61 protein-coding genes, 3 tRNA genes and 2 pseudogenes (1 of these 66 only partly in view) are annotated in these 56,226 nt (G+C 53.5%); 33 read left to right on the plus strand and 33 right to left on the minus strand.

The features are described 5' to 3' along the window. From motB to flhD, 4 genes are all read right to left on the minus strand, one after another. Positions 1-606 carry the 5' portion of a flagellar motor protein MotB gene (gene motB / locus NI40_RS13845; protein ID WP_032658606.1) on the minus strand. 324 nt of this gene lie to the left of the window's left edge, so only the first 606 of its 930 coding nucleotides appear in the window; it begins with the start codon at positions 604-606; its stop codon lies off the left edge, out of view. Continuing rightward, positions 603-1,490 (minus strand): flagellar motor stator protein MotA, encoded by an 888-nt coding sequence (gene motA, locus NI40_RS13850; RefSeq protein ID WP_008500417.1) that lies wholly within the window; start codon positions 1,488-1,490, stop codon positions 603-605. The genes motB and motA overlap by 4 nt, the downstream gene beginning before the upstream one ends. A 123-nt stretch (positions 1,491-1,613) precedes the next feature. Further along, a complete protein-coding gene (gene flhC / locus NI40_RS13855) occupies positions 1,614-2,192 on the minus strand; it encodes a flagellar transcriptional regulator FlhC (RefSeq protein WP_013096051.1) in 579 nt (192 codons plus the stop codon). A 2-nt stretch (positions 2,193-2,194) separates the two neighbouring features. Beyond that, the gene (flhD, locus tag NI40_RS13860) at positions 2,195-2,545 is read right to left on the minus strand and encodes a flagellar transcriptional regulator FlhD (protein WP_008500415.1); all 351 of its coding nucleotides are present in this window, start codon (positions 2,543-2,545) and stop codon (positions 2,195-2,197) included. Between the two features lie 794 nt (positions 2,546-3,339). Here flhD and uspC point away from each other — a divergent pair. After that, the gene (uspC, locus tag NI40_RS13865; protein WP_023312265.1) at positions 3,340-3,768 is read left to right on the plus strand and encodes a universal stress protein UspC; all 429 of its coding nucleotides are present in this window, start codon (positions 3,340-3,342) and stop codon (positions 3,766-3,768) included. Positions 3,769-3,783: 15 nt separating this feature from the next. On the opposite strand, the gene otsA is transcribed toward uspC, so the two are convergent. The 5 genes from otsA to araF all read right to left on the minus strand — a co-directional run bounded on the left by otsA (position 3,784) and on the right by araF (position 9,739). Next, positions 3,784-5,208, minus strand: coding sequence for an alpha,alpha-trehalose-phosphate synthase (otsA, locus tag NI40_RS13870; protein ID WP_039263674.1), 1,425 nt, complete (start codon positions 5,206-5,208; stop codon positions 3,784-3,786). After that, the gene (otsB, locus tag NI40_RS13875; RefSeq protein WP_039263675.1) at positions 5,183-5,986 is read right to left on the minus strand and encodes a trehalose-phosphatase; all 804 of its coding nucleotides are present in this window, start codon (positions 5,984-5,986) and stop codon (positions 5,183-5,185) included. The genes otsA and otsB overlap by 26 nt, the downstream gene beginning before the upstream one ends. 176 nt (positions 5,987-6,162) lie before the next feature. Next, positions 6,163-7,149 (minus strand): L-arabinose ABC transporter permease AraH, encoded by a 987-nt coding sequence (gene araH / locus NI40_RS13880; RefSeq protein WP_029742191.1) that lies wholly within the window; start codon positions 7,147-7,149, stop codon positions 6,163-6,165. Positions 7,150-7,163: 14 nt separating this feature from the next. After that, positions 7,164-8,678 (minus strand): L-arabinose ABC transporter ATP-binding protein AraG, encoded by a 1,515-nt coding sequence (gene araG / locus NI40_RS13885; RefSeq protein ID WP_029742192.1) that lies wholly within the window; start codon positions 8,676-8,678, stop codon positions 7,164-7,166. Positions 8,679-8,749: 71 nt separating this feature from the next. Beyond that, complete coding sequence (gene araF, locus NI40_RS13890) at positions 8,750-9,739, minus strand: arabinose ABC transporter substrate-binding protein AraF (protein ID WP_003859687.1); 990 nt, start codon at positions 9,737-9,739, stop codon at positions 8,750-8,752. Between the two features lie 787 nt (positions 9,740-10,526). Between araF and NI40_RS13895 the strand changes: the two genes are divergently transcribed. Further along, positions 10,527-11,030 carry a non-heme ferritin-like protein gene (locus NI40_RS13895; protein ID WP_023312270.1) on the plus strand — a complete coding sequence of 168 codons (504 nt, stop codon included), beginning with the start codon at positions 10,527-10,529 and terminating at the stop codon, positions 11,028-11,030. Between the two features lie 155 nt (positions 11,031-11,185). Next, entirely contained in the window at positions 11,186-12,529 is a 1,344-nt protein-coding gene (locus tag NI40_RS13900) for an anaerobic C4-dicarboxylate transporter (RefSeq protein ID WP_039263767.1), read from the plus strand. Positions 12,530-12,571: 42 nt separating this feature from the next. Here NI40_RS13900 and NI40_RS13905 read toward each other — a convergent pair whose 3' ends face one another. Further along, on the minus strand, positions 12,572-12,823 hold the full coding sequence (locus tag NI40_RS13905; protein ID WP_008500405.1) for a DUF2766 family protein: 252 nt from the start codon (positions 12,821-12,823) through the stop codon (positions 12,572-12,574). Positions 12,824-12,931: 108 nt separating this feature from the next. Continuing rightward, positions 12,932-13,015: a stress response protein AzuC gene (gene azuC, locus NI40_RS23955; RefSeq protein ID WP_014884364.1), complete on the minus strand. Its 84-nt coding sequence runs from the start codon at positions 13,013-13,015 to the stop codon at positions 12,932-12,934. A gap of 234 nt (positions 13,016-13,249) precedes the next feature. Between azuC and yecR the strand changes: the two genes are divergently transcribed. After that, the gene (gene yecR, locus NI40_RS13910; protein ID WP_039263768.1) at positions 13,250-13,588 is read left to right on the plus strand and encodes a YecR family lipoprotein; all 339 of its coding nucleotides are present in this window, start codon (positions 13,250-13,252) and stop codon (positions 13,586-13,588) included. 204 nt (positions 13,589-13,792) lie between these two features. After that, the gene (gene ftnA / locus NI40_RS13915; protein ID WP_023336146.1) at positions 13,793-14,290 is read left to right on the plus strand and encodes a non-heme ferritin; all 498 of its coding nucleotides are present in this window, start codon (positions 13,793-13,795) and stop codon (positions 14,288-14,290) included. Between the two features lie 36 nt (positions 14,291-14,326). Here the strand turns inward: ftnA and NI40_RS13920 are convergent, their stop codons facing one another. Next, positions 14,327-14,668, minus strand: a complete 342-nt coding sequence (locus NI40_RS13920; RefSeq protein WP_039263769.1) for a hypothetical protein — start codon at positions 14,666-14,668, stop codon at positions 14,327-14,329. A gap of 229 nt (positions 14,669-14,897) precedes the next feature. Between NI40_RS13920 and tyrP the strand changes: the two genes are divergently transcribed. Beyond that, positions 14,898-16,109, plus strand: coding sequence for a tyrosine transporter TyrP (gene tyrP / locus NI40_RS13925; protein WP_039263770.1), 1,212 nt, complete (start codon positions 14,898-14,900; stop codon positions 16,107-16,109). Between the two features lie 120 nt (positions 16,110-16,229). On the opposite strand, the gene NI40_RS13930 is transcribed toward tyrP, so the two are convergent. From NI40_RS13930 to NI40_RS13940, 3 genes are all read right to left on the minus strand, one after another. Beyond that, complete coding sequence (locus NI40_RS13930) at positions 16,230-17,366, minus strand: hypothetical protein (protein WP_052206778.1); 1,137 nt, start codon at positions 17,364-17,366, stop codon at positions 16,230-16,232. 50 nt (positions 17,367-17,416) lie between these two features. Continuing rightward, on the minus strand, positions 17,417-18,694 hold the full coding sequence (locus NI40_RS13935) for a type VI secretion system Vgr family protein (RefSeq protein WP_080338168.1): 1,278 nt from the start codon (positions 18,692-18,694) through the stop codon (positions 17,417-17,419). A gap of 408 nt (positions 18,695-19,102) precedes the next feature. After that, a complete protein-coding gene (locus NI40_RS13940) occupies positions 19,103-19,771 on the minus strand; it encodes a YecA/YgfB family protein (protein ID WP_029741940.1) in 669 nt (222 codons plus the stop codon). A gap of 423 nt (positions 19,772-20,194) precedes the next feature. Between NI40_RS13940 and NI40_RS13945 the strand changes: the two genes are divergently transcribed. The 6 genes from NI40_RS13945 (at position 20,195) to NI40_RS13970 (ending at position 25,870) form a co-directional block, all read left to right on the plus strand. Next, complete coding sequence (locus tag NI40_RS13945) at positions 20,195-21,316, plus strand: branched-chain amino acid ABC transporter substrate-binding protein (RefSeq protein ID WP_033145885.1); 1,122 nt, start codon at positions 20,195-20,197, stop codon at positions 21,314-21,316. 99 nt (positions 21,317-21,415) lie between these two features. After that, positions 21,416-22,330, plus strand: a complete 915-nt coding sequence (locus NI40_RS13950; protein WP_039263771.1) for an ABC transporter permease subunit — start codon at positions 21,416-21,418, stop codon at positions 22,328-22,330. 11 nt (positions 22,331-22,341) lie between these two features. Beyond that, complete coding sequence (gene livM, locus NI40_RS13955; protein ID WP_039263772.1) at positions 22,342-23,616, plus strand: high-affinity branched-chain amino acid ABC transporter permease LivM; 1,275 nt, start codon at positions 22,342-22,344, stop codon at positions 23,614-23,616. Further along, complete coding sequence (locus tag NI40_RS13960; RefSeq protein ID WP_039263773.1) at positions 23,613-24,488, plus strand: ATP-binding cassette domain-containing protein; 876 nt, start codon at positions 23,613-23,615, stop codon at positions 24,486-24,488. Before livM ends, NI40_RS13960 begins: the two co-directional genes overlap by 4 nt. Continuing rightward, positions 24,485-25,201: an ABC transporter ATP-binding protein gene (locus tag NI40_RS13965; RefSeq protein WP_033145889.1), complete on the plus strand. Its 717-nt coding sequence runs from the start codon at positions 24,485-24,487 to the stop codon at positions 25,199-25,201. The genes NI40_RS13960 and NI40_RS13965 overlap by 4 nt, the downstream gene beginning before the upstream one ends. 207 nt (positions 25,202-25,408) lie before the next feature. Continuing rightward, positions 25,409-25,870, plus strand: coding sequence for an OB-fold protein (locus tag NI40_RS13970; RefSeq protein WP_045143126.1), 462 nt, complete (start codon positions 25,409-25,411; stop codon positions 25,868-25,870). A gap of 409 nt (positions 25,871-26,279) precedes the next feature. Here the strand turns inward: NI40_RS13970 and NI40_RS13975 are convergent. The 6 genes from NI40_RS13975 to uvrY all read right to left on the minus strand — a co-directional run bounded on the left by NI40_RS13975 (position 26,280) and on the right by uvrY (position 29,816). Next, positions 26,280-26,366: transfer RNA gene (locus NI40_RS13975), tRNA-Leu, on the minus strand. An 11-nt stretch (positions 26,367-26,377) separates the two neighbouring features. Then, positions 26,378-26,451: transfer RNA gene (locus NI40_RS13980), tRNA-Cys, on the minus strand. A 46-nt stretch (positions 26,452-26,497) separates the two neighbouring features. Continuing rightward, positions 26,498-26,573: transfer RNA gene (locus NI40_RS13985), tRNA-Gly, on the minus strand. 152 nt (positions 26,574-26,725) lie between these two features. After that, positions 26,726-27,274: a CDP-diacylglycerol--glycerol-3-phosphate 3-phosphatidyltransferase gene (gene pgsA, locus NI40_RS13990; RefSeq protein WP_028019572.1), complete on the minus strand. Its 549-nt coding sequence runs from the start codon at positions 27,272-27,274 to the stop codon at positions 26,726-26,728. A 56-nt stretch (positions 27,275-27,330) separates the two neighbouring features. Beyond that, positions 27,331-29,163, minus strand: coding sequence for an excinuclease ABC subunit UvrC (gene uvrC, locus NI40_RS13995; protein ID WP_039263775.1), 1,833 nt, complete (start codon positions 29,161-29,163; stop codon positions 27,331-27,333). Next, positions 29,160-29,816: a UvrY/SirA/GacA family response regulator transcription factor gene (gene uvrY / locus NI40_RS14000; protein WP_039263776.1), complete on the minus strand. Its 657-nt coding sequence runs from the start codon at positions 29,814-29,816 to the stop codon at positions 29,160-29,162. Before uvrY ends, uvrC begins: the two co-directional genes overlap by 4 nt. 372 nt (positions 29,817-30,188) lie before the next feature. Between uvrY and NI40_RS24505 the strand changes: the two are divergent. Together NI40_RS24505 and NI40_RS14005 are read left to right on the plus strand one after the other, a co-directional pair. After that, positions 30,189-30,257 (plus strand): annotated as a pseudogene (locus NI40_RS24505) (hypothetical protein); the annotation flags it as partial. A gap of 25 nt (positions 30,258-30,282) precedes the next feature. Then, positions 30,283-30,507, plus strand: coding sequence for a DUF2594 family protein (locus NI40_RS14005; RefSeq protein WP_008500345.1), 225 nt, complete (start codon positions 30,283-30,285; stop codon positions 30,505-30,507). A gap of 66 nt (positions 30,508-30,573) precedes the next feature. Here the strand turns inward: NI40_RS14005 and sdiA are convergent, their stop codons facing one another. The 9 genes from sdiA to NI40_RS14050 all read right to left on the minus strand — a co-directional run bounded on the left by sdiA (position 30,574) and on the right by NI40_RS14050 (position 38,485). Next, on the minus strand, positions 30,574-31,296 hold the full coding sequence (gene sdiA, locus NI40_RS14010; protein WP_039263777.1) for a transcriptional regulator SdiA: 723 nt from the start codon (positions 31,294-31,296) through the stop codon (positions 30,574-30,576). Positions 31,297-31,517: 221 nt separating this feature from the next. Beyond that, positions 31,518-32,270 (minus strand): L-cystine ABC transporter ATP-binding protein TcyN, encoded by a 753-nt coding sequence (gene tcyN, locus NI40_RS14015; RefSeq protein ID WP_039263778.1) that lies wholly within the window; start codon positions 32,268-32,270, stop codon positions 31,518-31,520. Continuing rightward, the gene (tcyL, locus tag NI40_RS14020) at positions 32,267-32,935 is read right to left on the minus strand and encodes a cystine ABC transporter permease (RefSeq protein ID WP_014884380.1); all 669 of its coding nucleotides are present in this window, start codon (positions 32,933-32,935) and stop codon (positions 32,267-32,269) included. The genes tcyN and tcyL overlap by 4 nt, the downstream gene beginning before the upstream one ends. 21 nt (positions 32,936-32,956) lie before the next feature. Further along, positions 32,957-33,943: a D-cysteine desulfhydrase gene (gene dcyD / locus NI40_RS14025; protein ID WP_033145893.1), complete on the minus strand. Its 987-nt coding sequence runs from the start codon at positions 33,941-33,943 to the stop codon at positions 32,957-32,959. Positions 33,944-34,050: 107 nt separating this feature from the next. Further along, the gene (tcyJ, locus tag NI40_RS14030) at positions 34,051-34,851 is read right to left on the minus strand and encodes a cystine ABC transporter substrate-binding protein (protein WP_023336163.1); all 801 of its coding nucleotides are present in this window, start codon (positions 34,849-34,851) and stop codon (positions 34,051-34,053) included. Positions 34,852-34,937: 86 nt separating this feature from the next. Continuing rightward, the gene (gene fliZ, locus NI40_RS14035) at positions 34,938-35,489 is read right to left on the minus strand and encodes a flagella biosynthesis regulatory protein FliZ (protein ID WP_008500339.1); all 552 of its coding nucleotides are present in this window, start codon (positions 35,487-35,489) and stop codon (positions 34,938-34,940) included. Positions 35,490-35,543: 54 nt separating this feature from the next. After that, the gene (locus NI40_RS14040) at positions 35,544-36,263 is read right to left on the minus strand and encodes an RNA polymerase sigma factor FliA (RefSeq protein WP_039263779.1); all 720 of its coding nucleotides are present in this window, start codon (positions 36,261-36,263) and stop codon (positions 35,544-35,546) included. 129 nt (positions 36,264-36,392) lie between these two features. Beyond that, entirely contained in the window at positions 36,393-37,598 is a 1,206-nt protein-coding gene (gene fliB, locus NI40_RS14045; protein WP_039263780.1) for a flagellin lysine-N-methylase, read from the minus strand. Between the two features lie 62 nt (positions 37,599-37,660). Beyond that, entirely contained in the window at positions 37,661-38,485 is an 825-nt protein-coding gene (locus NI40_RS14050; RefSeq protein ID WP_033145896.1) for a flagellin N-terminal helical domain-containing protein, read from the minus strand. 401 nt (positions 38,486-38,886) lie between these two features. Between NI40_RS14050 and fliD the strand changes: the two genes are divergently transcribed. Genes fliD through amyA form a run of 4 tightly spaced genes read left to right on the plus strand, consistent with a single transcriptional unit; the run spans position 38,887 to position 42,656 of the window. Continuing rightward, positions 38,887-40,311, plus strand: coding sequence for a flagellar filament capping protein FliD (fliD, locus tag NI40_RS14055; RefSeq protein WP_033145897.1), 1,425 nt, complete (start codon positions 38,887-38,889; stop codon positions 40,309-40,311). Between the two features lie 21 nt (positions 40,312-40,332). Beyond that, positions 40,333-40,737 carry a flagellar export chaperone FliS gene (gene fliS / locus NI40_RS14060; RefSeq protein ID WP_033145898.1) on the plus strand — a complete coding sequence of 135 codons (405 nt, stop codon included), beginning with the start codon at positions 40,333-40,335 and terminating at the stop codon, positions 40,735-40,737. Between the two features lie 5 nt (positions 40,738-40,742). After that, a complete protein-coding gene (gene fliT, locus NI40_RS14065; RefSeq protein WP_033145899.1) occupies positions 40,743-41,117 on the plus strand; it encodes a flagella biosynthesis regulatory protein FliT in 375 nt (124 codons plus the stop codon). A gap of 51 nt (positions 41,118-41,168) precedes the next feature. Next, a complete protein-coding gene (gene amyA / locus NI40_RS14070) occupies positions 41,169-42,656 on the plus strand; it encodes an alpha-amylase (protein ID WP_039263834.1) in 1,488 nt (495 codons plus the stop codon). Positions 42,657-42,758: 102 nt separating this feature from the next. On the opposite strand, the gene yedD is transcribed toward amyA, so the two are convergent. Both yedD and fliE read right to left on the minus strand, forming a co-directional pair. Then, a complete protein-coding gene (gene yedD / locus NI40_RS14075; protein ID WP_039263781.1) occupies positions 42,759-43,172 on the minus strand; it encodes a lipoprotein YedD in 414 nt (137 codons plus the stop codon). Positions 43,173-43,246: 74 nt separating this feature from the next. Further along, the gene (fliE, locus tag NI40_RS14080) at positions 43,247-43,561 is read right to left on the minus strand and encodes a flagellar hook-basal body complex protein FliE (RefSeq protein ID WP_008500329.1); all 315 of its coding nucleotides are present in this window, start codon (positions 43,559-43,561) and stop codon (positions 43,247-43,249) included. A gap of 228 nt (positions 43,562-43,789) precedes the next feature. On the opposite strand from fliE, the gene fliF reads away from it, so the two are divergent. From fliF to rcsA, 14 genes and pseudogenes are all read left to right on the plus strand, one after another. After that, on the plus strand, positions 43,790-45,469 hold the full coding sequence (gene fliF, locus NI40_RS14085) for a flagellar basal-body MS-ring/collar protein FliF (RefSeq protein ID WP_039263782.1): 1,680 nt from the start codon (positions 43,790-43,792) through the stop codon (positions 45,467-45,469). Beyond that, a complete protein-coding gene (gene fliG / locus NI40_RS14090) occupies positions 45,462-46,460 on the plus strand; it encodes a flagellar motor switch protein FliG (RefSeq protein WP_023312301.1) in 999 nt (332 codons plus the stop codon). The genes fliF and fliG overlap by 8 nt, the downstream gene beginning before the upstream one ends. Further along, on the plus strand, positions 46,453-47,160 hold the full coding sequence (gene fliH / locus NI40_RS14095) for a flagellar assembly protein FliH (RefSeq protein ID WP_023312302.1): 708 nt from the start codon (positions 46,453-46,455) through the stop codon (positions 47,158-47,160). Before fliG ends, fliH begins: the two co-directional genes overlap by 8 nt. Then, on the plus strand, positions 47,160-48,530 hold the full coding sequence (gene fliI / locus NI40_RS14100; protein WP_023312303.1) for a flagellar protein export ATPase FliI: 1,371 nt from the start codon (positions 47,160-47,162) through the stop codon (positions 48,528-48,530). The genes fliH and fliI overlap by 1 nt, the downstream gene beginning before the upstream one ends. Before the next feature lie 21 nt (positions 48,531-48,551). Beyond that, positions 48,552-48,995, plus strand: coding sequence for a flagellar export protein FliJ (gene fliJ / locus NI40_RS14105; protein WP_023312304.1), 444 nt, complete (start codon positions 48,552-48,554; stop codon positions 48,993-48,995). Further along, positions 48,992-50,224, plus strand: coding sequence for a flagellar hook length control protein FliK (fliK, locus tag NI40_RS14110; protein ID WP_039263783.1), 1,233 nt, complete (start codon positions 48,992-48,994; stop codon positions 50,222-50,224). The genes fliJ and fliK overlap by 4 nt, the downstream gene beginning before the upstream one ends. Before the next feature lie 106 nt (positions 50,225-50,330). Beyond that, positions 50,331-50,801 carry a flagellar basal body-associated protein FliL gene (gene fliL, locus NI40_RS14115; protein WP_023312306.1) on the plus strand — a complete coding sequence of 157 codons (471 nt, stop codon included), beginning with the start codon at positions 50,331-50,333 and terminating at the stop codon, positions 50,799-50,801. A gap of 4 nt (positions 50,802-50,805) precedes the next feature. Further along, complete coding sequence (gene fliM / locus NI40_RS14120) at positions 50,806-51,810, plus strand: flagellar motor switch protein FliM (RefSeq protein WP_023336184.1); 1,005 nt, start codon at positions 50,806-50,808, stop codon at positions 51,808-51,810. Then, on the plus strand, positions 51,807-52,220 hold the full coding sequence (fliN, locus tag NI40_RS14125; RefSeq protein WP_023312308.1) for a flagellar motor switch protein FliN: 414 nt from the start codon (positions 51,807-51,809) through the stop codon (positions 52,218-52,220). Before fliM ends, fliN begins: the two co-directional genes overlap by 4 nt. A 2-nt stretch (positions 52,221-52,222) precedes the next feature. Next, complete coding sequence (gene fliO, locus NI40_RS14130; RefSeq protein WP_023312309.1) at positions 52,223-52,597, plus strand: flagellar biosynthetic protein FliO; 375 nt, start codon at positions 52,223-52,225, stop codon at positions 52,595-52,597. Next, on the plus strand, positions 52,597-53,334 hold the full coding sequence (gene fliP, locus NI40_RS14135) for a flagellar type III secretion system pore protein FliP (protein ID WP_033145903.1): 738 nt from the start codon (positions 52,597-52,599) through the stop codon (positions 53,332-53,334). Before fliO ends, fliP begins: the two co-directional genes overlap by 1 nt. Before the next feature lie 9 nt (positions 53,335-53,343). Beyond that, positions 53,344-53,613, plus strand: a complete 270-nt coding sequence (gene fliQ, locus NI40_RS14140; RefSeq protein ID WP_008500315.1) for a flagellar biosynthesis protein FliQ — start codon at positions 53,344-53,346, stop codon at positions 53,611-53,613. 7 nt (positions 53,614-53,620) lie between these two features. Beyond that, positions 53,621-54,413, plus strand: a pseudogene (gene fliR / locus NI40_RS14145) (flagellar biosynthetic protein FliR); the annotation flags it as partial. A gap of 287 nt (positions 54,414-54,700) precedes the next feature. After that, positions 54,701-55,324, plus strand: a complete 624-nt coding sequence (rcsA, locus tag NI40_RS14150; protein ID WP_008500313.1) for a transcriptional regulator RcsA — start codon at positions 54,701-54,703, stop codon at positions 55,322-55,324. 101 nt (positions 55,325-55,425) lie between these two features. On the opposite strand, the gene dsrB is transcribed toward rcsA, so the two are convergent. Next, positions 55,426-55,614, minus strand: coding sequence for a protein DsrB (gene dsrB / locus NI40_RS24135; protein WP_013097741.1), 189 nt, complete (start codon positions 55,612-55,614; stop codon positions 55,426-55,428). A 129-nt stretch (positions 55,615-55,743) separates the two neighbouring features. Between dsrB and yodD the strand changes: the two genes are divergently transcribed. Further along, positions 55,744-55,971, plus strand: coding sequence for a YodD family peroxide/acid resistance protein (gene yodD, locus NI40_RS14160; RefSeq protein WP_008500310.1), 228 nt, complete (start codon positions 55,744-55,746; stop codon positions 55,969-55,971). Positions 55,972-56,226 lie beyond the last annotated feature (255 nt).

Below are 56,226 nucleotides of genomic sequence, written 5' to 3' on the forward strand. Positions count from 1 at the left end.
GTACGGGAAATCATCCGTGTGTCCTGACAGGCTGATTCGGTTAGGAATGCCGTTCAGCACCGGTGCAATGGCACGCAGAATATCGCGCATGTACGGTTCGACTTCCGCACTCCCGGTTTTAAACATTGGGCGGTTCTGGCTGTCGATAATCTGAATACGCAGCCCTTCCTGCACCAGGTCGATCTTCAGATGCGGGCGCAGCGCGCGCAGCTTCGGATCCGCTTCAATCAGCTGATCGAGATCGCCCCGCAGTTTCTTCAGACGCGCCTGCTCCATCTTTCTTTTCAGCTCGTCGATGTTCGGCTCTTTTTTCACCTCACCCTTCTGCTGGGTGTAATCATCGCCGCCGCCCGGGATCGGGCTTTCGCTGTTAGAGATACGCGGCCCACCGGCCACCGCCGTTGCCAGCGGCGTACGGAAATATTCGGCAATCTGGATCAGTTCTTTTGGGCTGGAGATGGAGATCAGCCACATCACCAGAAAGAACGCCATCATTGCGGTCATAAAGTCGGCGTACGCAATTTTCCACGAGCCGTGTGCGCCATGCCCGCCGCCCTTGTGCTTGCGTTTTTTTACGATGACGATCGGATGGGACTGGTTTTTCATGCGTCCTCAGTTGTCGTCTGTTGGTTTGGATTTTTCACCGCACGCACGTGTTCTTCAAGCTCGATAAACGACGGACGCTCGCTGGAGTAAAGCGTTTTACGGCCAAACTCAACCGCGATCGGTGGCGCGTAACCGTTGAGGTTAGAGAGCAGCGTGATCTTCACGCACTGCATCATTTTGGTGGTTTCCGCGCTCTTCTGGCGCAGAACGCTTGCCAGCGGAGAGATGAAGCCGTACGCCAGCAAAATACCGAGGAAAGTCCCCACCATCGCATGGGCAATCAGCGCGCCCAGCTCGGCTGCCGGACGGTCTGCCGAGGCCAGGGCGTGAACCACGCCCATTACCGCGGCAACGATACCGAATGCCGGAAGCGAGTCGCCGACCAGCGCCAGGCTGTTGGCCGGCACTTCAGATTCGCTTTCGTGGGTTTCGATCTCTTCGTCCATCAGCGCTTCGATTTCGAAGGTGTTCATGTTGCCGCTGATGATGAGTCGCAGATAGTCGACGATGAAATCCAGCATCATTGCGTCAGCAAGAATTCGCGGATAGCTGGCAAAAATTTCGCTCTCTTTCGGGTTTTCAATATCCCGTTCAAGCGAGAACATGCCCTGCTGACGCGACTTCGCCATCAGGCGATAGAGCAGTGCCAGCAGATCCATATACATGCTTTTGGTGTATTTCGAGCGACGGAACAGCAACGGAATCGCTTTCAGCGTGCCCTTGATCGATTTACCGTTGTTACCAACGATAAAAGCCCCTACCCCTGCACCGCCGATGATAATAAGTTCAGCCGGTTGATAGAGTGCTCCAAGGTGCCCGCCGGTCATCATGTAACCGCCGAAAACTGTACCGAGAACTACCAGGTAACCTAATAAGATAAGCACGACATCATCCTTCCGCTAGTGACTATGGCAAGGACGTCCAGCTCGCAGCGTTTACCGTTTGCGGGGTAAAAAAAAGCAGCGGTAATTGCTTACCGCTGCTGGAATCTTTCCCACACGTTCGGGTTAAACAGCTTGTTCGATCTGTTCATCCAGCAGTTGTGGAATAATATCGGCAGCATCCCGGGAAAGTTTACGTCTTTTTACTGCGCGGGATGGAGGCTGACATAAACTACAGGCGAAGCTGCCTGCAGGTTGATGAGCATGGGTAATAAAATTGCCGTCGCAGCAGTTGCAGCGAGACAGTTCAAGCATTCCGCTCTCAACAAAACGCACCAGCGTCCATGCGCGGGTCAGCGCCAGCAGAGGGCCTTCTTCCTGCTGTGGGCATTGTTCAAGGTAAAGTTTGTACGCTTTGATCACGGCGTCAACGCCGCTACACAAACCGGTTTTGAGAAGATACTGCCAGGCATTACAGAACATGGAAGCATGAATATTCTGCTCCCACGTCATAAACCAGTCGGTAGAAAACGGCAGCATGCCTTTCGGCGGGGGGCTACCACGTAACTCTTTGTACAGTTTGATGAGACGACCACGGCTCAGCTGAGTCTCGCTTTCCAGCATTTGTAAACGAGCACCCAGTGTAATCAGCTCCATGGCCAACTGTATGTCACGCGCTTCCTGAACAATGCTTTTCTCGCTCATTGCTAGGCCCTTTTCTTACGGGCTACGTCATCAGGCTGGCTGATTTCGTTAAGCAAGCGAGTGGAAAGAAGAATACCGGTATGGATCTGTTGAAGATCGTCCACACGGGATTCCTGCGTCAGACGCGTTATTGTCTGTGAATCATCGAAACGGAACTGGCAAACCAGTTGATTCGTTTCAGCCAGTTTAACCATCTGCGGGAGGGTTAAGCCGCCCAGCATGGTTGCCATTTCTTCGTTAATACCCAGACGAAACATCGCGGACGCCTTGTCCTGACTAATCAAACGCTGCGCGAGCAGTAAATACGACAAATTGATGTCATAGATATGTTTTAGCAACTCGGATGTATGCATTGTTCCCATCCCGAATAACCAACTATTATTTTTATGCGGAAAGACCGCACCCCGTGATGTCGCCGGGAAATCACCCGGTATAAAAAAGAAAAGGCTAAATGCATAGTTGAATTTAGGTTTGTATTCACTGAAACCGTAAGAGAGAAACCGCGAATGCGTCTCTTACATGATTTATCATTTCTTACAAATAACTAAGATTTTTCCTAATTCGACGCAAACTCTACTCGTCAGTTTTGACACATACAATCCAGCCACCCTCAAATTTAAAAAAAATGTGATCCACGTCACACAATTTAAGTGAATATGACCCATAAATCCATCAGTATGACTTGTAATTTGTTCAAAATTTAGCCAATCGGTACTGTTTTGTATTCTTAATTGACGAATACTCATGCAGAAGGGTGATCCGAACTGGCATGCAACGTGCTTTTCATACCGTAAGCGCCGCGCGGAAACATTTACATCAGGCCCCTCTCCTGGAAACATTTTTCTTACCGTGAAAAAACATATAGTTATGCAGGTAGCACAAAAAATATGTTTCAGGACGTGATCATTCGAAATGAGTTTGTAACGGGTCAAAACGATTTAACAGTCAAGGCGTGAATTTGTGTGATTTACGTTAAGTTGTTAATTTTTTTCATTTAGGCGCATTTTTCAGTTATTCTTCTTATAAGAATAATTAATGAATAATTATGATAAGCTTCACACTAATGTCGTAATCTGCTCTTGCAGAACCGGAGATTTCGCGGTAAAGGTGGTTAAACGCTGTCTTTCAGACATCAAAGGAGTGCGCCATGAGTTACTCCCATCTTCTTGTTTCTGTAGCAGTTTCCCCCGAAAGCCATCAGCTCGTCGCCCGGGCAGTTTCCATTGCCAGACCCCACAATGCCCGCATCAGCCTCATCACGCTCGCCGCTGAGCCAGAGATGTATAATCAGCTGGCCGCGCCCATGCTGGAGGATATTCGCGAGGTTCTGCAGGAGGAAACGCAGCAATTTCTGCGCGAATTAGTGGAAAAGGCACAATATCCTGTTTATGAGACCGTTATTGCGACCGGGGAACTGAACGCCCATATTCTCGATATGTGTCGTAAACAAAATATAGATTTAGTGATTTGCGGGAACCATAACCACAGCTTTTTATCGCGGGCAGCCTGCGCGGCGAAATCTATTGTCGCGTCGAGCCAGGTCGATGTGCTGTTAGTGCCGCTTGGGGGGCATTAGCCCCCCAGCAGTAAATCAGGCAAGTTTAGGGAAGGTCGCGATCTTTTTTTGCAGATCGCCTTCATGACTTTGCGGAGCGATATCCCGGAGATCCTGAATAAAACGCGCCTGCCAGTGGTTAATATCGTTCTTCCGGATTGTTTCCATCATGTCAGCGTGGCGGGAAATACGTTCCGTGAGCGGCATTGTCAGGGCGCGATTCAGCGCGTTAGCCACGTCATCCCTGTCATAAGGGTTAACGATGAGCGCCGACGTGAGCTCATTTGCGGCCCCGGCAAACTGGGAAAGCACCAGAACACCCGGGTCGGCAGGGTCCTGGGCAGCCACATACTCTTTCGCCACCAGGTTCATCCCGTCGCGCAGCGGCGTGACCAGCCCAACGTCCGCATAGCGGAAGACCTTCATCAGGATCTTACGGTCAAAGTGTTGATTCAGGTAAAAGAGCGGCGTCCAGCCCAGCTGGCCGTAGCGGCCATTAATGCGCCCTGCTTCTGTCTCCAGCTGATGGCGAATATCCTGATAGGCCTGAACCTCACCGCGCGACGTCGGCGCAATCTGGGTATAGCGAATTTTCCCGTGATGCTGCGGGTATTTATCCAGCAGCGTTTCATACGCCAGGAAGCGTTCCGGCAGCCCTTTGGAATAATCAAGGCGCTCAACCGAGAAGATATTTTTCACGTGCTTGAGTTCATTCTTAAGCTGCGCCAGCTTCGGCGGCAGCGGGCCGGAAGCCTGCTCCGCGATTTCGTCAGGTTCAATCCCTATAGGATAGACCTCGGTGTGGAAGGTTTTCCCCCACGCCGTATGGGTTTTCCCGCCTTTGGGCACCAGACGCGCTTTGCCAGACACGGAGTCAAGGAACGCGAGGCGGTCATTTTCGGTCTGGAAGCCCAGCAAATCGTAATCACACAGCGCCTCCAGCAGCTCTTCATGCGGCGGCAGCGCGGTAAAAATTTCCGGCGTCGGGAAAGGAATGTGCAGGAAGAAGCCAATCCGGTTATTCACCCCCCTCTTTCGCAGCTCTCTCGCGAAGGGCAGCAGGTGATAATCGTGGATCCATAAAATATCGTCTTCCTCTATTAATGGCAGCAGTTTATCCGCCAGCAGCGCATTTACGCGCGAGTAGCCTTCGAAGGATTCACGCTGGAATTTGACCAGATCAAGACGATAGTGGAACGCAGGCCACAGGACGGCATTTGAGAACTGCGAGTAATACTCATCATAGTCTTTCTCTTTCAATGCAAATGAAGCCCACGTAATGTTTCCGCGCGTCACCTTTTTGAGCGGTTTCTCTTCTTCACTGATTTCTCCACTCCAGCCAAACCACAGCCCGCCAGCGGCTTTTAAGGCACCTAACACCCCTACCGCCAGGCCACCCGCGCTGGCTTTTTTATCATCCGGCGGTGCGATTCGGTTAGAGACGACGACTAAGCGACCCATAATGGTTTCCCCCTTTGCTTTGCGCTATTTGTTGTTGTTGCTGGTTAGCGATGTCAGATATCCACTGCCAGACGCTGGCGACATCCGCCAGCCGCCATTCGGCAACAGTGTCACCAGGCCCCACCTTGACGGCGATCCCTCCGGCCTGATTCACCACGCGAAACCCGGCCTCGTCGGTCAGGTCATCCCCAATGAAAACGGGCGTTCGCCCTTTGAAAGGCGGCGACGCCATAAACGCGGCGATGGCCGCGCCTTTATTAATCCCTTTCGGTTTTAACTCCACGACGCATTTGCCGGGCTGCAACGCCAGCTGTGGATGGGCATTCGCGACCGTTTGAGCCAGCGCCAGTACGGCCTCCTCATGCTGCGGCGCCTGACGATAATGCAGGGCAAAGGCCATGCCTTTGGCTTCCAGCTCGGTGCCAGGCAGCGCTTCCAGCGCAGCAGAAAGCTGCTTCTGGAGCGTTTGCGTGAGTGCGTCAGGGAGTGAAACGATATGCGTGTGATCATGGATGTCGCGGCGCTCCGCTCCGTGTACACCGGCCAGCGGAAAGTGGTAAGGACTGGCGAGCGTATCCAGCTCGGCCATTGAGCGCCCTGATATCAATGCCAGTGCTCCCTCGTTCATGAGCGAGAGCTGATGCAAATCCTGTAACACCGCATCCGGAATAGACACCTGGTCAGGGTGCGGTTTTATCCCGGCGAGCGTGCCGTCGAGATCGAAAAAGAAAGCATAGTGTCCGGGCAGTACAGGCGGTGCGGTTAACATGTCAGCCACCCTTTTCCTCCTTACGGTTTACGAGAGGTAAACGCCTTTACCTCTTTCATAGCCATGTAAGTATAGACAGTGTGACGTCGCTCGCCATTTGACAACCGCCCCGCCAGTAAAACTGGCGGGGCGGTTAAGGGGTCAACTATGGTTATAAGTTGAGCAATAAAAGACGGGGAAACGGGTTACAGGGTACGCTTCGCTTTTTGCTTGTAACGGTCGAAAATCACCGCTGCCAGCAGGATCAGACCACGAACCACGTACTGCGAGAACGGCGAAATGTTCAGCAGGTTCATGGCGTTCTCCACCGTGCCTAAAATCAGGATACCGGCCACCACATATGAGATTTTTCCGATGCCGCCCTTGAGGGAAACGCCCCCTAAAACGCAGGCCGAAATGACGATCAGCTCGTAGCCAATAGAGGTCATCGGCTGGCCGCTGGTCATACGCGAAGCCAGGATAATCCCCGCGGCGGCAGAAACCAGCCCTGAGAGTACGAAGATAATAATCTTGGTTCGCACCACCGGTACCCCGGCCAGACGGGCGGCCTCTTCGTTACCGCCAATCGCCAGCGTATTACGGCCAAAGGTGGTCCGGTTGAGCAGGAAGCCGAACAGGATCAGGCAGGCCACGGTCAGCCAGATTGGCGCAGGCAGCCCCAGCCAGTTGGCGTAACCCAGGGTAAAGAAGCGCTCGTCTTCAATCCCCACCGCTTTACCGTCGGAGATGATATAGGCCAGCCCGCGGACAATTTGCATCGTCGCAAGCGTGGTGATCAGGGCGTTAATCTTCAGGCGTGCGATAACAAAACCGTTCACCAGACCGCTGATGACGCCGAGTAGCAGACCGGCGAGAACGCCAATCCACAGGCTCTCCGTCATGTTGATCACCACTGCCGTCGTGACGCCCGCACAGGCAATCACCGACGCCACCGACAGGTCAAAATCGCCGGAGGCCAGGCAGAACAGCATCCCGCAGGCCACCATCCCGGACATGGAAATGGCCAGCCCCAGCCCCTTCATATTAATGAAGGTGGCAAAGTTAGGAACAAAGATCGCGCAGGCGAGGAACAGCGCGGCAAAGACCACCAGCATGCCGTACTGATCCCAGATACGTCCAAAACTCAGCGCCGACTTCGACTTCGGCGCTCCGGATGTAGTAACAGAGGACATCATTAACTCCTTACTCAGGCGACAGCCTGGCTGACTTTAGGCATGGCGAGGTTCAACGCCTGTTGTTCATTCGCCTGTTCATGAAGCAATTCACCGGCAATTTCGCCTTCACGCATCACCACAATGCGGTCGGCCACGCCAAGCACCTCCGGCAGATCGCTGGAGGCGAAGAGCACCGCCACGCCGCGTTTTGCCAGCTCATAGATCACGTTATAAATCTCGTGTTTTGCCCCCACATCGATACCGCGCGTCGGCTCATCCAGCAAAATGACCTTCATATCTTCTGACAGCCAGCGGCCTAAAATCGCCTTCTGCTGGTTTCCGCCTGACAGATTCATGATCAGCTGTTCCGGACCCGGCGTTTTAATATTCAGCGAGCGAATATGGTGGTCGGCGTTGCTCGACTCCCAGCCATCGTTTATCAGGCAGCCTGCGCGAATAAACTTGCGGCGAGCGGAAATATTGATGTTGTCGCGTACCGAATGTACCGGAATAATCCCCTCGGCTTTACGGTCTTCCGGGCAGAGCATCATGCCCGCCCTGATCGCGTGGGCCGGTTTCTGGATATCGACCCGTTCACCGTCAATAGAAACCTGCCCATCGGTAATTCGGGTTCCCCCGAACAGGCCTTTCATTAATTCACTGCGCCCCGCCCCCACCAGACCAAACAGGCCGACAATTTCGCCGCTGCGAACGGATAACGAAATCGGCGTGCGTACGCCCGGCGCTTTGACGCTGTCCAGACGCAGGCGTTCAGGGCCGTACTGACGCGGCTGCCAGTGATAAATATCACCCAGCTCGCGTCCGACCATCGCCTGAACAAGCTGGTCATGGTTAACCTGCTGCATGTCGGTAAAGGTGCGCACATAGCGCCCGTCTTTAAAGACGGTGATGGCGTCGCTCAGGGCAAATATCTCTTCCATGCGGTGCGAGACATACAAAATCGTACGGCCTTCCTGACGCAATTCGCGGATCACGCGGAACAGATTTTCAATTTCACGCGCAGAGAGCGAACTGGTGGGCTCATCGAAGGCGATAATTCTGGCGTTACGCGCCAGCGCCTTGGCAATTTCAACCATCTGCCACTGGCCGATGGAGAGATATTTCAGCGGCGTCTGGGGATCGACATCCAGACCCAGGTGTTTAAGCTGCAGCCCCGCTTCATAATTAAGTAGCGAACGATTTACCACACCGCCTTTGTGCGGGAGCTGTCCTAAATAGATGTTTTCCGCCACGGTCATCTCGGGAATGAGGTGCAGCTCCTGATAGATGATCGCCACCCCGGCATTGAGCGCCGCCGTGGTATCGGCAAACGCCACCTCTTCGCCGCGAATGGCCAGCGTGCCGGTCGTAGGCGCGTAGTTGCCGCTGAGGATCTTCAACAGCGTGGATTTCCCCGCGCCGTTTTCCCCCATCAGGGCGTGAACCTGGCCGGCATAGCAGTCGAAGCTGATATCGGTCAGCGCGTTAACACCGGGGAAAGTTTTCCCGATGCCGCGAAAAGAGAGATACGGATCAGACTGTCGCATAACGTCTCCGTGATTCCTGTAGTGTGTACGTCTGGCCCCTCACGATGCATGAGGGGCACAATCACAGCGTATTACTTACCGCCCAGCCCTTTTTTCGCCAGCTCCTCTTTGAAGTTGTCGCGGGTAATCAGCACCACGTCGGTCACTTCGGTAAATTTCGGCGGTTCGGCCCCTTTGGTTACCCAGTTGTAGAGCATCTCACTGGATTTGTAGCCGTGAACGTCCGGGCTCGGCAGAAGAGAACCGTAGAAGCCGGTAGCCTGCGCTTTGGACAGCTCGCTGACGGCGTCAACGCCGTTGATGCCAATCCCGATCACGTCAGGCGCTTTGAAGCCCTGGCCTTCCGTCGCGCGCACCCCGCCCAGCACGGTGTTGTCGTTCATGCCGACCACCAGCCAGTGTTTGACCTCCGGATGCTGGACCAGCATAGAGTTCGCGGCGTCGAAAGCGCCCGGGATATCGTTGGATTTGGTTGGGACTTTATAGATCTGTTTTTCCGGGAAGCCAGCCGCTTTCAGCGCATCCATTGAACCGGTAGTACGACGACGGGCGGTGTCCAGCTCGTCAGCGGTGATAGCCATTACCGCTGTCTCTTTGACATCCCAGCCGCGCTTTTGCATCTCTTTATAGAGTTCCTGGCCCTGGCGTTCGCCGATTTTGGTCGCCGCCATCATGACCAGCGGGACGGTGTCCATCGGCTTGCCTTTGGCGTTAACGAACTGATCGTCAACCGCGATGACCTTCATATCGTAACCGCGCGCTTTCGCCGCGATTGCCGACCCCAGCTTTGGATCCGGAGTACAGATAACGAAACCTTTTGCACCGCTGGCCGCCAGGCTGTCGATGGCGTTCAGGGTTTTTTCGCCGTCAGGCACGGCGATTTTAATGACTTCAAAACCTAAATCTTTCCCGGCTTTATCTGCGAATTTCCACTCAGTCTGGAACCAGGGCTCTTCGGGCTGTTTTACCAAAAAACCGAGTTTTAAATTCTCAGCGATAGCGGATTGTGACATAACGGCAGCCAGACCGATGGCCGCCAGCGCTTTAGTAAATTTGTGCATGGTAAACTCCAGCTTTAGCAATCTTTTCTGTAGGGAATAAGTGCGTGCTTCTTATTTAATCGGACTTAAAACAAGGCATTAGCGCTTACCTCGTCATAAGCGTTATTGCTGGTGATAGTTTTAGCGGGAAATTAATCATCCATAAGAGAGCCCCATCACACCGCAGAATTACAGTAATTGCGTACATAAATTCAGCGAAAAATGACATAAAAAAGGCAGAATTTGTCAGACAAATAGAAGAGGGTTAAGCAGAATTATCCATAAGATTAGCCAAGATATCCCTGATGCCTCTCAGCGGACAAAACGGCACCTGGCGTTAAGGGCTTCAACATGTTTTTCATCACGAATGTACAACGCACCTGAAAAAACGTTATTCCGCAGAATTTGATTTAGCGCAATTTTATTGACACATCATATATTCGAAATGATTAATCCGTATTTTTCCTTTTCCCGGAGTAATATTCCAACTTAATATTTTCGAAAGAGTAACAGTGTGCCCTCAAGATAAAAACCGTTAATTATTAGGCCATTAAGTCACATTCAATTCATGGCGAGCTAATTGTATTTCTGTACTATATTAAACTTTGTAATGTATGGTAAATATAGTCTGATTAAGAGTTTTCTTAGACCCAATACAAGGGTATGCTTATTTATATCGAACACAGGAAGTGAATTTCGGTCGACTTCGGTCACGGCAGAATGTCTATTTCTGCTCTTCTCTTCGTATTTGCCTGGCGCTCAGGTTACGCAACGGACATCACGTCCCACAGTCAATAAGGATATGAGTATGGCTACCCAAACGATGATGCAAAAACTTAATGCGCAGATGAACCTTGAGTTCTACGCCTCGAATCTGCACCTTCACTTAAGTGCGTGGTGTGCCGAGAATAGCCTTACGGGGTCTGCCACATTCTTTCGCTCTCAGGCGCAAAGTAACGTCACCCATATGATGCGTGTCTTTAACTTTCTGAAAGCCGCAGGGGCAAATCCTGTCGTTAAAGCCCTTGATGGGATCAACGAAAACTACTCTTGCCTGGAAGAACTGTTTCAGAAAACGCTTGAAGAGTACGAGCAACGCTGCAGCACGCTCAGCAAACTTGCCGATGAAGCCAAAGCGCAGCAGGATATTACGACGCTCAAATTCTTACGCGATATGGACAAAGAGCAGCAGCAGGATGGCATGCTGCTGAAGACGCTGGCGGATGAGATCCATAATGCGCAGCAGGCGGGTTTATGTCCTGAGCAAACCGACCGTCATCTGCTCGACATTGTGGCGGTCCAGCACCACTGAGTTTTGGCCTGCTTCCGTCCCGGGGAGCAGGCCCCCCTCCCATCTCCAACCTTCTGCTTTTGCTGAAATTTAACAAATCAGATCTGGCTCCCAATGATTAACCACACAACGTGTGATGATTTATTTAGTTACATAATCATTGACGAGGGAGTATCATGATCACCATTGAGTTTGTTGTCATTCTCCTCTGCCTGCTGACGGGTACGCGTTTCGGCGGTATGGGGCTTGGGTTAATCAGCGGTATTGGTCTTTTTATTTTATGTTTTGTCTTTGGTCTGCAACCGGGTAAACCGCCGGTTGACGTTATGCTGACCATCCTTGCGGTGATTGGCTGTGCGGCTACGCTGCAGACTGCGGGCGGCCTCAACGTCATGATGCAGTTTGCCGAACGTCTGCTGCGCAAACACCCGCAGCACATCACCCTGCTCGCCCCTTTCACCACCTGGATGCTGACCTTTCTGTGCGGCACCGGGCATGTGGTCTACACCATGTTCCCCATCATCGCGGATATCGCCCTGAAAAAAGGGATCCGCCCCGAGCGCCCCATGGCCGTGGCGTCGGTGGCATCACAGATGGCGATTACGGCTTCCCCCGTTTCCGTTGCCGTTGTGTCGCTGGTGTCTATCCTGGCGGCCCAGCATGGGATCGGCCACGCGTGGGGGATCCTGGAAATTCTCGCCGTGTCGGTTCCCGCTTCGCTTTTCGGCGTAGCCATTGCGGCCCTGTGGAGTTTACGCCGTGGGAAAGATTTGGCTGACGACATAGAGTTTCAGGAAAAGCTGAAAGATCCTAAGCAGCGCGAGTTTATTTACGGCGGTACGGAGACGTTAATGAATCAGCGTTTCCCTAAACAGGCCTACTGGTCCACGTGGATTTTCTTTGCCGGTATTGCCGTGGTCGTTTTGCTGGGGGCATTCCCTGACCTGCGCCCCGCCTTTGAGGTGAAAGGCAAAATGACGGCGCTGTCGATGAACCTTGTCATTCAGATGATGATGTTAATTGCGGGCGCCGTGATGCTGATGGCCTGTAAGGTTAATGCGTCGGCGATTTCCAACGGCGCGGTGTTCAAGGCCGGTATGGTCGCGATCTTCTCGGTGTTCGGCGTGGCGTGGATGAGCGATACCTTTTTTCAGGCGCATCTCGACGAGTTAAAGCTGGCGCTGGAAGGCGTGGTGAAGAGCCACCCGTGGACGTATGCCATTGTGCTGTTTCTGGTGTCAAAACTGGTGAACAGCCAGGCGGCTGCGCTGACGGCCGTTGCGCCAATGGGCCTCATGCTCGGCATCGACCCGAAAATGCTGATCGCCTTTTTCCCGGCGTCCTACGGCTATTTTGTCCTGCCGACCTATCCCAGTGATTTGGCCTGCATCGGCTTTGACCGCTCAGGCACCACCCGCATCGGCAAATTTATCATCAACCACAGCTTTATTCTGCCAGGGCTGATTGGGGTAAGCTGCGCGTGCGCGGCGAGCTACCTGCTGGTCCAGACGTTCTTTTAACCGCTTCAAAGGGCGACACGTGCCGTCGCCCCTACCCCTGTTTTAGTGGGATTCACCCTGCGGCGTGAATCGCAGCTCAATCAGCGCGATAGCTTTCTGGATCGCACGAAGCGTAACCGGGTCAGCGGCAGCAGGATGGCTGGCGAAATCGATGTTTTTCAGCTGCGTAGACATCTTCTCGCGCACTTCAACCGGCGCAATCACGTCCAGAACATCAAGGATTTGTTTGATAACCAGCTGACAGGCGACAACGTCAGAGACCAGTTCCTGATCGGCGCTCAGGTTTTGTGACATGGGCTTTCTCCTTATTTAAAGGCCGCCATAGTAGCAAAACACGCCCCCTGACATCTTCCCTTCATCGCCTGCAGGTACAAAAAAACCCGCCGAAGCAGGTTTTTTTAATCAGAACATGGCGCCTGGCGGCACGTCTTTGAACGTGCGGCAGTAATTGGCCCACATGCTTTTCAGGATTTTGCGCAGTTTCACGACGATGCTCCATTAACTTGTTATACAACTTTATTGTCAACGTGCCTATAATATGACCATTATCACAAAAATCAATTATTTTGTGATGCTCATCACATTTTTATAAGGGGTTGGCCTGATAGCACTCCCCTCTGACCCGTTGCGAAGAGTGAGGGCAGATTGTCCGGCTATTCCAGGCATTGCAGCGGGCATCTGCGGGTACGATAAGATATTTCCATCCACTCAGAGCGAACCATGAAAAGAGTCATTGTAGCCGGCACAATCCTGCTGCTCGCGGGGTGTAGTATCAACCGCCAGGCTGAAGTCAGCAGCCTCGACGCGCCGAACGGCATCGTCCGCCTCGATTACGGCCAGGCAGCGCTGCAAAATGCGTATTCCGATGAGTATGTGAATAACGGCACGGCGGCAAAAGCGTGTCAGAGCATGGGGTATGCCACCGCTTCAGCCTATGGTCAGCCCATCAAAACCTGTACCCTGACGAGCGGCTCTTTGTGCCTGAACGAGAGCGTGACTATCCAGTATAAATGTAAGGGTTACGCCGTTAACCCTAAGTCAAATAATCCCTGGTATTAATCAACGCTGCCAGCTTTTGCTGGCAGTATATTTCATTACGAACAAAAACAATTCTCATTAATAAATTATAAAAATCGCCAATGCGTTTTATTCCCATTCGTATTTTAAATAAATAAAATAAAAATTTTACGTTTTGCAAATAATTAAATAACAAATTATAGTGTCGCTCATTGTGAACCAGAAATAATAATCCGGAGCGTCACCATGCTGAAAACTGAAATGATCGACAAGCTCAACGCACAAATGAACCTTGAGCTTTTTTCATCCCTGCTCTACCAGCAGATGAGCGCCTGGTGCAGTTACCACAGCTTCGAAGGTGCGGCCGCGTTTCTGCGTCGTCACGCTCAGGAAGAGATGACCCATATGCAGCGTCTGTTTGATTATCTTACGGATACGGGCAGCCTGCCGCGCATTGAAACCGTGACATCACCTTTCGCTGAGTATAATTCTCTCGATGAACTGTTCCGCGCCACCTACGAGCACGAGCAGCTGATCACGCAGAAAATTAACGAACTGGTCCATGCGGCGATGACCAGCCAGGATTATCCAACCTTTAATTTCCTGCAGTGGTACGTCGCTGAGCAACACGAAGAAGAGAAGCTGTTTAAATCCGTACTGGATAAATTATCTCTGGTGGGGAAATCCGGCGAAGGTCTTTACTTTATTGATAAAGAACTTTCCACTCTCGATACGCAGAATTAATTTCAGCGCGGTGCCGGTTTCCGGCACCGCGTTAATTTACATACATCCCGCACAGCTGGTGCAGCGCCAGTCATGGGGATTCACCGCCTGGTAAAAATAGCGGTAGCTGGACGTCTCCAGCGGAATCCCCACCTCGAAGAACATATCCGTTAACCAGTCGACATTCTCAACGATCCACTCATCTTCCTGTAAGCCCTGTGCAAAGGTTTCATCTTCAGGATCGATAATCGAATAGATTGCCCAGGTGCCCATATCCTTTTCGCGACGGGACTCGGGAAGTATCAGGGGCTGGTTCTGCCAGCTGATTATCCAGTGGCCATGGCACAACAGGTTACCTCCCCGGCTCCATGCCGCGGTAAAGGGATTCTCCCCTGCCATAAAACCCTCACTTAATTTGATAATTTATATTTATTGTTTACGTTACGCCGGAATGTCGCCTGGCAACATTGCCCTTATGAAGTAGGCCTGCGCCTAAAAAGGGTCAGAGCTCCAGTAGTTCGTAAATAATTCATTACACTACTTGTAACGGTGATTTGACGAGTTACGGCTTTTCCCTTACTCTGCGCCGCAGATTTTGTCGCGGTTAAGCATCGTTGTAGAGGAAAGCGTGAGAAACAGAACCCTGGGAAGTATTTTTATCGTCGCCGGAACGACGATTGGCGCAGGAATGCTGGCAATGCCCCTGGCAGCCGCGGGCGTGGGATTTGGCATGACCCTGCTGCTGCTGGGCACGCTCTGGGCGCTGATGTGTTACACCGCACTGCTGCTGCTTGAGGTTTACCAGCACGTGCCAGCCGACACCGGTCTGGGTTCGCTTGCGGCGCGCTATCTGGGACGCTACGGCCAGTGGATAACCGGCTTTAGCATGATGTTCCTGATGTACGCCCTGACCGCCGCCTATATCAGCGGCGCCGGGGAACTCATCGCCTCCAGCGTCAACGACTGGTTTGGCTCTGACATTACCCCGGCGACGGGGGCTATCTTCTTTGCGCTCATCGGCGGCGGCGTGGTCTGCGTGGGGACATCGCTGGTCGATCTGTTCAACCGTTTTCTGTTCAGCGCCAAAATTCTCTTCCTGATTATCATGCTAGTGCTGCTGGCGCCGCACGTGCACAAGGTCAACCTGCTGACGCTGCCGCTGGAAAAAGGGCTGGCGCTCTCCGCGATCCCGGTCATTTTCACCTCGTTTGGCTTCCACGGCAGCGTGCCGAGCATCGTCAGCTATATGAACGGCGATATCCGCAAGCTGCGTCGCGTCTTTGTAATCGGCAGCGCGATCCCGCTGATCGCCTATATTTTCTGGCAGCTGGTGACGCTGGGCAGCATTGACTCTTCGACCTTTATTGGGCTGATGGCGCAACACGCTGGCCTGAACGGTTTTCTGCTGGCACTGCGCGAGGTTGTTACCTCCCCGCACGTGGAGCTGGCGGTACACCTGTTTGCCGACCTGGCGCTGGCAACCTCGTTCCTGGGCGTGGCGCTCGGCCTGTTTGATTATCTGGCCGACCTGTTCCAGCGTCGCAATACCGCGGCCGGACGGTTGCAGACGGGGGCCATCACCTTCCTGCCGCCATTGGCGTTCGCGCTGTTTTACCCACGCGGGTTTGTGATGGCGCTGGGCTACGCAGGGGTGGCGCTCTCTATCCTGGCCCTGCTGCTCCCTTCCCTGCTGGCGTGGAAGAGCCGCCAGCAGCATCCTCAGCAGGGATATCGCGTGGCGGGAGGAAAACCGCTGCTGTGCGTTGTGTTTGGCTGTGGGGTGGTAATTATTCTGGTGCAGGTATTGATTGCAGCCGGGATGCTGCCGGAAGTGGGATAAAAAAGGGTTTAAGGGGAAACTACCCGCTTTCATAGGGATCGATTCCCCTTTTAAAAATCCCTTATATCCTGATCATAACCATCCATTATGCTGTCGTTAAAATCATTGGTTCATTCATCATCACATCCCCATGTGCTCATAAGCTTTGTCACCATAATACCAGGTAAACAATGCCCCCATCCCAATGAATAAACCTATTACCAGAACAGCAATTATAGTTATAAACCAGCCGGATAACGTTTTGCCGTCGTCACCAGCGCTGGCAATGCTTAACATCAATCCAAAAAAGAACATCAGACCGCCGATCCCGCCAACTTCCCACGGCAACGTATATCTTTTTTCTTCGGGATAATCTGGTTGGCAGGTTAACCGGGAGGATAGCGCGGCCATGGCAAAATGGTTCTGTTCGGACACGGCCACAAGCTGATCGCCCTGCCCGTACATAACCGCATCAGCGGCCAGCGTCAGCATCAGCCACTGATAACCGGCAGAGCCCTCACCGAGCGATGCTTCAAGCTCCAGCCTGTCAGGCACCACTTTGTACTCATCCAGCACTTCCAGCAGCGGATACTTCTCTGTGCGGGATAACCCGGTATACCAGAGTTGCTTAGGCTTGCTGACGGTTTCTGTCCTCAGGTAAACGGGCACTTTGCTTTCTACGTCTGTGACACCCGTCATCGGCTGATAAAAATAAACCGGTTTTTCTCCTTCTGTTTTGACGTAGTCGTTCGTGAAGAGAAGTGCCGTAACATTTTCCATCTGTTTAGACGCTTCTTCGTCAGAATGCAGATCGACACAGATAAGCAGCCGTTCTACGACGTAGCTTTTCGCCAGCTTTATCCATTCCGTGACTTGCGTATAGTCCGGGCATTCAGGTAAAAAAGTGATTTTCTTTGTCGCGATCGCAGAACGTTTAAGCACGCGCCGGAGTTCATCGCTACAGGATTCATCCCCGCCTCGAACCCACACCAGCACTTCAATCTGCTGGTACCGAGAAAGTTTCCCAGCCATGGGCTCCAGAACGCGGGATATTGCCTGCCCGGCTCTCGTGAAATCGAAGGATGCTTCCAGTTCGATTTTCAACGGCATTTTAGCGGCCAGCGGAAACTCTCCCTCCAGTTTCAGCATTCTCAATGCCAGTTCCTTTGTTGCCTTTGGTGGAGTGAGTACCGACCAGCCTGCAAGGGTAATGTTCCCCCTGGCGAAGCTGACAAGCTTGTATTCCTGCCGGGCGGCAATCAGCAGCCTCGTTTCCATGTAATGCCTCATGACGTGATACCCGATAGAACACACCTGAACGAACCCCGTCAGAAAAACAACTGGAATAACCACGGACTGGGCAAAAAAATCGAGATCGACATGTTTATTACCCGGCCAGGTGACAGCCCGGACGGCCAGGCAGATATCACCGGACGCGGAAGAGAGTCCGGACGGTAGCTGTAGCCGTTCAGATAAGGGATACCCTTCAGGATGGCGCGGTAGTGCTCTGCGCGACTGCCGGATAGCGTCATGGTGGTCACAAGAAATCCGGGCTTAAACCCGGCAGGAATATCCCCTGTCGGATGAAACATCACGCCCGGCAGCAGTTCCGGATCGCTGGTTGTCACCCCCAGTACGCTCTGTTTGTTCAGCAGGCGTTCATAACGCAGGCGTGCGTAGAACGAGGCTGTTTCTGCCTCCTGGCCGTAAAAGTCACCTGCAGCCAGAAAGTGATCGGCGTAGTGGTACTGTTTTCCGCTGGTTATCCCGTCAGGAATGTCGTTTCCGGTAATGGTTTTATCCGCCTGTGGGGAAAACGGATCGCGGTAGTTATAGGTACGGACCCGTACATTTTCGGGGATGAGCTGGTACTGCTCTTCGAGTTCGGTTACGTACTCTTCATAACTGGTCATTCCAGAATGGCGGACGTATGGCAGCTGCTTATTTCTGAAAACATAGCGGCGACCACTGTCACCGAAAATCACTACCGTTTCACCTTGTACTTTGTCGTGATTTTCAAAGCGGAACCAGATCCCGACTTCGGCCAGCAGGCGGCGGATAAACTGGAGATCGGTTTCCTTCCACTGGATAATCATTTCGCGGCTGGGGTAGTTGTGGCTCAGTTGGTCAAAATCGATGTTGTAACCTTGAAAATGCCCGCTCTCCTTCATCAGCTTCGTGACGAGCTCAGGCACTGTCATGTCCATGTACACGGCCGAACGGTAGTTCTGATCCAGCAGCGCCAGTTCATGCTCCAGCACGCACTCATACAGGGCTTCATCAGCGGACGACTTCAGACGGGAAAATGACGTGATCACGCCATTAATCTGGCGCACCGGCAACCAGGATTCCTGATTGTGCCAGGTCGATTTCGCTTTCGGGTCAGGCGCGCGCAGAATAAATTCAGCCATCTGGTTCAGAACGTCTTTGACTGCAACGTTCGGATTTGGACTGGTGAAGCGAATGGTATAACGGTAGGGCTTACTGAGTTCTTCTTCCCCGCAAAACGAATGAACATCCGGTGAAACGGTTTTACTTCGTGGGAAATACAGTAAATAACGATTCAGGGTATCCTGTTGTTGAACCGTGTCTGATTGTCCTGCCATCGTCAAATATCCTTTTGATCAATCGATAAGATTAATCAAAATATACGCCTGGAGACCACTCATTAAAACATTATTTCGCAAAAAGGGATAAGGGATAAGGGATAAGGGATAAGGGATAAGGGATTTAATTTATTCAACGCACAAATAAACACAAAATAAACATTCATGGATTAAATGGAAAGATAAAATAAATACCAGAAAGAAATATGACAATATCAGAATACAAATAAGCACTTCAAGGCGTATAGATCAATGATATTCGGTGAGCAACGATAACATTGAGCTTATTCACGTCTGATACGCCTGGCCATATAAGGGGCCTCGACGGCCCCTTATCTCGGTCACAGGTTAAAAACGTATTATTTTCTACTGGTCTTAAGGTGAACGAACCAAAGCCACAAAAATGTATCAGTGCAAACAGCAGCTCTTAAACTTCTTCCCGCTGCCGCAAGGACACGGATCGTTACGCCCGACCTTCGTGCCGTTCACCGTCGGCTTCTTCACTTCCGGCTGCTGCGGGTTGTTAACCCAGTATTGATATAAACGCAGTGCCGCAGGCTGGATGCTTTCGATGCTGGCGATATACTCCTCTTCGGACAGTTCATCCAGCTTTTCGCTGTTCTCTTCCGTCCCGTGCAGCGCAATCACGTCAAGATCGGCCTTCAGGGCTTCCGGCAAGGCAGACCAGTCCGTCAGCGCCACGCCGCGCATATAGCCATAGCACCACTCTTCAACCACGGTATAGCTCTCACCGTCGACGTCGTTATAACCGAACATCGGTTCAAACTGATCCGGATACTCGCTCAGGCGCTCGGCAATATCGTTCATATGCTTAAAGCAGAGATCGATAAAACGGTTCATCTCACGATCGTTTTTCCAGCGCGGAATGTACTTCTCGCCACCCCACACCGCCACCAGCCAGGCGTCTGGCTCAACGACAACAGGACCGGAAAGCACTGCGGTAAGCATGCCGTCCAGTTCGGACACGTCAATCACGGACGCGTCATCATGACCGTAAGACATTAACGTCTCTTCAAGCCACGCCATTTCGCTTTCATTCAATGGGCCTTCAGTCATCGCTGACACTCCTGCAAAAGGAAACGATCCTAACACATATCTCACGCCTCTCCGGGCTGAAGTTTAGGTCTTTATTGCTGCAAAAACGTGCAAACCGTGACCTTTGCACAACTTATGGGCTTTATTGTTAACGATATGTGATCTCCGCTGTAATTTCTTCTCCTCCCGCAAGGCGGCATAACGCGGCGCTCTATACTCAAACATGTCGCATGCCCGTCAATGGGTTAACCATTCTGGCAACGTTTTTGCTTAACGTTCTTCGCGCGCCTCTGCGCAGGGAAATCTCGCCGTAATATGCAGGATGCCGTCTGTATCTTGTTCGTTTAGTGCATTTTGTTCTTGCTCGTGTTTCGGATTGGCTGCGCCGTCGGGCGTTCGGGTTTACGCCGTGGTGCAAAAACCTCTTTGCTAAGGAACATAATAATGTCGCTGAAATTAATCAGAACTCCTCTTTCTCTCGTGTTGGCCGGTTGCCTGGTGACGGCGTTTTCCGCCCGGGCAGATATTGTGATTGGCGTGGCCGGGCCGTTCACGGGTCCGAATGCCACCTATGGCGATCAGTACTGGCACGGCGCAACGCAGGCCGCTGAAGACATTAATGCCGCAGGCGGCATTAACGGCGAGAAGATCAAACTGGTTCAGGGGGATGATGCCTGCGAGCCCAAGCAGGCCGTGGCCGTCGCCAACCGTTTAGTTGACCAGGATAAAGTCAACGCCGTGGTCGGCCATTTCTGCTCCTCTTCCACAATGCCCGCCTCCGAGGTGTATAGCGACGCGGGCATTATTGCGATTACCCCCGGCTCAACTAACCCGCTGATCACCGAACGCGGCATGAGCGACATGTTCCGCATGTGCGGACGCGATGACCAGCAGGGTCAGGTTGCCAGCGACTTCATCATCGACAAGCTGAAAGCCAAGCGCGTGGTAATTATTCACGATAAAGACACCTATGGTCAGGGTCTGGCTGACGCCACCAAAGCGGCGCTGGCGAAACGCGGGGTTCAGGATGTGATGTATGAGGGGTTATCCCGCGGTGAAAAAGACTTTAACGCGCTGGTGACCAAGATCGGCGCGCAAAAACCGGACGTCGTATTCTTCGGTGGCTGTCACCCGGAAGCCGGTCCGCTGGTTCGCCAGATGCGCGAACAGGGCGTGCAGGCGAAATTCTTCTCCGGCGACTGTATCGTCAACGAAGAGATGGTGACCGCCGCGGGGGGCCCGCAATATACCAACGGCATTTACATGACCTTTGGTAAAGATCCGCGCCTTATCCCGGACGGTAAAGCGGTTATCGAGAAATTCCGCGCCGGTAAATTCGAGCCGGAAGGTTACACCCTTTACTCCTATGCTTCCGTACAGGCCATTGCCGCAGCCTTCAAGGCCACCGGCGGCAAGGACTCCGCAAAAGCCAGCGAGTGGCTTAAAGCCAATTCCGTCGACACGGTGATGGGCAAAAAAGCCTGGGACAGCAAAGGCGATCTGAAAGTGTCTGACTACGTGGTGTACCAGTGGGACGACAAAGGCAAATATAAGGAAGTGCAGTAACGGGACGGAGTCACGCTCAACGTCGGCGGGGTTGCCCGTCGGCGCGTAATAAACATCAGGCTGCGCGCATCGCGCAGCCTATAAAACGAGCGCGCTAAGATGAGTACATTCTTCCTGCAACAGTTAATCAATGGCTTAACGCTGGGCTCCGTCTACGGTTTAATCGCCATCGGCTACACCATGGTGTACGGCATTATCGGGATGATCAATTTCGCCCACGGCGAAGTGTATATGATTTCCGCCTATCTCTGCGCCATCGGCCTGGCGCTGCTCTCGTTCTTCGGTCTGCAGTCGTTCCCGCTGCTGATCCTCGGGACGCTGGTGTTCACCATCGTGGTAACCGGGGTGTACGGCTGGACCATCGAGCGTATCGCCTACAAGCCGCTGCGCAACTCCACGCGCCTGGCGCCGCTGATCTCCGCCATCGGGATGTCGCTTATCCTGCAAAACTACGCGCAGCTGAGCCAGGGTCCGCGCCAGCAAGGGGTGCCGACCATGCTGGACGGCGTGATTCGCCTGCATCTGGGCGACGGCTTCGTGCAGATAACCTACACCAAAGTGTTTATTCTGATTGCCTCGTTTGCCGGCATGCTGGTGCTCACCTGGATTATCAACCATACCCGGCTGGGCCGGATGTGCCGCGCGGTACAGCAGGATCGTAAGATGGCCTCCATTCTGGGCATTAACACCGACCGGATTATTTCGCTGGTCTTTGTGATCGGCGCGGCGATGGCCGGTCTGGCAGGCGTGCTGATCACCATGAATTACGGCACCTTTGATTTCTACGTCGGGTTCGTGATCGGCATTAAAGCCTTTACTGCGGCGGTACTCGGCGGCATCGGCTCCCTCCCCGGCGCCATGCTCGGTGGCCTTATCCTGGGCGTAGCGGAAGCCCAGTTCTCGGGCATGGTGAACTCGGACTATAAAGATGTCTTTTCGTTCGGCCTGCTGGTCATGATCCTGATTTTCCGCCCCCAGGGCCTTCTTGGGCGCCCGTTTGTGGCCAAAGTGTGAGGGAGAGAATGATGACATCACACGGTTTTTCACTTAAACGCTGCATTCTGGACGCTATTTTTTCCGGACTGATTGCGCTCGTTATTTTCGGCCCCATTGCGGGCGTGGTGCTGGACGGTTACAGCTTTAACTTCGCCGGGCAGCGGCTGGCCTGGATGGTCGGCATCGTCATGCTCGGGCGTTTTCTGCTGAGCACCTTTTTAGGTACCGCCGCGGGCGCCCGTTTCCAGGCACGCTTCGAAGCCGATAGCGCGGGCGTATATGTCCGGCCACCGGAATACAAAAGCCGCATGCGCTGGATTATTCCTCTGGTAATTGCTCTTGCGATTTGCTTTCCGTTTGTCGCCACGAAATATGTGCTGACCGTCGCCATTCTCGGGCTGATCTACGTGCTTCTCGGTCTGGGGCTGAATATCGTCGTGGGTCTGGCCGGCCTGCTGGATCTGGGATATGTCGCGTTCTACGCAATTGGGGCGTACGGTCTGGCGCTGGGATACCAGTATCTCGGCTTAGGTTTCTGGAGCATGCTGCCGCTGGCGGCAATCATGGCCGCCGCCGCAGGCGCCCTGCTCGGTTTCCCGGTACTGCGCATGCACGGTGACTATCTGGCCATCGTCACCCTCGGGTTCGGGGAGATCATTCGCCTGATACTGAACAACTGGCTGACCTTCACCGGCGGACCAAACGGCGTCTCGGCCCCTCCCCCCACCTTTTTCGGTCTGGAATTTGGTCGACGCGCGAAAGAAGGCGGCGTGCCCTTCCACGAGTTTTTCCACCTGACCTACAACCCGAACATGAAGTTTATTTTTATCTACGCGGTGCTGTTCCTGGTGGTGATGCTGGTGCTCTATATCAAGCACCGCCTGACGCGGATGCCGATTGGTCGGGCGTGGGAGGCCCTGCGTGAAGACGAAATTGCCTGCCGCTCAATGGGGTTAAATCATGTTCTGGTTAAGCTGTCGGCCTTTACGCTGGGCGCATCGACCGCGGGCATTGCCGGGGTGTTCTTCGCCACCTATCAGGGGTTCGTGAACCCGACCTCCTTTACCTTCTTTGAATCGGCGCTGATCCTCGCCATCGTGGTGCTGGGCGGGATGGGCTCGACGCTTGGCGTAGTGCTGGCCGCCTTTGTGCTCACCGTAATGCCGGAACTGCTGCGCAGTTTTGCCGAGTACCGCGTCCTGCTGTTTGGCATGCTCATGGTGGTGATGATGATCTGGCGTCCGCGCGGTTTGATCCGCATTAACCGCAGCGGGTTCGCCGTGCGTAAGGGTGTCGCACCATGAACGGAACGATATTACGCGTTGAACATCTGATGATGCACTTCGGCGGGATTAAGGCGCTAAACGACGTCAACCTGGACGTACAGCGTGGCTCAATTACCGCCCTGATTGGGCCAAACGGGGCGGGAAAAACAACCGTGTTTAACTGCCTGACGGGCTTCTACAGGGCCTCCGGCGGAAACATTTTATTTAATACCCGCCATAAAACGACCAACGTTATTCAGGTGCTCGGACAAAAATTCCAGCCGGGTGACTGGATTAACCCCGCGCAGTTCGGGCAGCGTCTGTTCTACAAAATGTTTGGCGGAACGCATCTGGTCAACCGCGCAGGGCTGGCCCGCACGTTTCAAAATATCCGTCTTTTTCGCGAGATGTCTGTCGTGGAAAACCTGCTGGTTGCGCAGCATATGCGCGTTAACCGCAATCTGCTCGCCGGGATCTTAAATACGCCGGCATACCGGCGCGCGGAAAGCGACGCCCTGGACAGGGCCTTCTACTGGCTGGAAGTGGTGGATCTGGTGGAGTGCGCCAATCGTCTGGCGGGAGAGATGTCGTACGGCCAGCAGCGGCGTCTGGAAATTGCGCGAGCAATGTGCACCGGCCCGGAAATGATCTGTCTTGATGAACCCGCCGCCGGGCTTAACCCGGTTGAAACGCATAAGCTCAGCAGCATTATTCGTTTTCTGCGGGATCATCATGACATCACGGTATTGCTGATTGAGCATGATATGGGGATGGTGATGGAGATTTCGGACGACATTATCGTACTCGACCACGGGGATGTTATTGCCAGGGGAAAACCCGAGCAGATCCAGCATGATGAAAAGGTCATTGCCGCCTACCTGGGTACGGATGAAAGCGAGGTCAATCTATGAGCGAACCGCTGCTGGCATTTCGCGAGGTGGATGTGTTTTATGGCGTCATTCAGGCGCTTAAACAGGTTTCCCTCGAAGTCAATAAGGGTGAAACCGTGGCGCTGATTGGCGCAAACGGCGCGGGTAAATCGACATTGCTGATGTCCATCTTCGGTCAGCCCCGTATTCGCAGCGGACAGATCCTTTTCGGCGGCGAAGATATCAGCCATAAATCCACCCACTACGTCGCATCCGGCGGCATTGCGCAGGCGCCCGAAGGCAGACGAATCTTCCCGGATATGACCGTTGAAGAGAACCTGCTGATGGGGACCATCCCCATCGGCAGCCAGTTTGCCGCTGAGGATATGCAAACCATGTTCGACCTGTTCCCGCGCCTCAAGGAGCGACGCAAGCAGCGCGCGATGACCATGTCCGGCGGAGAGCAGCAGATGCTGGCGATCGCCCGGGCGCTGATGAGCCGTCCGAAGCTGCTGCTGCTGGATGAACCGAGCCTCGGGCTGGCGCCGATTGTGGTGAAACAGATCTTCCAGACGCTGCGCGAGCTGGCCCGCAACGGCATGACCATCTTTCTGGTGGAGCAGAATGCGCATCACGCGTTGAAGCTTTCTGACCGCGGGTATGTGATGGTTAACGGGCAGATCCGGCTGAGCGGCAGCGGCGAGGAGCTGCTGGGAAATCAGGAGGTGAGGAAGGCGTATTTGGGCGGGGTTTGACTACACGATGTTCATGCGCCAACAAACCACCTTTAGTCTGAAGCCACCCTTTTGTGATATCACAATAATGCCTTCCTTGAAAAAGGATAAAATAATTTTCTCGCGTAAATCCTTTTTATAGGCAATAAGCATCTTTATGCGATAAAGTAATAAAGTGATATTTTCACATTCTTTACACAGTAAAACTATTAGCTAACAGGTAATTACATGAAGAAATTTATTAAATGGATTTTCTATATCTTTATTGCTTTGATGGTTCTGGGATATATCGTCGGTAAAAACGACAAAACGGAAGCAGGCGCGACTTCGTCTTCTGCATCAGTTACGGATACGCAGAAGTCAGTACCGCAAAAAGAAGTGTTTACGACCTCCGCAAGACAGCTTTTTAAAGCTTATGAAGAGAATGAAGTCGCAACCGATGAAAACATGAAGGGTAAGCTCATCGCAGTCAAGGGTGTTGTTCAGTCCATTGATAAAGATTTTACAGACTCAATTATCATCGGCTTACAAACAGACAACCAGTTCATGCCTGCACGAATGGAGATGGAAAACTCAGAAAAGGCTACCGCTGTAGCATTGAAAAAAGGACAGCAGGTCACTGTGATTTGTAAAAAAATGATCCGCGTAATGGGTGCACCTTCTGGACGAGATTGTTTATTCGCAAAATAACGAATCGGGAGGGTTTCCCCTCCCATTCCATTCCATTCCATTCCATTCCATTCTCAAAATCATGATGTCTCCAGCATCATGATCCTAATCGATACCAGATAGGCTTATATAATCCCCTCACTCCACATACCAATTGCGTTGCATTACCGGGGCAAGATACCAATGTGTAGACGCAATGATGTAATCGGCAAGGTGTACTTGTGAAAAGCTGGAATGATGGAATGATGGAATGATGGAATGATGGAATGATGGAATGATGGAATGATGGAATGATGGAATGATGGAATGATGGAATGATGGAATGATGGAATGATGGAATGATGGAAGAGTGAAATTCAGGAAATAAAAAAACCACCTTTCGGTGGTTTATACGACAATGCTTATCATTGATTTTATTCTACTTTTCCCATGGTAGCCGGAGTGGGACTTGAACCCACACAGCGCGAACGCCGAGGGATTTTAAATCCCTTGTGTCTACCGATTCCACCATCCGGCCAGGGAAGAAAGTGGAGGCGCGTTCCGGAGTCGAACCGGACTAGACGGATTTGCAATCCGCTACATAACCGCTTTGCTAACGCGCCGTAAAACTTTTCAAACTGACACCCGCTACTGCGCATGTCTTTAATCTGGAGCGGGAAACGAGACTCGAACTCGCGACCCCGACCTTGGCAAGGTCGTGCTCTACCAACTGAGCTATTCCCGCATGTCATCAAGTAAACTTCTAACCACTTGATTTCATTATCGTCCGGCTTGCTGTGCCGCCGTTCGATGCGTTGCATTCTACTGATATGACGTTATGAGTCAACGTTATTTTTTGCATCCCCGGATCGTTTGCTGAAAATTACGGCGAAACGATCACTGATCAAGCAAATCCCCGCGAGCAGCGTTCAAATATTGCAGCATGGACCACAGCGTCAGCACTGCCGCTACCCACAGCAGACCAATTCCCGCCCACTCAACCCAGGCGTTCGGACGCCAGAGCATCCAGACCAGCGCCGCCATCTGCGCCGTCGTTTTGACTTTACCAATCCACGAGACCGCCACGCTGCTGCGTTTCCCCAGTTCCGCCATCCACTCGCGCAGCGCAGAGATAATGATCTCGCGGCCGATCATGGTTGCCGCGGGCAGCGTCACCCACCAGGTATGATAGTGCTCGGCTACCAGCACCATGGCGATAGCGACCATCACTTTGTCTGCCACCGGATCGAGGAAGGCACCGAAACGGGTGCTTTGATTCCAGCGGCGCGCCAGATAGCCATCAAACCAGTCGGTGACCGCTGCGATCAGGAAGATCAATGCGCAGGCGAAAGGTGCCCAGACGACCGGCAGGTAAAATGCCAGTACAAAGAACGGGATGAGTACGACACGGAAGAGAGTGAGCAACGTAGGGATATTAAATTGCATAATGACGGTAACTGTTTGTTGTCAGTAAAATTTAGCTCTATGTTGCTACAGAGCCCTCAATGTTTCAACGAGTAGTAGATCTTTTCTGCCAGCCCTTGCGAAATACCCGGCACTTTTGCAATTTCCTCCATGCTGGCGTTGAGTAATCCTTGCAATCCGCCCATATATTTCAGCAGCATCTGGCGACGTTTTGGCCCCACGCCTTCGATCGTTTCCAGGCTACTGGTGTTTTTCACCTTCGCCCGTTTTTTGCGGTGACCGCTGATGGCATGATCGTGTGATTCATCGCGAATATGCTGGATGACGTGCAGCGCCGAGGAGTCCGGCGGCAGGCTGAAGCCCTCGCCTTCCGGCTCGAAGAACAATGTCTCCAGACCGGCCTTACGATCGGCCCCTTTTGCGACGCCCAGCAGCAGCGGATGGTTTTTATCCCAGCTGACATCAAGCGATTCAAATACCGCTTTCGCCTGGCCGAGCTGCCCTTTCCCGCCGTCAATCAGGATCACATCCGGAATTTTGCTCTCTTCTATGGCTTTACCATAGCGACGACGCAGCACCTGATTCATGGCCGCATAGTCATCGCCCGGCGTGATCCCGGTGATGTTATAGCGGCGATACTCGGCGCGCAGTGGGCCATTCGCATCAAACACCACGCACGACGCCACCGTCTGTTCCCCCATCGTGTGACTGATGTCGAAACACTCCATCCGTTTCACTTCCGGAAGCTTCAGCAGCGTCGCCAGGGCCGTTAAGCGCTGGTTCACCGTCGACTGCTGCGAAAGCTTCGTGGTGAGTGCCGTCGCCGCGTTGGTTCGCGCCAGCTTCAGATAACGCGCACGATCGCCGCGCGGTTTGGTTTGTACATTCACCCGACGGCCCGCCAGTTCAGAGAGCGAATCGGCCAGCAGGGTTTTATCGTCAAGATTAAAATCGAGCAGGATCTCAGAAGGCAGCGTGCGCATCTGGCTCCCCTGCAGGTAGAACTGGCCTACAAAGGTTTCCACCACTTCACCCAGTTCAGTACCGCCGGGCACTTTCGGGAAATAGCTGCGGCTGCCGAGCACTTTGCCCTGGCGAATAAACAGCACGTGCACGCAGGCCATCCCGGCGTCAAAGGCTACGCCGATGACGTCGAGATCGTCACCGGTATTCGAGACAAACTGTTTCTCAGTGACTCTGCGCACCGCCTGGATTTGGTCGCGGATCCGCGCGGCCTCTTCGAACTCGAGTGCGGCGCTGGCTTTTTCCATCCGCGCGATCAGCTGCGTTAAGACCTGATCGTCTTTTCCGGCTAAGAATAGGCGCACATAATCCACCTGCTGGGCATACTCTTCTTCACTTACCAGCCCTTCCACGCAAGGCCCCATGCAGCGTCCAATCTGGTACTGCAGGCACGGGCGCGAGCGGTTACGGTAAACGCTGTTTTCACACTGGCGGATCGGGAAGATTTTTTGCAGCAGCGCCAGCGTTTCACGCACGGCATAGCCGTTAGGGAACGGCCCGAAGTATTCGCCCTTGGCGTGTTTTGCACCGCGGTGCATCGCGAGGCGCGGATGGGTATCGCCGCTCAGAAAAATAAACGGGTAGGACTTATCATCACGCAACAGAACGTTATAGCGCGGCTGGTAGAGCTTTATATAGTTGTGCTCAAGCAGCAGCGCTTCTGTCTCGGTGTGCGTGACGGTGACATCAATATTCTGAATGAGTGAGACCAGCGCTTCGGTCTTACGGGAGGCCAGGTTACTGCGAAAATAGCTGGAGAGGCGTTTTTTAAGATCTTTTGCCTTCCCCACGTAGATAACCGTACCGCCAGCGTCATACATGCGATAGACGCCAGGCTGGCTGGTTACGGTTTTCAGAAATGCTTTTGAATCGAACACATCACTCACTGACTTAACAACGTCTCCGCATTACACAAACCGTGCCGGATGGCCAGGTGCGTCAGTTCGACGTCACCATGAATGTTCAGTTTACTGAACATCCGGTAACGATAGCTGTTCACCGTTTTCGGGCTGAGATTCAGCTGCTCCGAGATCTCATTCACCTTCTGACCTTTGGTGATCATCAGCATAATCTGCAATTCACGCTCGGACAAACTGGCAAACGGTGATTCGGTTTTCTCGGGCTCGATCTGACTCAGCGCCATCTGCTGGGCAATGTCGGAAGCTATGTAGCGCTGTCCGGCAAACACGGAACGGATTGCATTGACGACTTCCTGCGGCGCAGCACCTTTACTCAGGTAGCCCGCTGCGCCCGCCTGCATCACTTTCGCGGGCAGTGGGTTTTCGGTATGCACGGTCAGCATGATGACTTTTGTATCAACAAAGGTACGCGCGATTTTGCGTGTTGCTTCAAGGCCACCGATACCGGGCATATTCATATCCATCAGTACCACATCGGCCGAGTTTGTGCGGCACCATTTTACCGCCTCTTCGCCGCAGCACGCCTCACCGGCAACTTTAATACCTTTAATATCTTCAAGAATGCGTCGTATCCCTGCGCGCACCAGTTCGTGGTCATCAACAAGAAGGACGTTGATCAAAGGAAATGTCTCCAGAATAGGGATAACGCTACTGAGTGATAATTTGGTTTATATTAACGGTTTTCCTCGCAAGATTAAAACGTTAAAAAACCGGCTATTCGATTTTGCTCTCGTTTTTGGAAATTAGGCTGTACAGTACGTGGAAAGAGAGACCATGCATTCAGGGCTTTTGCAGCTTTTTTTAAGCATCTGTATTCAAAAAGTTACGAAAAACTTGCAGGCTTTTCCTGCAAAAAAACAGATCTCAAATTTTTGTAACAATAATTAACGGCAAGCGAACCGGGCATAAACAATTAATAGCCTTTCACGACGGTTCAGTTTACCGGTACGTTCTGTTTACGCAATTAAACATCCACGTAAAAGTACAAAAAACAACCGCTGCATTTTTTGCTTCAGCTTGTGGTATACTCCGCCGCCTTGACTTTCGTCGTCGCGCTTTAGCGCCGTTAAATAATGAGGAAAATAAATGAGCACACCTGAATTTGCCACTGCGGAGAATAACCAGGAACTGGCACAGGAAGTAAACTGCCTGAAAGCACTGCTGACGCTGATGCTGCAGGCGATGGGCCAGGCGGATGCCGGTCGTGTGATCATTAAAATGGAAAAACAAATCGCGGAGATGGAAGACCAGGCTGAATCTGCGGTATTTGCTAACACCGTTAAGCAAATCAAACAAGCCTACCGCCAGTAACAAAAAACGGCTGGATGCAGTGCATTCAGCCGTTTGCTCGTCTGTCACGCAGAACGTATCATCCCGTCAGATCAGTCCCGTTGCCGCCGCGTAGCACGCAATCTGGGTTTTGTTAGGCGCGTTGAATTTCTTCTGCATATTTTTCTGATGGAAGTTAACGGTATTCTCTGAGATAGAGAGAATGATCGCTATTTCCGCTGATGTCTTCCCTTCCGCAGTCCATTTCAGAATTTCGCGCTCGCGTTTGCTGAATTTCATTTCAGGTGGCATGACCATCTCATCTTCAAAACGCACCAGAGAAGTTAAGGCCATTTGCACCAGCATTTGCAGCCGCAGTTCTATTTCCTCACGGGCAAACGGCCCTTCCAGTACACTAGTACGGGAAACAGACAGGAAGCCGAGCGCATGATTAGGCAACATCAGACACTGCGTTATTCCCTCGCGTAAACCGTGGTCCTGCGCGCTGTGCCATAATTCCTGCGCGTCAGCGAATAATGCGTCTGACCAGGGTAAATGACCCTGAATGAAATTCTCCGGTTTTAAGACGGGATCAATAGCGAAATAGTTCGCGGATTGATATTGCGCCATCCACTGCTTTGGGTAAGTGGTATGCACAGAGATCTTAGGCCTGGTAAACGGCACGGGATGGCGCACGCAGAGCGAGTAACAATCGAATTCAAGCGTCTGAGTTTGTCGCTGTAATTCCTGATATACCTCGTCGACACAGGTCAATTCCTGAAACCGGAGGGAGCAATCCCGTCGCCAGGTGAAAAAGTCTGAATCCTTCATACTTACTAAATGAAGCCTCTGAAAAGATAATCATTATTATGGTGAATATAACCTAACACATAAAACTTTTTTCTAACTACAAAATATCGGCATTAGCACAATTAACTTTACTATTGATAAGGTTTATCCGGGCCGGATGGAATAAAAAAACAAACGACTGCCCCCGAAGGGAGAATAATTTGCTCCAGCCTAAATTTCTGGAGCAAATTAGTGCAAAAATGCTACTGCATCAGGAATTTTTCAAGGAACTGACGGGTTCGCGGCTGCTGAGGATTAGCGAACAGGCTTTTCGCCGGCCCCTGCTCCACAATCCGCCCCAGATCCATGAAGATGGCTCTGTCAGCCACATCGCGTGCAAAGCTCATTTCATGCGTCACGATCACCATCGTCCGTTTTTCCTGCGCCAGCTGGCGAATGGTGTTCAGCACCTCACCCACCAGTTCCGGATCGAGCGCAGAGGTCGGTTCATCAAAAAGGATCACGTCAGGGCGCATAGCCAGCGCGCGCGCTATCGCCACGCGCTGCTGTTGCCCGCCCGACAGACGGCGCGGATAGCTGGTCTCTTTCCCCGCGAGCCCGACTTTAGCGAGCAGTTCGCGCGCGCGCGCCGTCGCGTCCTCTTTCGATTCACCTTTTACAATGACCGGTCCTTCAATAATGTTCTCCAGCACCGTACGGTGCGGGAAGAGATTAAAGCTCTGGAAAACGAAGCCGACATGCTGGCGCAGGCGGCGAATTAACCCTTTCTGCTGGCTAATGGATTTCCCGGTATCAATTGTTATCTCCCCTACCCGAATAGTGCCGCCTTCCGGCTGTTCAAGCAGGTTAATACTGCGCAGCAGCGTCGTTTTTCCCGAACCGCTTGGTCCGATAATCGCCACCACTTCACCCTGCTCGACTTCAAGATCGATCCCGTGGAGCACCGTTTGACCGTGGAATTTTTTCAACAGGTTTTTGACGTCGATAGCACTCATTTTGGATCACGCTCCTGGCGGTTAAGCTGGTTTTCGAAGTAGTTTTGCAGAGCAGACAGCACCGTCGCCATCACCCAGTAAATCAGCGAGGCGGCCAGATACATGGTAAAGACTTCAAGCGTGCGCGAAGTAATGAGCTGCGCCTGACGGAACAGTTCCGGTACCTGAATCGTTGCCGCCAGGGACGTATCTTTCACCAGGCTAATGAAGCTGTTGCTGAGCGGTGGAAGCGCCACGCGCGCCGCCTGCGGCAGAATGGCCCGACGCAGCGTCTGCCATGGCGTCATCCCGATACTGGCCGCCGCCTCCCACTGCCCTTTGTCAATGGAGGAGATCGCCGCTCGCAGGGTTTCTGACGTGTACGCCGCGGTATTGAGCGACAGACCAATCATCGCTGCGGGGATCGGATCCAGCTCGATACCAAACTGCGGCAAGCCGTAGTAGATCATAAAGAGCTGGGCGATAAGCGGCGTGCCGCGAAATACGGAGATATAAAAGCGCGCCAGCCAGCGTACCGGCAGGATGGGTGACATGCGCATTAATGCCAGCACAAATCCCAGCACCAGCCCGAAGAACATCCCGCCGATACTGAGCTGTAACGTAAATACCGCACCTTTCAGCAGATACGGCAGAGAATCAATAACCAGTTGAATACTTTCTTGCATTATTATTTTTCGACCTGATTTTTAGACGTGAGGATGATAGGCAAACAGCGCAGGCGCCCCGCCGGTATGGACAAATAAAATCGGCCCTTCATCCTTAAAGCGTTTCTGCGCAATGCCGTCAATCAGTCCGGCCATCGCTTTGCCGGTATAGACCGGATCGAGCAGTATCCCCTCGAGGCGCGCCAGCAGCTTCACCGCCTCCATGCCCTCTTCGTTAGGCGTGCCGTAACCTGGCGCAAAATAGTCGTCCCAGAGCAGAATATCGGCCCTGGCCTTCAGCTCCAGCTGCGCGGCTACCGCCTGCTGTAAAGTGACCACTTTCGGCTTCTGCTCCGCGACGCTGCGCGACACCGTCACGCCAATCAGCTCGACGTCCGGCAGCAGTTGTTCCAGCCCCACCGCCAGCCCGGCATGCGTGCCCGCACTGCCGGACGCGACAACCACGGAGGAGAGGCTCACCGCGCCCTCGCACTGCTGCGCGATTTCCAGCGCACTCTCCACATACCCCAGCGCGCCCAGCGCGTTCGAACCGCCGACGGGGACAACGTAGGGGCGGAACCCCTGCGCTTCCAGACGCGTCGCCAGCTCGTCGAGCTGGGCGGTCGGGTCGGTCAACGCATCCACCATTTCGACCTGCACGTTAAACAGGTCCAGCAGCAGGCGGTTACCGTTGGTAAGATAGTTTTCTGCCCGCGTGCCAATCGGGTTTTCCAGCAATGCCACGCAGTGGAGCCCGAGCTTTGCCGCCACTGCCGCCGTCTGACGAACGTGGTTGGACTGGATAGCTCCGGCGGTAATGAGCGTATCCGCGCCTTCGCGCAGTGCGTCAGCCGCCAGAAACTCCAGCTTGCGCAGCTTATTGCCCCCCATCGCCATCGGCGTCACGTCGTCACGCTTAATAAAAATATCGCGCCCTAAATAATCAGAAAATCGCGGCAGATACTCCAGCGGCGTCGGCGCGCCGATGAACTCCAGGCGGGGAAAGCGCGTTAAATTCTGTAGTGACATGTGTTCTCCGGTAACTCTGACAAAATGTGATATTTTTCATTATGCACGCAGACGCGAAAGAAATAAAAAAGGCGCTTTTAAAAGCGCCTTTTTTTTACGTCAAAGACTTATTTGGTGACGTCTGCACCGAACCACTTCTCGGAGAGCGCTTTCAGGCTGCCGTCTTTTTGCATGTCAGCAATCGCGGAGTCAATCGCTTTGACCAGGTCTTCGTTACCTTTACGAACGGCAACGCCTGATTCCTGACGAGAGAACGCATCACCCGCTACCGCCAGGGTATTGTTGGTTTTCTTCACCAGATCCAGCGCTGCCAGGCGGTCAACCAGAATGGCGTCGATACGGCCCACGCGCAGATCCTGGTATTTCGTCGGGTCATCATCATAGGTGCGGATATCCACGCCCTGCACGTTCTGGCGCAGCCACTCTTCGTAGTTGGTACCCAGACCGACACCGACTTTCTTCCCTTTCAGGTCCGCGGCAGTTTTAATTCCGCCTTCGTTGCCTTTCTTCACCAGCGCCTGAATACCGGACACGGTGTACGGCGTAGAGAAGTCATATTTCTTCTTACGCTCGTCAGAAATGGTCACCTGATTAATCACCACATCAATACGTTTGGAATCCAGCGACGCCAGCATACCGTCCCATTTGGTCGGTTTCAGTGACGCTTTAACGCCGAGGTGCTTCGCCAGCTCTTCAGCAAACTCCACTTCAAAACCGGTCAGCTTACCGTCATCGCCCTGGAAGCTGAACGGAGGATAGGTTCCTTCCAGCCCGACCAGCAGCGTACCGCGCTCTTTTACTTTATTCAGCAGGTTTTCTGCGGCGAACGTTTTCACGCTCATACCCGCAACCAGCGCAACGGCCATAACACCCATCAGCGCCTGACGACCCAGAAGTGCAAATTTCATAAATACCCCGATATAGTGGAATTTTTACGTAGTGTAGAGAAATCGCCTGCAACGTCAAAGGCGACTGCGCTACATCTTATTCTTTTTTAATATATATCAGAAGTTGTTCCGGCGTGGGCTTTCTGCTTTATGGCACCCGGCATTTGTACCTTGTATTGCGCATACTTGCGCAGCGCAATTCGGTAGTTGTTGGTGCTGGTCGCAGGCAGCCACGGCTCCAGATTTTCATCCAGATAACCGGTTTTCAGCAGATCGCGAGAAATATTGTTTACGGTCAGATGTTGCCCAAGGCGGCGCAGGCGAACGACATATTCGCGAACGGTACCGTGGCTCATCTCCGTTTGTTCAAACAGGAACTGCTTGAAGCCGATAATATCGAAGAAGTCGCTTTGCTCTTTGCAGTGGAGATCCCCACAGAAACGGCAAAGCGCCACCCACTCTTTTTGCTCTTCGAGCCATGCTGCTTCGTCCATCAACGTGTCGAGACGCGAAATCGCAATCTTATTGACGATTTCGCCCCGGCGAACCAGCGTGATACGATCGAGTAACTTGTTACAGTGGGCGCAATGCGTCTGGCTGTGTTTAAAGTCTTTCAGGTAGCGGCTTAAAGGCCGTCTTTTAGATTGCTGCACCGTCATGATAACTCCTGGTTGTCAATACGTTGTGCGGCATTTTTAAGGTGAATCAATCACCTATAACTTACCCAGCTTGGTTCGTAAGCGTTTAATGGCCTGGCTGTGCAGCTGGCTCACCCGCGACTCTCCCACCTCCAGAACAGCGCCAATCTCTTTGAGGTTAAGCTCTTCCTGGTAATAAAGGGTCAATACCAGCTGTTCGCGTTCAGGCAGAGCTTCAATAGCCTCCATGACGCGCTGGCGTAAATTCCCTTCCATTAAATGGTGTAACGGGTTTTCATGCTGGTGCTCGTCCGTCACCAGCTCGATGCTATCGCCATGCTCTTCGCGCCACTCGTCATAAGAGAAGAGTTGGCTATTATTGGTATCGAGCAACATCTGACGATACTCTTCAACAGCAATGCCAAGACGTTCCGCCACTTCGGTTTCCGTTGCGTTACGTCCCAGTTCCTGTTCCAGCTGCCCCATCGCATGCGCCACTTCGCGCGCGTTGCGGCGAACACTGCGCGGCACCCAGTCGCGGCTGCGCAGCTCGTCCAGCATCGCACCACGAATACGCTGAACTGCGTAAGTCGTAAATGCCGTTCCTTGCAGAGCGTCGTATCGGTCAACTGCATTCAATAACCCGATACCGCCCGCCTGTAGCAGATCGTCGAGTTCCACGCTCGCCGGCAAGCGCACCTGGAGGCGCAATGCTTCGTGACGCACCAGCGGGACATAACGCTGCCACAGCGAGTGTTTATCCATTACACCTTCAGCGGTATAGAGTGAATTCACGATAAACAGCCCTGCGTTAGTTGAGTTATCGGCATGATTATCCGATTCTGCAGGGCGTTCAATTGGATGAAAAAGGGGGATAAAGTGAGGTTATTCTGAGGTTGCCCACAACAGGGGCAACTTTTCTGCCTAAATTAACAGTTGTAACAATGAAAGATCGTCGCCCAGTTTGACGCTATCTATATGTTGATGAAAGAGCTTTCCCGCTTCCTGATTATGCTGGCTAAGGGAGTGGAAGCTGTAAATAACATCAATAATATTATCTTGTTCAATTTTCCCCGCCACGATCGCCTGACCGGCAAGTAACGTTTTAAGGAAATAGAACTCCGCAACGATTAAATAAAGGTTATTCAACATGCTGCGGCCATTGTTCTGCGGGAAGCCCTGCTCCCAGAGTTTGTATTTAAAAAAGTTCTTGAATAAATGGTCATGTGTCGCCAGGTAACTGCCCGCCACATCGCGCCAGACGGACTCGATGTTCTCCATGACCTTCTCTGCCGGCACGGTGTCACCCACAGACTCAAATTGTTGATAAAGCTGAGTAAAATAACGGTTTAATACCGCACCGCCGCGGGCTGTCACTTTCTTCGTGAAGTAGCTCTGGATGAGCGAAATTAACGCGAATTTCAGGCTGTAGTTCTGATTAAATCCGCCTAATTCCGTTTTGATTTTACCGCTCATCAGTTCGTTAACCAGCGAGAAATAGACCGTTTCGAGCGTGCCAATATTCTCTTCCAGGTTATCGAGCTTTTCCGCCACCATGAGGAATTTCACCACGGCGTAAACCTGTTCTTCAACGCTGACGCCCTCAACGCTGAAAATATTCTGGCAGAAGAGATTGATGACCTTTGCCTTCAAATCAATCATCGGCGCATTATTGACGTCCTGCTGAACAATGACAGATTCCATCAACGACATAGACTCCCGATCGTTCAACAGAAGTCGGGTCACTTCCGGACACGAGAGGTTCAGCGATTTTTCGATTTCATTTTTATAGACCCGGTTTGTCCGCGGAAACGACGTACAGGTTGGGCTTAAGGCCTGGATGCCCATGGCGCTATGAACAGAACAGAGTTTTTCCGTATCCATAAACGGGCAGTTTTTACTTTCCGTATGGAAAATCACTTCACCCCAGTGGTCATAGTTTTTTTTGGTGACTTTTATCGCCGTTTTCGCCGTCTGACGAATAGCAGCATTTTTACTGTTCAGATAGCGATTAACGGAGGATTTATCAAACGCGATGGTCCAGCCCTGACAACAATGTTCACGGCATTCCCCACCGACACATGAAAAATCTGCGACCAGCTTTGGTTGAGTGACACTGATTTGTTTCACAGGCGGATTCTCAAATAGCAGAGATAAAAAAACCCCGCCGAAGCGGGGTTTCACGCGTAAAATTAACGCAGCAGAGACAGAACGGTCTGTGGAACCTGGTTTGCCTGAGACAGAACAGAAGTACCAGCCTGCTGCAGGATCTGCGCGCGGGACATATTGGAAACTTCAGTTGCGTAGTCAGCGTCCTGGATACGGGACTGAGCAGCAGACAGGTTAGTTGAGGTGTTGTTCAGGTTGTTGATTGCAGAAGTGAAACGGTTCTGCACAGCACCCAGGCCAGAACGTGCTTTATCAACTTTAGCGATAGCTGCGTCGATGGTGCCCAGGTCGGTAGCGGTCATAGTTTTCAGGTCGATAGCAGCAACACCCAGAGTCGTGGTGTCAGCTTTTGCACCGCTCAGGTCCAGATCGATGGTGTCGCCGTCGTTCACGCCAACCTGAATTTTAACCACACCAGCAGTACCTGCAGTGCCGTCCAGCAGTTTGATGCCGTTGAAATCAGTTTTGCCCGCAACGCGGTTGATTTCATTCAGACGCGCGGTAACTTCATCCTGCAGAGAGGCCAGGTCAGAGGTGCTGTTGGTGCCGTTGCTTGCCTGAACAGCCAGTTCACGAACGCGCTGCAAGTTGTTGTTGATTTCGTTCAGAGAACCTTCAGCAGTCTGCGCCATGGAGATACCGTCGTTGGCGTTACGCGCAGCCTGGTTCATGCCTTTAATCTGAGCGGTCATGCGGTTTGCAATCGCCTGGCCAGCAGCATCGTCTTTCGCGCTGTTAATACGCAGACCGGAGGACAGACGCTCGATAGCAGTGCCCAGAGAAGACTGAGATTTGTTCAGGTTGTTCTGAGTGGTCAGGGACAACAGGTTAGTATTGATAACTGCCATAATTTTGTTTCCTTCAAAAATTGGGTTTTAGGTCCGGTGCCTAACACTCACAGCGTCTCTCACCGTCAACAAGGTTATCGACGGGTCCCCAAAAGACTTTAGAATCAATTTTGAAAAAATTGCAAAACATTGATTTTTAATCATTTTATTTTTAAAAAATCAATTAAGGTCCATCAGAGCGTTATTATTTATGCTTTTTTAACGCGCAAAGAGATGACAAAAAAGGCACACACTTATTCGTGTTTTCAATACACGGATAATGACCCTAAAGTGCAATCCTTTCATTTACCCCGCCAGGACGTGCCTATTCTTTGGATTATTTTTTTCTCACCATCGTAAACTTTTACGTTGAGAGGCCGATAAGAGTCCTGAACTACTTTCGTATTTTAAGGAAAATATGCATGGCTACTATCAGTAACCTCGGGATAGGTTCTGCAGGACTCGGGGATTTATATAATCAGTTGGATGCAGCAGAAAGAACCAAGCTGACGACGATTACTTCCCAGCAATCAACGTATAACGCACAGTTAAGCGCTTACGGCAAACTGCAGAGCGCCATGACATCGCTGCAGACTGCGACCGCTGCGCTGGGTAAAGCAACCACCTGGAACTCAACGTCCGTTAGCAGCACCAACACGGCCTTTACCGCCACGACAACGGCTGACGCGTCCGTGGGTTCCTTTGTTGTCAACGTCAACCAGGTTGCAAAGGCGCAGGCACTGACTACCGGCTCCTATGCAAACAACACGGATCTGCTGGGCGATACGACAGGTACGACGCGTAAAATCACCATCACCCAGCCGGGCACGAAAACGCCTTTAGAGGTCACCCTGGCGGATGGCGATACGTCTCTGGCCGGGATTGCGAGCGCCATTAATAAAGCGAACGGCAACGTCACCGCCAGCGTCATTAAAGCGAAAGACGGTGATTACCGCCTGATGCTGTCATCTAAAACCACCGGTACGGATGGTGAAATGACGATCAGCGTCACTGGCGACGATAAGCTGCAAAACGCAATTGGTTACAACTCAACCACAAAAACGGGCGCACTGACGGTTAACACCGGAGCTCAAAACGCAATTGTGGTAGTGAACAGCATTTCGATTGAGCGCCAGACGAATACCATTACCGATGCCCTGCCTGGCGTGACTTTCTCGCTGAAAGCAGAAAGCAAGGCAGATGAAACATTGGAGGTGACTCGCGCAACGGATGCGAACCAGAAGGCGATCACCGACTGGGTCACGGCGTATAACTCGCTGCAGTCCACCATTAACAGCCTGACGAAGTATGTTCCGGTTGATGCAGGCGCCGGCAGCCAGTCAGCCAGCAACGGGGCACTTGTTGGTGATGCAAACGTGCGCGGGATCCAGTCTCAGCTGCGCGGCCTGCTGACCGAAGTGCAGAGCGGCTCGGTACAGATCATGGCCCAACTGGGAATTACCCAGGACCCGGTAAAAGGTTCTGACGGTACCGTCGGTAACCTGAAAGTCGATACCGATAAGCTGAAAAAAGCGCTGACCGAGAACCCGAACGCCGTACAGCAGTATTTTGTCGGTGACGGCAAGAAAACCGGTATGGCCACTCAGATGAACAACACGCTGACCACCATGCTCAGCACCAGTACCGGCAGCGCCGGGGTGATCCAGAACGCGAAAGACGGGATCAACAAAACGCTAAAAACTCTGGGTGAGCGTTACGATGCTATGGAAGCCACTATTGATGCCACCATGGCGCGTTACAAAACCCAGTTCACCAGTCTGGACGTATTAGTCACCAAAATGACCAATACAGCCAACTACCTGACCCAACAGTTCTCACAAAAATAGTCGTAGCCTTCAGGAGTGGATATGTATAAGACCTCTGGTGTTCAATCCTATCAGCAGATAGGAGTCGAAAGCGCAGTCATGAATGCCAGTCCACACCAGCTGATTGTCATGTTGTTCGACGGGGCGCATAGCGCCCTTGTTCGCGCGCGTTTGTTCATGGAAGCCGGACAAATTCGTGAGAAAGGCGAAGCGTTAACGAAAGCCATCAATATCATCGACAACGGTTTAAAAGCAGGACTGAACATGGAGGTTGAGAGCGAGTTGTCCGGTAATCTTGCCTCCTTGTACGAATATATGGTTCGACGTTTGTTGCTGGCGAATGTCAGTAACGACGTAGACGCAATTGTTGAAGTCGAGGGTTTATTAAACAACATTGCGGATGCGTGGAAGCAAATCGGCCCCAATGCGTCCTCTATTTCAGGATAATTTTGATGAATAATCCCAGCGCAGCGCTTAGCCACTGGCAGGCGTTACATGCTCAGAGCATTGCTATGCTAAATCTCGCACATTCTGGTCAATGGGATGCGCTTATCGAGCAGGAAATGCATTATGTTCAACTGGTGGAAAAGATATCTCAAACGCCCATCATGTCATGCCCTCCTGCTCAGGTTGAGCAAGCGCGTGCGCTGCTGGAAATGATCCTTGAAAATGAGAATGCGCTAAAGGCACTGCTGAAAGTCCGGATGGACGAACTGCGTAATCTGATTGATCAAACCGGCAAACAGCAATCCATCACGTCTACCTATGGAAAGCTGTCAGGGAATATTCTTTATCCAGAAAGTTTGACCCGCGACACACAACTATGATTTCTTCATCCATACTCCAGAAGTCTGCCAATGGCTTCTGGAGCAAGGATGATGAAAAACCCCACCCTGTTACAATGTTTTCACTGGTACTACCCTGCTGGCGGTGAATTGTGGCGTGAGGTCACGGCGTTAGCTCCCAATCTTAACGAAATCGGCATCAACATGATCTGGCTGCCGCCCGCCTGTAAAGGGGCATCCGGCGGGTATTCTGTCGGCTATGACACCTATGACCTGTTCGATCTTGGCGAGTTTGACCAGAAAGGCAGTATCGCCACGAAATACGGCGACAAGGCGCAGCTGCTGGAGGCTATTGATGCCCTTAAAAGCAACGACATTGCCGTTCTGCTGGACGTGGTGGTCAACCACAAAATGGGCGCCGATGAAAAAGAGCCCGTGCGCGTTCAGCGCGTGAACGAACAGGACCGCACGCAAATCGATGACGAGGTCATTGAATGCGAAGCCTGGACTCGCTACACCTTCCCAGCCCGGGCCGGGCAGTACTCACAGTTTATCTGGGACTACAAATGCTTCAGCGGCGTCGACCACATTGAAAACCCCGATGAAGACGGCATCTTTAAAATCGTCAACGACTATACCGGCGAAGGCTGGAACGATCAGGTTGATGATGAGATGGGCAACTTCGATTACCTGATGGGCGAAAATATCGACTTTCGCAATCACGCCGTGACCGAGGAGATCAAATACTGGGCCCGCTGGGTCATGGAACAGACGCGCTGCGACGGTTTTCGTCTGGACGCCGTCAAGCATATTCCCGCCTGGTTTTACAAGGAGTGGATTGAGCACGTCCAGGAAGTCGCCGACCAGCCGCTGTTTATCGTGGCGGAATACTGGTCCCATGAAGTGGATAAACTTCAGGCCTATATCGACCAGGTCGAAGGCAAAACCATGCTGTTTGATGCCCCTCTGCAGATGAAATTCCACGAGGCGTCACGTCAGGGCCGGGATTACGACATGAGCCAAATCTTCACCGGTACCCTGGTGGAAGCCGATCCGTTCCATGCGGTCACCCTCGTCGCGAACCATGACACCCAGCCTTTGCAGGCGCTTGAAGCACCGGTCGAAGCCTGGTTTAAACCGCTGGCGTACGCGCTGATCCTGCTGCGGGAAAATGGCGTGCCGAGCGTCTTTTATCCGGATCTCTTCGGCGCCAGCTATGACGACGCGGGAGGCGACGGTGAAACGTACCATATTGATATGCCGGTCATTGAGCAGCTTCACGAGCTGATCCTCGCGCGCCAGCGTTTTGCCCACGGCGTGCAAACGCTGTTTTTCGACCATCCAAACTGCATCGCCTTCAGCCGCAGCGGTACTGAAGACGATCCCGGCTGCGTGGTGGTGATGTCGAACGGGGATGATGGTGAAAAAGTGATTTGTCTTGGGGAAAACTACGGCAACAAAACGTGGCGGGATTTTCTCGGCAATCGCGAAGAAACCATCACCACGGCGGCGGATGGCGAAGGGACGTTTACCTGTAATGGGGGAAGCGTCAGCGTTTGGGTGATAGAGGATGCGTTGTAGAACGGGAAACGTGGGGCCTGATGCCCTCACCCCGTCCCTCTCCCACAGGGAGAGGGCGCAAACACCAAAAACGGCAACGAGGTTGCCGTTTTGCGTTTACCCTTAGGGTAGTTTACTCTCGAGCGGATTCTTGCTCAGGTAATCGGCACACTCAACCGTTGGACGGTCGACCTTCTGCAGCTCCAGCCCGTCATACTCCAGCGTCGAGCCATCGCGCTCCAGCGGATAGATATCCAGCTTACGCGTCACGTTGTAATAACTGTCTGAACGCAGCATGATTTTACCCGGCACGGCAATCACGCGCTGCCACTGACGGCAGTCCAGCGTATCGCCCTCTTCCGTCACCACCAGCGTGGCAATCGCCTTCGGGCTGACCATGTTGCTTTGCGGCCCTTTCGACTGCCAGTATCCCGCCAGATGCGCCGGGACAGGATGCTTGATCACGTCTTTATAATTATCGACCTGAACGCACCCGGTCAGTGCCAGCAGCGCGCCAGCAATTGCTATTTTTTTCATCATCTTTCCTGCATTCGAAGAAAAAAATATTGTGGCATTAAAGCGCTGCGGCTGCCAGCGAAGATCGAGAGGTCTTAAACCTGCATCCCCATGACTTCCTGATACGCAGACACCAGCTTGTTACGCACCTGGATCCCCATCTGCAGGGAAACCGAGGCTTTTTGCAAATCGGTCATCACATCATTCAGCGCCACGCCCGGCTCACCGAGGGTGAACTTTTCTGCCTGAGTGCGCGCGGCGGTCTGGGTATCACTGATACGGTCAAGAGCGGCATGCAGTTGCCCCGCGAAGCTGATGCTCGGCTGCTGATCTGCCACATTCTGATTACGGGCCGTCATCGCCGTTGCCTGCAACTGACTGATTACCCCTTCAATGCCCTGTATAGCCATGACTCTCCCCTGGATGGTTTTTTACGCGGTCAAGACTAACAGCTTGTCAATAAGATAATGGCGGTAAATAGCATGAAAAAACCAGGTTATTTGACGCATAGAAAATCACGAATCATCAAATAATGGCAGGGCCATCAATATGGAACTTTTGTCGTGTTTGCCGACCCGGGAGTCAGTTTTGTTTCTCTACACGAATAACGTAAACCACCAGGATTTAAGAGGTGCGCAATGAGTGCAACAGCATCGACAGCGCCGCAGAATAAATCACTCGAGTGGATGAACCGCCTTCGCGCGAATCCTAAAATCCCGTTGATCGTGGCAGGCGCTGCCGCAATTGCGATCCTTGTAGCGATGGTCCTGTGGGCGAAAAGCCCTGATTACCGGACGCTCTACAGCAACCTTTCCGATCAGGATGGCGGCGCCATCGTCACCCAGCTTACCCAGATGAACATCCCTTATCGCTTTGCCGATAACGGCGGTGCGCTTGAGGTACCGGCTGATAAGGTGCACGAACTGCGTCTGCGTCTGGCCCAGCAGGGGCTGCCGAAGGGCGGTGCGGTTGGCTTTGAGCTGCTGGATCAGGAAAAATTCGGTATCAGCCAGTTCAGCGAGCAGGTGAACTACCAGCGTGCGCTGGAAGGTGAACTGGCCCGCACCATTGAAACATTAGGCCCGGTGAAGAGTGCCCGCGTGCACCTGGCGATGCCTAAACCTTCTTTATTTGTCCGCGAACAGAAATCACCTTCGGCTTCCGTTACCGTGAACCTTGAACCCGGCCGCGCGCTGGACGAAGGTCAAATCAGCGCGGTGACGCACCTCGTTTCCAGCGCCGTTGCCGGTCTGCCGCCGGGTAACGTGACGCTGGTTGACCAAAGCGGTCACCTGCTGACGCAGTCCAATACCGCCGGTCGCGATCTGAATGATGCGCAGCTGAAGTATGCCGCCGATGTCGAAAGCCGACTCCAGCGCCGTATTGAAGCCATCCTCGGCCCGGTCGTGGGTAACAGCAACGTGCACGCGCAGGTAACCGCACAGATCGACTTCGCGAACAAAGAACAAACTGAAGAGCAGTACAGCCCGAACGGCGATGCGGCTCAGGCGGTGATGCGTTCACGCCAGATCAATTCGAACGAGCAGGTCGGCGGTGCCTACCCGGGCGGCGTGCCGGGCGCGCTGTCTAACCAGCCTGCCCCGGCTAACGCGGCACCGATCTCTACGCCGCCGGCCAATCAGCAGAACGGTCAGCAAAATAATCAGCAGACCACCTCAACGACCAGTAACACCGGTCCGCGCACCAGCAGCCGTAACGAAACCACGAACTACGAAGTGGATCGGACGATTCGCCACACTAAACTGAACGTGGGCGATATTCAGCGTCTTTCCGTTGCGGTAGTGGTGAACTACAAAACGCTGGCGGACGGCAAACCGCTGCCGTTGACTGCCGAGCAGATGAAGCAGATTGAAAACCTGACCCGTGAAGCGATGGGTTACTCCGAGAAGCGCGGCGATACCCTCAACGTGGTGAACTCACCGTTCAACTCGGTTGATGAGACCGGCGGTGAACTGCCGTTCTGGCAACAGCAGGCGTTTATCGACCAGCTGATGTCCGCAGGACGCTGGCTGCTGGTGCTGATTGTCGCGTGGCTGCTGTGGCGTAAGGGCGTTCGTCCGCAGCTCCAGCGCCGTGCTGAAGCCGAAAAAGCGGCTCGCGAACAGATGAACACGCGTCAGGAAACGGAAGAAGCGGTTGAAGTGCGCCTCAGCAAAGATGAACAGATACAGCAGCGTCGTGCTAACCAGCGCATGGGCGCTGAGGTCATGAGCCAGCGCATTCGCGAAATGTCAGATAACGATCCGCGCGTCGTGGCGCTGGTCATCCGCCAGTGGATGGGTAACGAACATGAGTAATACGCTTACGGGCACCGATAAAAGCGTCATCCTGCTGATGACCATTGGCGAAGATCGTGCGGCAGAGGTGTTTAAACATCTCTCCCAGCGAGAAGTGCAAATTCTCAGTGCGGCCATGGCCAACGTGCGTCAGATCTCCAACAAGCAGCTGACCGAAGTGCTGGCAGAGTTTGAACAGGAAGCCGAACAGTTTGCCGCGCTCAACATCAACGCCAACGACTACCTCCGCTCCGTGCTGGTCAAGGCGCTGGGCGAAGAGCGTGCCTCCAGCCTGCTGGAAGACATTCTGGAAACGCGCGATACCGCCAGCGGTATCGAAACGCTCAACTTTATGGAGCCGCAGAGCGCCGCCGACCTTATCCGCGACGAGCACCCGCAGATTATCGCCACCATCCTTGTCCACCTCAAACGTGGTCAGGCGGCCGATATTCTGGCCCTGTTCGAAGAGCGCCTGCGTCACGATGTGATGCTGCGTATCGCGACCTTCGGCGGCGTCCAGCCGGCCGCGCTGGCGGAGCTGACCGAAGTACTGAACAACCTGCTCGACGGTCAGAACCTCAAGCGCAGCAAAATGGGCGGCGTGAGAACGGCGGCGGAAATCATCAACCTGATGAAAACGCAGCAGGAAGAGGCCGTCATTACGGCGGTTCGCGAATTCGACGGCGAGCTGGCACAGAAAATCATCGACGAGATGTTCCTGTTCGAAAACCTCGTGGAAGTGGACGACCGCAGCATCCAGCGCCTGCTCCAGGAAGTGGATTCCGAGTCGCTGCTTATCGCCCTCAAAGGCGCCGAGCAGCCGCTGCGCGAGAAGTTCCTGCGCAACATGTCTCAGCGTGCGGCCGATATCCTGCGCGACGACCTTGCCAACCGCGGCCCGGTTCGTCTGTCTCAGGTGGAAAACGAACAGAAAGCCATTCTGCTTATTGTTCGTCGTCTGGCGGAAACCGGCGAGATGGTGATTGGCAGCGGAGACGACACCTATGTCTAATGAGCTGCCCTGGAAGCGCTGGACGCCGGACGATCTGGCGCCTCCCCTCTCCGAGTTCACGCCGGCCGTCATCGCAACCGAAGAGCTTGACCCTGACGTCGAGCAGCCCGAGCTGACCGAAGAGGAGCAGCAGGCCCAGATGCTGGCGCAGCTGCAAATGCAGGCGCACGAGCAGGGCTATAACGCCGGTCTGAATGAAGGCCGCCAGAAAGGCCACGAGCAGGGGTATCAGGAAGGTCTGGCGAAAGGGTTAGAGCACGGTATCGATCAGGCGCGCCAGCAGCAGGCGCCGATCCATGCCCGCATGCAGCAGCTGGTCAGCGAGTTCCAGCACACCCTGGACGCGCTGGACAGCGTGATTGCCTCGCGACTGATGCAGATGGCGCTGGAAGCCGCGCGTCAGGTCATCGGCCAGACGCCCGTGGTGGATAACACCGCGCTTATCAAACAAATTCAGGGTCTGCTTCAGCAGGAGCCGCTGTTCAGCGGGAAACCTCAGCTGCGCGTCCATCCGGACGACCTGCAGCGCGTTGAAGAGAGCCTGGGCGCGACGCTTAACCTGCACGGCTGGCGCCTGCGCGGCGACCCGTCGCTACATCACGGCGGCTGCAAAGTCTCTGCCGATGAAGGCGATCTGGATGCCAGCGTCGCCACCCGCTGGCAGGAACTGTGCCGCCTGGCGGCACCGGGAGTCGTCTGATGACCGCGCGCCTCACCCGCTGGCTCACCACGCTCGACAACTTTGAGACGAAGATGGCGCTACTGCCATCTGTTCGTCGTTATGGGCGACTGACGCGCGCCACCGGCCTGGTTCTCGAAGCCACCGGCCTGCAGCTTCCGCTGGGCGCGACCTGCGTCATTGAGCGTCAGGATGGTCTGGAAACGCGTGAAGTTGAAAGCGAAGTGGTCGGGTTTAACGGCCAGCGCCTGTTCCTGATGCCGCTTGAAGAGGTGGAAGGCATTCTGCCCGGCGCGCGCGTGTATGCCAAAAACATTTCTGGCGACGGGCTGCAAAGCGGGAAGCAGCTGCCGCTTGGCCCTGCCCTGCTGGGCCGCGTGCTGGACGGCAGCGGGAAACCGCTCGACGGGCTGCCCTCCCCGGACACCACCGAAACCGGCGCGCTGATCACCCAACCGTTCAACCCCCTGCAGCGTACCCCTATCGAGCATGTGCTGGATACCGGCGTGCGCCCGATTAACGCCCTGCTGACCGTGGGTCGCGGGCAGCGTATGGGACTGTTCGCCGGGTCAGGCGTGGGCAAATCCGTCCTGCTCGGCATGATGGCGCGCTATACCCAGGCCGACGTGATCGTCGTGGGGCTGATCGGTGAACGTGGTCGTGAAGTAAAAGACTTTATTGAAAACATTCTGGGTGCGGAAGGCCGCGCCCGCTCGGTGGTGATCGCCGCACCGGCAGACGTGTCGCCGCTGCTGCGCATGCAGGGTGCCGCATATGCCACCCGTATCGCCGAAGATTTTCGTGACCGCGGCAAGCACGTGCTGCTGATCATGGATTCCCTGACCCGTTACGCGATGGCGCAGCGTGAAATCGCGCTGGCCATCGGTGAGCCACCGGCGACCAAAGGCTACCCGCCTTCGGTATTCGCCAAACTCCCTGCGCTGGTGGAACGCGCGGGGAACGGCATCAGCGGCGGCGGCTCCATCACCGCGTTCTATACGGTACTGACGGAAGGCGATGACCAGCAGGACCCGATTGCCGACTCCGCGCGCGCGATCCTTGACGGTCATATTGTGCTGTCGCGCCGTCTGGCCGAAGCCGGGCACTACCCGGCCATCGATATTGAAGCCTCTATCAGCCGCGCAATGACGGCGCTGATAACCGAGAAGCACTACGCCCGCGTGCGTAACTTCAAACAACTGCTTTCCAGCTTCCAGCGCAACCGCGATCTGGTCAGCGTGGGGGCGTATGCCAAAGGCAGCGACCCGATGCTCGACAAGGCGATTAGCCTGTGGCCGCAGCTGGAGGCATTTTTGCAACAAGGCATTTTTGAACGCGCCGACTGGGAAGATTCAATTCAGGCACTGGAGCTGATTTTCCCGCAGGTGTAACACAGGTGGAGGGCGAAGGTCATGGCGCAAAACAGCGCGTTATCAACGCTGAAAGATCTGGCTGAAAAAGAAGTTGATGATGCCGCATTGCAGCTAGGCGCAATGCGACGCGGGTGCCAGCAGGCTGAAGAACAGTTGAAGATGTTGATCGACTATCAGCATGAATATCGCACCAACCTCAATACCGATATGACACAGGGCATTGGAAGCCAGCGCTGGATTAACTATCAGCAGTTTATCCAGACGCTGGAGAAGGCGATAGATCAGCATCGCCAGCAGCTTAACCAGTGGACCCAGAAAGTCGATACCGCGCTGAATTTCTGGCGCGAGAAGAAGCAGCGACTGCAGGCCTGGCAGACTTTACAGGACAGACAGATCGCGGCAACGACCCTGGCGGAAAACCGTCTGGATCAGAAGAAAATGGATGAGTTTGCCCAGCGCGCATCAATGAGGAAACCGGAATGATCACACTGCAACAACTGCTGATGAGCGACAGCGACCTGTCAGGCGGCACGCAAACGGGGAAAGGCACCGACGGTGCACAGGACTTTCTCTCTCTGCTGGCGGGCGCCCTCTCGGACGCAACGGGCAAGGGCAAAGATGCGCCGCTGACCCTGGCTGACCTGAAAGCCGCCGGCAGTAAACTGTCAAAAGTGGCTCAGGACGCCAAAGGGGATACCACCCTGCAGGCCAAAATTGCCGACCTGCTCTCGCGCCAGACCGCGCTGAACGGCGATGAAACGTCGCCCGTCACGTCGCTTGATACGCTGGTTTCCGGGCTGGTGCCGCTGTCTAAAGGCGACGCGCTGAAGACGCTCAATGCGGCGAACAGCAAAGATGACGGTAAGAGCGAGCTGAGCGAAGAAGAGCTGGCCGGATTAAGCGCGCTGATGGCGATGCTGCCGCACCAGCAGCAAACTACCGCCTCTCGCGCGGCAGGCAGCGAGGGCGTTTCCGCCACCTCAACGCTGAATTCCGCGACGCTTTCAAACGGCGCGGGCCAACCGTCCCTGAACGCGTCTGCGGGAAGCCACGATAAAGCGCAGAGTGCTACGCCTTATCAGAACCAGGTGAAAAATCACGAGCCGGCCCTGCAGGGCAACGCGCCTGCTACACCGACCGTGGCCGCGGCGGCAGAGAAGCAGGAGCTCGCCAGTTCGTCCTCATCATCATCACCAACAGCTACTCTGGCACCGATTATGTCCAGCCATGCGACCAGTCAGACGGCCGCCACCCTCGCCAGCGCGCCGGTATTAAGCCAGCCTCTGGGGACCCACGAATGGCAGCAGTCCCTGAGCCAGCACATCACCCTGTTCACTAAGCAGGGCCAGCAGACGGCAGAGCTGCGCCTGCACCCGGAAGATCTGGGTCAGGTGCAAATTTCGCTTAAGCTGGATGATAACCAGGCCCAGCTGCAGATGGTCTCTGCGCACAGCCACGTCCGTGCGGCACTGGAAGCCGCGCTGCCGGTACTGCGGACCTCACTGGCGGAAAACGGCATTCAGCTTGCGCAGAGCAGCGTCAGCAGCGAGAGCTTCGCCGGGCAGCAGCAGTCTTCATCCCAGCAGCAGCACCAGGCTTCGCGTTCCGGCAACACCGGCGGTTTTAATGAAGAGAGCGATGAGTTACTGCCTGTTCCTGCCGCCCTGCAGTCCGCAGCGCGCGGTAACAGTGCCGTAGACATCTTCGCCTAAACGCCAGAGGTAGCGTGATTATCCCCGTCTTTTCCACGCTTTGACGACAGCAGGACACGGGATAATCACCTTATTAAGCTGTACCGAAACAGGAAGCTCGTATCAGATGACTGACTCCGCTATCACCAAAAAAAGTAAGCGTTCCATCTGGATCCCGCTGCTGGTGTTGATCACGCTCGCCGCCTGCGCTACCGCGGGCTATAGTTACTGGCGTATGCAGCAGGAACCGACCACCGCTGCAGCCAAAGCTGAAGCACCGCCTCCGCCGGCTCCAGTGTTCTTCCCGCTGGATACCTTCACCGTCAATCTGGGTGATGCGGATCGCGTGCTTTATGTTGGCATTACGCTGCGCCTGAAAGATGAAGCCACCCGTTCACGTCTGAACGATTACCTTCCTGAAGTGCGTAGCCGCCTTCTGCTGCTGTTCTCTCGTCAGGACGCTTCGGCGCTGGCTACCGATGTGGGTAAGCAAAAGCTGGTCGACGCCATTAAACAAACGCTGGCGACCCCGCTGGTAAACGGCCAACCTAAGCAGGAAGTCACTGACGTTCTGTATACAGCATTCATTCTGCGGTAACGACATGGGCGACAGTATTCTTTCTCAGGCAGAAATCGATGCGCTGCTCAACGGCGACAGCGATAACAATGATGATCCTAAACCGGGTATTGGCGGCGATAGCGATATTCGTCCCTATGACCCGAATACCCAGCGTCGCGTGGTACGTGAACGTCTGCAGGCGCTGGAGATCATTAACGAACGTTTTGCACGTCAGTTCCGTATGGGGCTGTTTAACCTGCTGCGTCGTAGCCCGGATATTACGGTGGGTGCGATCCGCATTCAGCCGTATCATGAGTTTGCCCGCAACCTGCCGGTGCCAACCAACCTTAACCTGATTCATCTGAAGCCGCTGCGCGGCACCGGTCTGGTGGTGTTTTCGCCAAGCCTGGTGTTCATCGCGGTGGATAACCTGTTCGGCGGCGACGGGCGTTTCCCGACCAAAGTAGAAGGTCGTGAATTCACCCATACCGAACAGCGCGTCATTAACCGCATGCTGAAGCTGGCGCTGGAATCTTACAGCGACGCGTGGAAAGCGATTAACCCGCTGGAAGTGGAGTACGTCCGTTCTGAGATGCAGGTGAAATTTACCAATATCACCACCTCCCCGAACGATATCGTCGTTAACACGCCGTTCCACGTGGAGATCGGTAACCTGACCGGCGAGTTCAACATCTGCCTGCCGTTCAGCATGATCGAACCGCTGCGCGAGCTGCTGGTGAACCCGCCGCTGGAGAACTCCCGCAACGAAGACCAGAACTGGCGTGAAAACCTGGTCCGCCAGGTCCAGCATTCGCAGCTTGAGCTGGTGGCGAGCTTCGCCGATATCCCGCTGCGGTTATCTCAGATCCTGAAATTACAACCCGGTGATGTTTTGCCGATAGAAAAACCCGACCGCATTATTGCCCATGTGGATGGTGTCCCCGTGCTGACAAGCCAGTACGGCACGATTAACGGTCAGTATGCGTTACGCGTTGAGCACTTGATCAACCCGATTTTGAATTCGCTGAATGAGGAACAGCCCAAATGAGTGACATGAACAATCCGTCCGATGAGAACAGCGGAGCACTGGACGATCTGTGGGCTGACGCGTTAAACGAGCAAAAAGCACCCCCGGCCAAAAGTGCAGCGGATGCCGTATTCCAGCAGCTCGGCGGCGGTGACGTCAGCGGCACGCTGCAGGACATCGACCTGATTATGGATATCCCGGTTAAGCTGACCGTTGAGCTGGGACGCACCCGCATGACCATTAAAGAGCTGCTGCGCCTGACGCAGGGTTCCGTGGTGGCCCTTGACGGTCTGGCCGGCGAGCCGCTGGATATTCTGATCAACGGTTATCTGATTGCCCAGGGTGAAGTGGTGGTGGTTGCCGATAAATACGGCGTACGCATCACCGACATCATTACCCCGTCTGAACGTATGCGTCGTCTGAGCCGTTAAGCATGAAAACCCAGGCAACAATATCACAGCCTTCTGCCGTTCCCGGCTCGCCTCTGCTCCAGGTGAGCGGGGCATTGTTCGGTATTATTGCCTTTATTCTTATCGCCGCCTGGCTGGCGAAACGCTTTGGCCTGGCGGGTAAAACCGCCGGTGCCCGCGGCCTGAAGGTCAGCGCCAGCACCACGCTGGGTCCACGCGAGCGCGTGGTCATCGTCGAGGTAGACGATGCGCGCCTGGTCCTGGGCGTCACGGCCTCAAACATCAGCGTATTACATAAGCTGCCGCCCGCCCCTGTTGTGGTGGACGAGCGCGCAGACGCCCCTGCGGATTTTCAGTCCGTCATGAAGAGTTTGCTTAAGCGTTCCGGGAGATCCTGATGCGCCGTTTGTTATCCCTGACGCTTGCGGGCGTTGGCCTGTTTGCTCCCGCGGTCTATGCACAGCTGCCCGGTCTGGTCTCCACCCCTCTCGCGGGCGGCGGACAAAGCTGGTCGCTTCCGGTGCAGACGCTGGTGTTCATCACCTCGCTGACGTTTATTCCGGCCATCCTGCTGATGATGACCAGCTTCACCCGCATCATCATCGTCTTTGGTCTGCTGCGAAACGCGCTGGGAACCCCTTCCGCGCCGCCAAACCAGGTTCTGCTGGGGCTGGCGCTGTTTTTGACCTTTTTCATTATGTCGCCGGTTATCGACAAGATTTATACCGACGCCTATCAGCCGTTCAGCGAAGACAAAATCTCCATGCAGGAGGCGCTGGATAAAGGCGCTCAGCCGCTGCGAGAGTTTATGCTGCGTCAGACGCGCGAAGCCGACCTGGCCCTCTTTGCCCGCCTGTCCAACACCGGCGAGATGCAGGGACCGGAAGCGGTGCCAATGCGTATTCTTCTGCCTGCCTATGTCACCAGCGAGCTGAAAACCGCGTTCCAGATTGGCTTTACCATCTTTATTCCGTTCCTGATTATCGACCTGGTGATCGCCAGCGTCCTGATGGCGCTCGGGATGATGATGGTGCCGCCCGCGACCATTGCCCTGCCCTTTAAGATCATGCTCTTTGTACTGGTCGACGGCTGGCAGCTGCTGGTCAGTTCGCTGGCGCAGAGTTTCTACAGTTAAGGAACGGCAATGACACCCGAATCGGTCATGATGATGGGCACGGAAGCGATGAAAATCGCGATTGCCGTTGCCGCGCCGCTGCTGCTTGTCGCGCTGGTTACCGGTCTGATTATCAGTATCCTGCAGGCCGCCACGCAGATTAACGAAATGACGCTGTCGTTCATCCCGAAAATCATCGCCGTGTTCGTGGCGATTATCGTGGCCGGGCCGTGGATGCTGAACCTGTTGCTGGACTATATGCGCAACCTGTTTACCAATCTGCCGTACATCATCGGCTGACCTGACGATGCTGCACTTCACCAGCGACCAGTGGGTTCAGTGGCTCGGCGTCTATTTTTGGCCGATGCTGCGCATCATGGCGCTGATATCCACCGCCCCGATTCTCAGTGAGAAATCGATACCCAAGCGCGTCAAGGTGGGGCTGGGCATTATCATCTCCATTATCGTCGCGCCCTCTCTTCCCCCCGTGGATATTCCGATCTTCTCGGCGAACGCGGTGTGGGTGGCCCTGCAGCAGGTGATGATTGGCGTCGCCGTCGGCTTTACCATGCAGCTCGCCTTTGCCGCGGTGCGTACCGCAGGGGAACTGATCGGTCTGCAGATGGGGCTATCGTTCGCCACGTTTGTTGACCCTGGCAGTCATCTCAACATGCCCGTGCTGGCGCGTATTATCGATCTGCTCGCCATGCTGCTGTTCCTGTCGTTCAACGGCCATCTCTGGCTTATCTCCATGCTGGTGGATACGTTCCATACGCTGCCGATTGGCGAAAATCCGGTGAACAGCAACGCTTTCCTCGCGCTTACCCGCGCTGCGGGGCTGATTTTCCTCAACGGGCTGATGCTGGCGCTGCCGATCATCACCCTGCTGCTGACCGTCAACCTGGCGTTAGGTTTACTCAACCGAATGGCGCCGCAGCTTTCGGTGTTTGTCATTGGTTTTCCGCTGACGCTGACGGTTGGGATTTTATTAATGTCATTACTGATGCCACTTATCGCTCCCTTCTGTGAACATTTATTCGGCGAGATATTCAACCTGTTAGCGGATATTGTCAGCGAGCTGCCACGTAAATAATAGCCCTCACTGTTGCTATTGTCTTTCTGAGGATATTCCTAAAATAAAACGCGTAAAACATCTTCCAGGATATATCTGACGCGGTTTAATTGTTTCTAACCATCTCACAATACTTAATATTTACTTTACTTTAAGAAGATTCCTGGCAAATTATACGTAACTTTACGGGATAGTGAGTCCGCCTGAAAGTCTTTGTCATGCTCACAGGTTTATTATTTTTTTCCATCCCGTATGGCTGTTTTGAGCTCTCAGGCAGATGGTGAATTATCGTTACGCATTGAGTGAGGGTATGCCATGTCAACGATCATTATGGATTTATGCAGCTACACCCGGCTAGGGTTAACCGGGTACCTGGCAAGCAGAGGGGTAAGAAAGAGAGACATCAACGATGCACACACCGTTGACGAACTCGCAGCCGCTTGTGACGAACTAAAACCAGGCGTGGTGTTTATTAATGAGGACTGTTTCATTCACGATCCAGCCAACAGTCAGCACATTAAGCAAATCATTAATCAGCATCCAAAAACCCTGTTTATTGTTTTTATGGCGATCGCGAATATCCATTTCGATGAGTATTTGTTGGTCCGTAAAAATTTATTGATCAGTTCTAAATCGATTAAACCCGAGTCGCTGGATGACATTCTGGGTGATTATTTGAATAAAGAAGTTAAAAATGTAGGAGCGGTTAACTTACCCACCCTATCATTAAGCAGGACTGAATCAAGTATGCTGCGAATGTGGATGGCGGGACAAGGAACTATTCAGATCTCTGACCAGATGAATATTAAAGCGAAAACCGTTTCGTCACACAAAGGAAATATTAAAAGGAAAATTAAAACGCATAATAAGCAAGTGATCTACCACGTGGTACGCCTGACCGATAATGTGACGAACGGGATTTTCGTCAACATGCGTTAGTCGCTTAAGACCTGTGCACCCTACCTTTGATCTCTGGCCTGGCCAGAGATTTTTGCTTCTGGAGAGGGTGTCGGGCACGCGCTGTGCTACCCGACGCCGTGCTACTCCGCCTTCTCGACAAAAATGCCGTCCGGATGCCCCAGTTCGTTAAAAAACCAGATGCCGAGCGGGTAGTCTTCAAGCGATACCAGGTACATTGTGCCTTCGCTAAACTCTTCAATTGCCAGCACCACACCCGGGCGGCGCGGCCCACCGTCCGTTTTAACGGTTACCCGATCGTTGACCTTCATACATTCCTCCTCTGGTTTTGAGCCAGTGTAGAACAAAACGCAAAAACGCACATCGCCGCCCGGCGTGATTGGCGTTTTTATACACAGTCTATACTTACTGTTGGACACGGCTGAAAGAGGAACCCCGTAATGAAGACCGATAAAGAGTACAGCGACACCATCAAGCGCGAAGTCGAGGTGGATGTCGATGCCCTGCTGGCCGCCATCAATGAGATCAGTGAGTCAGAAGTCCGCCGGTCGGACGACAATTCGGACCGCGTCATTGTCAACGGAAGGGATTATCACACCTATCGCGAGCTGGCGGAGGCCTTCGAGCTTGATATTCACGACTTTAGCGTGTCTGAAGCCAATCGGTAGGGCGAAAAAAATCCCGGCCATGGGGATGACCAGGATCAAAACTTGCTTATGCAAGAAGCACTTGAAAATTCGTTACACCAGGAAATCTGATGTACATGCCACACTATCCCCAACGAATTTGGCTGACAAGCATATATTCTTACGATGAATATAATATTTTTAACATAATGCTTTTTGTTATGAGCAATAACACACGCCGAATGCGGGTTTGCCAGGAGCATTCCACTTTTCTCCGGTTTTCGCCTTACTTATTTT

The organism is Enterobacter sp. E20, assembly GCF_000801755.2.
In the GTDB taxonomy this organism is placed as follows: Bacteria; Pseudomonadota; Gammaproteobacteria; order Enterobacterales; family Enterobacteriaceae; genus Enterobacter; species Enterobacter asburiae_B.

Coding starts and splice junctions, on each gene's coding strand:
- flhC (WP_013096051.1), bottom strand. CDS start 2,192: ATGAGCGAGAAAAGCATTGTTCAGGAAGCGCGTGACATACAGTTGGCC.
- flhD (WP_008500415.1), bottom strand. CDS start 2,545: ATGCATACATCCGAGTTGCTAAAACATATCTATGACATCAATTTGTCG.
- uspC (WP_023312265.1), top strand. CDS start 3,340: ATGAGTTACTCCCATCTTCTTGTTTCTGTAGCAGTTTCCCCCGAAAGC.
- otsA (WP_039263674.1), bottom strand. CDS start 5,208: ATGGGTCGCTTAGTCGTCGTCTCTAACCGAATCGCACCGCCGGATGAT.
- araH (WP_029742191.1), bottom strand. CDS start 7,149: ATGTCCTCTGTTACTACATCCGGAGCGCCGAAGTCGAAGTCGGCGCTG.
- araG (WP_029742192.1), bottom strand. CDS start 8,678: ATGCGACAGTCTGATCCGTATCTCTCTTTTCGCGGCATCGGGAAAACT.
- araF (WP_003859687.1), bottom strand. CDS start 9,739: ATGCACAAATTTACTAAAGCGCTGGCGGCCATCGGTCTGGCTGCCGTT.
- NI40_RS13895 (WP_023312270.1), top strand. CDS start 10,527: ATGGCTACCCAAACGATGATGCAAAAACTTAATGCGCAGATGAACCTT.
- NI40_RS13900 (WP_039263767.1), top strand. CDS start 11,186: ATGATCACCATTGAGTTTGTTGTCATTCTCCTCTGCCTGCTGACGGGT.
- NI40_RS13905 (WP_008500405.1), bottom strand. CDS start 12,823: ATGTCACAAAACCTGAGCGCCGATCAGGAACTGGTCTCTGACGTTGTC.
- yecR (WP_039263768.1), top strand. CDS start 13,250: ATGAAAAGAGTCATTGTAGCCGGCACAATCCTGCTGCTCGCGGGGTGT.
- ftnA (WP_023336146.1), top strand. CDS start 13,793: ATGCTGAAAACTGAAATGATCGACAAGCTCAACGCACAAATGAACCTT.
- NI40_RS13920 (WP_039263769.1), bottom strand. CDS start 14,668: ATGGCAGGGGAGAATCCCTTTACCGCGGCATGGAGCCGGGGAGGTAAC.
- NI40_RS13930 (WP_052206778.1), bottom strand. CDS start 17,366: ATGGAAACGAGGCTGCTGATTGCCGCCCGGCAGGAATACAAGCTTGTC.
- NI40_RS13935 (WP_080338168.1), bottom strand. CDS start 18,694: ATGGCAGGACAATCAGACACGGTTCAACAACAGGATACCCTGAATCGT.
- NI40_RS13940 (WP_029741940.1), bottom strand. CDS start 19,771: ATGACTGAAGGCCCATTGAATGAAAGCGAAATGGCGTGGCTTGAAGAG.
- NI40_RS13945 (WP_033145885.1), top strand. CDS start 20,195: ATGTCGCTGAAATTAATCAGAACTCCTCTTTCTCTCGTGTTGGCCGGT.
- NI40_RS13950 (WP_039263771.1), top strand. CDS start 21,416: ATGAGTACATTCTTCCTGCAACAGTTAATCAATGGCTTAACGCTGGGC.
- livM (WP_039263772.1), top strand. CDS start 22,342: ATGACATCACACGGTTTTTCACTTAAACGCTGCATTCTGGACGCTATT.
- NI40_RS13960 (WP_039263773.1), top strand. CDS start 23,613: ATGAACGGAACGATATTACGCGTTGAACATCTGATGATGCACTTCGGC.
- NI40_RS13965 (WP_033145889.1), top strand. CDS start 24,485: ATGAGCGAACCGCTGCTGGCATTTCGCGAGGTGGATGTGTTTTATGGC.
- NI40_RS13970 (WP_045143126.1), top strand. CDS start 25,409: ATGAAGAAATTTATTAAATGGATTTTCTATATCTTTATTGCTTTGATG.
- pgsA (WP_028019572.1), bottom strand. CDS start 27,274: ATGCAATTTAATATCCCTACGTTGCTCACTCTCTTCCGTGTCGTACTC.
- NI40_RS14005 (WP_008500345.1), top strand. CDS start 30,283: ATGAGCACACCTGAATTTGCCACTGCGGAGAATAACCAGGAACTGGCA.
- sdiA (WP_039263777.1), bottom strand. CDS start 31,296: ATGAAGGATTCAGACTTTTTCACCTGGCGACGGGATTGCTCCCTCCGG.
- tcyN (WP_039263778.1), bottom strand. CDS start 32,270: ATGAGTGCTATCGACGTCAAAAACCTGTTGAAAAAATTCCACGGTCAA.
- tcyL (WP_014884380.1), bottom strand. CDS start 32,935: ATGCAAGAAAGTATTCAACTGGTTATTGATTCTCTGCCGTATCTGCTG.
- dcyD (WP_033145893.1), bottom strand. CDS start 33,943: ATGTCACTACAGAATTTAACGCGCTTTCCCCGCCTGGAGTTCATCGGC.
- tcyJ (WP_023336163.1), bottom strand. CDS start 34,851: ATGAAATTTGCACTTCTGGGTCGTCAGGCGCTGATGGGTGTTATGGCC.
- fliZ (WP_008500339.1), bottom strand. CDS start 35,489: ATGACGGTGCAGCAATCTAAAAGACGGCCTTTAAGCCGCTACCTGAAA.
- NI40_RS14050 (WP_033145896.1), bottom strand. CDS start 38,485: ATGGCAGTTATCAATACTAACCTGTTGTCCCTGACCACTCAGAACAAC.
- fliD (WP_033145897.1), top strand. CDS start 38,887: ATGGCTACTATCAGTAACCTCGGGATAGGTTCTGCAGGACTCGGGGAT.
- fliS (WP_033145898.1), top strand. CDS start 40,333: ATGTATAAGACCTCTGGTGTTCAATCCTATCAGCAGATAGGAGTCGAA.
- fliT (WP_033145899.1), top strand. CDS start 40,743: ATGAATAATCCCAGCGCAGCGCTTAGCCACTGGCAGGCGTTACATGCT.
- amyA (WP_039263834.1), top strand. CDS start 41,169: ATGAAAAACCCCACCCTGTTACAATGTTTTCACTGGTACTACCCTGCT.
- yedD (WP_039263781.1), bottom strand. CDS start 43,172: ATGAAAAAAATAGCAATTGCTGGCGCGCTGCTGGCACTGACCGGGTGC.
- fliE (WP_008500329.1), bottom strand. CDS start 43,561: ATGGCTATACAGGGCATTGAAGGGGTAATCAGTCAGTTGCAGGCAACG.
- fliF (WP_039263782.1), top strand. CDS start 43,790: ATGAGTGCAACAGCATCGACAGCGCCGCAGAATAAATCACTCGAGTGG.
- fliG (WP_023312301.1), top strand. CDS start 45,462: ATGAGTAATACGCTTACGGGCACCGATAAAAGCGTCATCCTGCTGATG.
- fliH (WP_023312302.1), top strand. CDS start 46,453: ATGTCTAATGAGCTGCCCTGGAAGCGCTGGACGCCGGACGATCTGGCG.
- fliI (WP_023312303.1), top strand. CDS start 47,160: ATGACCGCGCGCCTCACCCGCTGGCTCACCACGCTCGACAACTTTGAG.
- fliJ (WP_023312304.1), top strand. CDS start 48,552: ATGGCGCAAAACAGCGCGTTATCAACGCTGAAAGATCTGGCTGAAAAA.
- fliK (WP_039263783.1), top strand. CDS start 48,992: ATGATCACACTGCAACAACTGCTGATGAGCGACAGCGACCTGTCAGGC.
- fliL (WP_023312306.1), top strand. CDS start 50,331: ATGACTGACTCCGCTATCACCAAAAAAAGTAAGCGTTCCATCTGGATC.
- fliM (WP_023336184.1), top strand. CDS start 50,806: ATGGGCGACAGTATTCTTTCTCAGGCAGAAATCGATGCGCTGCTCAAC.
- fliN (WP_023312308.1), top strand. CDS start 51,807: ATGAGTGACATGAACAATCCGTCCGATGAGAACAGCGGAGCACTGGAC.
- fliO (WP_023312309.1), top strand. CDS start 52,223: ATGAAAACCCAGGCAACAATATCACAGCCTTCTGCCGTTCCCGGCTCG.
- fliP (WP_033145903.1), top strand. CDS start 52,597: ATGCGCCGTTTGTTATCCCTGACGCTTGCGGGCGTTGGCCTGTTTGCT.
- fliQ (WP_008500315.1), top strand. CDS start 53,344: ATGACACCCGAATCGGTCATGATGATGGGCACGGAAGCGATGAAAATC.
- rcsA (WP_008500313.1), top strand. CDS start 54,701: ATGTCAACGATCATTATGGATTTATGCAGCTACACCCGGCTAGGGTTA.
- dsrB (WP_013097741.1), bottom strand. CDS start 55,614: ATGAAGGTCAACGATCGGGTAACCGTTAAAACGGACGGTGGGCCGCGC.
- yodD (WP_008500310.1), top strand. CDS start 55,744: ATGAAGACCGATAAAGAGTACAGCGACACCATCAAGCGCGAAGTCGAG.